The following is a 57,671-nucleotide window of genomic DNA, read 5'->3' on the forward strand; positions in this document are numbered from 1 at the left end:
TATACATAGATGCAGCCGGGTCGCAGTGTTGAAAAGCGGGTGACAGTGGAGGCGAGTCCATACATAAGAGCGGAACCATAGGCCGCCGTTACCTAAATAACGGATATACACACAAGAACAAGTAAATACCGGACCTTCTCAAAACAAAAACGGCAGTGAACAGCATTACGATCAATAAGGTGCATTTGTGGCCCGGCGACGCAGCAGCAAAGTCAGCCCCAGTCCGCTGACCGACAGCAACGCGGCACAGAAGAAGATCGACGAATAACCCAAGTTCAATGCCACCGCGCCCATCAGCGGGCCGGCAATCGCCAGCGCCAGGTCAAAGAACACCGCGTAGGCGCTCAAACCCGCACCACGGCTGGTGTTCGGCACTTGCTTGATGGCCTCCACCCCCAGCGCCGGGTACACCAACGACAGCCCGAAGCCGGCCAGCCCGGCACCGACCAGGGCGAACGGGGTGGACGGCGCCAGCCACAGCAATACCAGCCCGAGGGTTTCGATGCTCATGCAGGCAATGGCCGAGTTGAAGCCACCGAAGCGGGCGATGCTGGAAATGAACACCAATCGCGCGAGGATGAAGCAGATGCCGAAGACTGTCAGGCACCACGCCGCGCCGGTCCAGCCGCGGCTGATGTAAAACAGTGTGATGAACGTGGTGAGCGTGCCGTAGCCGATCGACGCCAGGCTCAGGCCCGCGCCGTACGGCGCAATGCGCGCAAACACCGCCCAGAAAGGCAAGCGCTCGCCGCGAATGACCGGCACCGACGGCTTGTTGCGAATCATCAACAGTGCAGCACCCGCCAGCAATGACAGGGCGATGCCCAGGCTGGCAAAACCCAATTCACTGACCATCACCACCCCCAGCGGTGCGCCAATCGCGATAGCCCCGTACGAGGCGATGCCGTTCCAGGAAATCGAGCGGGCCGTGTGCTCCACCCCCACCTGACCCATGCACCAACTGATGGTGCCCACGCCAATCAGCCCCTGGGCCACGCCGAGCAGCAGGCGGCCGGCGATCAGAATCAACAGGCTGGTTAGCGCAAAGCTTTGCAGCAAGGTCGAGACCAGCGTCAGCACCCCGCTGAGCACAATCCCCGACAACCCATAGACGATGGCGCGCTTGGTGCCGAGGCTGTCTGAGAAGCGCCCGGCCATGGGGCGGCTGAGCAGGGTCGCCAGGTACTGTGAACCGATGGTCAACCCGGCCACCACCGCGCTGAAGCCCAGCTGTTCGTGGACATACCCGGGCAACACGGCAATCGGCAGGCCGATGCAGAGAAACGCGATGAAGGTGTAGAAAACGATGGAGACGATCTGCAGGGTGATCGACAAGGAGCTGGAAGCAGAGGAGGGCGTGGGCATGGGCTCGTTCGCGGGCAGCGGTAAGAGAGCCTCATCATGGCGCGAGGTGAGGATAAAAGAAAGCAGGCTAACTAAATGTCTTGAGGAGACTGGGTGTTCAGGCTGGATTGATGCTGTGTGTGCTGACGCCATCGCGAGCAGGCTCGCTCCCACAGGATTTTGTGGCGTACACAAATGCTGCGTACACCCCAAATCCAGTGTGGGAGCGAGCTTGCTCGCGATGGCGGTGGGGCAGGCAGTACGATTGTCAGGGCCTCATCGCGAGCAAGCTCGCTCCCAGGTTTTTACCCTTGGAATACACAAAAAGCCCTGTCGCAATGGACAGGGCTTTTCACTTGCAGCGTGCAGCTAAGGGCTCTATTTAGAACACCACACCCTGGCTACGCAGGTAGTCGTCATAGGTGCCGCTGAAGTCGACCACGCCGTCGGCGCTCAGTTCGATGATGCGGGTGGCCAGGGACGATACAAACTCCCGGTCATGGCTGACGAAGATCAGCGTGCCCGGGTAGTTTTCCAGCGCCAGGTTCAGCGCTTCGATGGATTCCATGTCCAAGTGGTTGGTCGGTTCATCCATGACGAGCACGTTCGGCTTCTGCAGAATCAGCTTGCCGAACAGCATGCGACCCTGTTCACCACCGGAAATGACCTTGACCGACTTGAGGATCTCGTCGTTGGAAAACAGCATGCGGCCCAAGGTGCCACGAACCAGTTGTTCGCCGCCCTGGGTCCACTGGCCCATCCAGTCGAACAGGTTGACGTCGTCTTCGAAGTCATGGGCGTGGTCCTGGGCGTAGTAGCCCAGTTCCGCGGCGTCGGTCCATTTCACGGTGCCGGCATCCGGTTCCAGTTCGTTGACCAGGGTACGCAGCAAGGTGGTTTTGCCGATACCGTTCGGGCCAATGATCGCAACGCGCTCACCGGCTTCGACGGTGAAGCTGAAGTCCTTGAACAGCGGCTTGCCGTCAAAGCCCTTGGCCATGCGTTCGACAATGACCGCCTGGCGGTGCAGTTTCTTGGTCTGCTCGAAGCGGATGAACGGGCTGACGCGGCTCGATGGCTTGACCTCGGCCAGTTGGATCTTGTCAATCTGCTTGGCGCGGGAGGTGGCTTGCTTGGCTTTCGAGGCGTTGGCCGAGAACCGGCTGACGAACGACTGCAGTTCGGAAATCTGGGCTTTCTTCTTGGCGTTGTCCGACAGCAGTTGCTCGCGGGACTGGGTCGCCACGGTCATGTACTCGTCGTAGTTGCCCGGGAACAGGCGCAGCTCGCCGTAGTCCAGGTCCGCCATGTGGGTGCAGACACTGTTCAGGAAGTGACGGTCGTGGGAGATGATGATCATCAGGCTCGACCGCTGGGTCAGCACGTTTTCCAGCCAGCGGATGGTGTTGATATCCAGGTGGTTGGTCGGCTCGTCGAGCAGCAGCACTTCCGGGTCGGAGAAGAGCGCCTGGGCCAGCAGCACACGCAGTTTCCAGCCTGGCGACACTTCGCTCATCGGGCCGAAATGCTGTTCGATGCCAATCCCCAGGCCCAACAGCAGTTCACCGGCGCGGGATTCGGCGGTGTAGCCGTCCATCTCGGCAAATTCGGTTTCCAGCTCGGCCACGGCCATGCCGTCTTCTTCGGTCATTTCCGGCAGCGAATAGATGCGGTCGCGCTCGGCCTTGACCTTCCACAGCTCTTCGTGACCCATGATCACGGTGTCGATCACGGTGAATTCTTCGTAGGCGAACTGGTCCTGGCGAAGTTTACCCAGGCGCACGTTCGGCTCGAGCATGACCTGGCCGCCGGAGGGCTCGAGGTCGCCGCCGAGGATTTTCATGAAGGTCGACTTGCCGCAACCGTTGGCGCCGATCAGACCGTAGCGGTTACCCGCGCCGAACTTGACCGAGACGTTTTCGAACAGCGGCTTGGCGCCGAACTGCATCGTGATGTTAGCTGTAGAGATCAAAGGTTTATCCTGCGGAACATTCAGAGTAGCTAAGGGTGCGGCAGTACCTGTTCAGTACCTGTTTGCGCACGTTTCGACCGCGCAAAGGCGTAGTGGTCGCAAGCGCAAGGGTCCATCCGGCATAAGAGGACAGCAGCATACGGAGCGCCTGGCCCGGGTAGACGTGCGCCGAAACCGTGATTTGCGGTATCGGCCAAAGGGGGCGCGTGATAATTGGCGGCGATTGTACTGATCTGGCCGGATAAACGATAGGGTATTGCCCGGACAAGACAGTTTTTCACAACTTCAGGATAACTTTTGGTTACAAACTGTGGCTAAAATGCCACCTCACCCCATGCCATCTCCCTTGCCGCTTGGCTGGCCCGGAGACGCAGCCTGTTCACTCCTGCATTGTGACGGACTTTCGTGAAGCTCATCATTGTCGCGATCTACCTCCTCTCCATTGGCTACGTTCACCTGCGCGGGCGCGTGCGGCATAAGATCGGACGCCAGTTGAGCGATCATTCATCCTTTCTCGCACCGATCAATTGCCTGCTTTACCTGTGCTCGAAACTGCCCAACAGGCCCTTCCTGAGCCCGGCGCAGTTCCCCGACCTGAGTCCGTTGCAGGCCCATTGGGAAGAAATCCGGGCCGAAGGCCAGAGCCTGCTGCACGCGGGGGAGATCAAGCGTTCCAATCAGTACGACGACGTGGGCTTCAACTCGTTCTTCAAGACCGGCTGGAAGCGTTTCTACCTGAAGTGGTACGGCGACAGCCATCCGTCGGCCATGAAACTGTGCCCACGCACCACCGAACTGGTGCAGAGCATCGGGTCGATCAAGGCGGCGATGTTTGCCGAGTTACCGCCGGGCTCGAAGCTGGTCCGCCACCGTGACCCGTATGCCGGCTCCTATCGGTATCACCTGGGCCTGGAAACGCCCAATGATGCCGGCTGCTACATCAATGTCGATGGCGAGCCGTATCATTGGCGTGATGGCGAGGCGGTAATTTTCGACGAAACGTTCATCCATTACGCCGAGAACACCACCGCCCACAACCGCATCATTCTGTTCTGCGACGTGGAACGGCCGATGAAGTTTCGCTGGGCCACCGCATTCAACCGCTGGTTCAGTCGCACCGTAATGGCGGCGGCCGGTGCGCCCAACGACGCGGGCGACAAGACGGGCGGTCTGAACCGGGCCTTCTCCAAACTCTACAAGATCCGCTTGCAAGGCAAGGCCCTGAAGAAGCGCAACCGCACGCTGTATTACCTGCAGAAGTGGGCTTTTTTCGGCGGTTTGCTGGCGATCTTCGTCTGGATCTGAACACTGCACTCATCCTTGTGCCTCGGGTTTTTGCGCATCCAGTTGCTCCCACATCTTCGCCGTAATCCGCTGGCGGTGGTTGTAGCCTTCCCAAGGGTCGGCGTCCAAGCCCTTGGCCCGTTCCAGCGCGGTATAGATGTCCCATTGCTGGGCGTTGCGCAGGGTCTGCAGCTCGTCCCGGGCAATTGGCACCGAGACTGGCAGGCCTGGCCTGGCGCGTACCGAGTAGGCGGCCACCGTGCTGGCCCCGCGGGCGTTGCGCAGGTAGTCGACGAATATTTTTCCGACGCGGTTCTTCGGTCCCATGGTGGCGGTGATGCGCTCGGGCATTTGCCGGGTCAGGAACTGGGAGATGGCTTTGGCGAACGCCTTGATGGTGTCCCAACCTTCATTTCTCGCCAAGGGCACGATCACGTGCATGCCTTTGCCACCGCTGGTCTTGAGGAAGGCCTGCAAGCCCAGTTCGTCGAGCACCGCCAAAGTCATGCGGGTCGCCTCGATCATGGCGCTCCAGGGCAGCGACGGGTCCGGGTCCAAGTCCAGGACAAACAGGTCTGGTGTCTCGATCCGGTCGTGGGTCGCGGCCCAAGTGTGCAGTTCCACCGTGCCCATCTGCGCCGCGCCGACCAGCGCGTGGATATCATCGATTTCCATCAGGGCTGCATGGCCTGGGTCCAGTTGCGGATCCAGCTGCTTGATGTGGGGGATCTCCAGGCGCTCGGCGTGTTTTTGAAAGAACAGTTCTTCGCCGATACCGTCCGGTGCCCGCAGCAGTGCGACCGGGCGCAACTTGAGGTGCGGCAGGATCCAAGGGGCGATGTCCAGGTAATATTGCGCCAGCTCGGCCTTTTGCACGCCGCTGACACTGTCGATGACCCGCTCGGGGTGGGTGATCGTCACCCCGTCGACTTTGGCCGTGCCGGCTTTTTTGCGACGCTGGGGTTTTAGCGTGGTGGGCTTTATCGGCAAGGGCTGCTCGCGAACCACCTTGCTGGCGGACTTATGGGTCGGCAAGCCCAGGAAAATAGCCTGCCGCACCTGACTATCGCGGGTCCACTCGGTGAACTCGACTTCACAGGTCAGGGTCGGCTCGACCCATTGCACGCCGCGTCCCTGCGCCCCCTTGAGCGGCACAGCCAGCGGCGAGGTCTCGCGCTGCTGTGCACACAGTTGCTCATGCAGTTGTTTGATTTGTACCTGGCTGAACCCTGTGCCGACCCGGCCGGCATACACCAGCCCCTTTGGCTCGTTGACAGCCAGCAGCAGCGCGCCGAAACCGCTGCGCTTGCCTTGGGGGCGGGTGAACCCGACGATAACAAAGGCTTGGCGCAACCGGCACTTGAGCTTTACCCAATCGGCGCTTCGCTGGGACATATAAGGGCTGCCCTGGCGTTTGCCGACCACGCTGTCCAGTGACAGCGCGATGGCGCTTTCGAACATATCGTGCTGGCTGGCGGAAAACGATTCGGAAAAACGCAGGCGCTTGCTGGCGTTGTTGCTGAGGGCTTTTTTCAGCGCGGCGCGGCGTTCCTCCACCGGTGCCTGGCGCAGGTCTACGCCATTGAGAAAGGGCGCATCGAACAGGAAATACACCATGTCGACCGTGCGGCTGATTTCGAACGCCTGGCGCAGGGCCGCGAAATCGGAGTGACCGGTTTCATCGAGCAGGACCAACTCGCCGTCCAGCCAACTGTCCCCCAGACCCAATCCGGCCACGGCGTCGGCATGCAGCTTCAGTCGATCCGTCCAGTCTTGGTGGTTACGGTTGTATAACCGGACTTCGCCGTGTTCGATGCGGCTTAGCAGTCGATAACCGTGGAATTGGACTTCATAGCGCCATTCACCGGTGGGTGGCTCCTCCACGGGCGTCGCCAACTGCGGCGCCAGGCGTTCGGGCAGGCGGTCGCCAGGGGCTGCCGTTCCCCCTCGGCCAGGATTGCGGGGCGTCGTTGCGCCCGATTCGGCATTGGATAAACGAGCAGATTCACTCTCGGCGTTGGCCATGACAGATTCCCTTGTATAGCACGCGCCAGGGTTTTAGCCCTGGGAGGCCTTGGTGGCTTTTTTGGCAGGAGCGGATTTGCGGGGTTTCGCAGGTTTTGCAGGCGCCTTCCCGGCGGATTTGTCGTTGGCCTTGCCCTTGCCGCCCAGGCTGCGCTTGAGCAGCTCGGTCAGGTCGATGACATCGGCGGTCTTGCGTTGTTCTTCGCCTGGATCGGTCTCCACGGCTTCGAGGCGGCCTTCGTTGGCCTTTTTCTCCACCAGCTCCATGATCTTGTCTTCAAAACTGTCCCGGTACTCTTGCGGCTCCCAGTCGGCGCTCATGTCCTGCACCAGGCGCTTGGCCATTTCCAGCTCGCCCTTGGCCAGGGTCGGGTTCGTGACCTCGTCACCCAGTTCCAGGATATCCAGCTCGCGTACTTCCGCAGGCCAGCGCAGCATCACCAGCACCAGGGCCGATTCCAGGGGCATGAGGGCGGCCAGGTGCTGGCGGGTATGCAGCACGACGTGGGCCAGGGCTACTTTGTTGGTCTTGACCAGGGTTTCACGCAGCAAGGCGTAGACTTTGCCGCCACGCTTGTCGGGAGCGAGAAAGTAAGGCGTGTCGATGTTTTGCAGGGGGATCTTCTCGCTGTCGACAAAGGAAAAGATATCAATGGTCTGGGTGGACTTGGGGTGGGCGGAGCGGATTTCCTCTTCGCTGAGTAGCACGTACTGGCCTTTCTGGTACTGGACGCCCTTGACGATGTCTTCCTTGGTCACTTCCTTGCCCGTGACCTTGTTGACCCGCTTGTAGCCCACCGGGTCCATGCTGCGTTTGTCCAGCCAGTCAAAATCCACACCCTGGGAAGAGGTGGCCGACACCAGCGCGACAGGAATGTGGACCAGCCCGAAACTGATTGCGCCTTTCCAGATTGCCCGAGCCATGGTGGTGTTTTCCTTGCCTGTGGATGTCTCTCTGGTGACCTTCGCGCTTCGGGAAAAGTTTCCATCATTCACTGCCTGCTTCACTGTGGGAGCGAGCTTGCTCGCGATAGCGGCGGTACAGACGCTATGGGGGCAGGCTGATCCATCGCCATCGCGAGCTCGCTCCCACAATGGTTCGGAGACTCTTGGTTACATCTTCACCGGGATATTTCGCTTAACAAGGGCGAACCTGCGGCGTAGCGTGCTTTCGATATGCCTGAACCCAAGAGGTGCCCCAATGAACAGGCTGATGCTCGCCATCATGACGCTATTGCTGACTGCCGCTGCTCAGGCCGCCACGCCCAGCGCAGGCCCAATGGTTCTGGCCCAGAACCTGCCGGGCAACAACAATCCCTATAACAGCCCGACGCGCCGGGCCAATCCCAACAGCATGCAGGGCACCCGACCCAACGTGCCGACGATTCATAACAACCCGACAGTGCCGGTACCACGACCGCCGACCCTGGAAAACGGCGGCATCGGCAATGGCTATCCCCGGTCCGGCCAGCCGTCGAGTTCGCCGCGACCGACCATCGAGTCTCCCACGCCACCCAGGAACAGCCAGAATGGCAACCGCTAGGCGCTGGAGCCCGTCGTTCTCTTTCAACACCGCAGAAGGAAATGTGCATGTTGCGTAAAACACTCCTGGCCGCGTTCTGCGCCAGCGCTGTCCTGACCCTTGCCACGCCGACCATCGCCGCGCCAACTCAGTCTTTCAAAAGCGAAGAGGGCACCCTGGAAGTGACCACCGTGGTCAAGGGGCTGGAGCACCCTTGGTCCGTTGCATTCCTGCCTGGCCAACAGGGCCTGTTGGTGACGGAGCGAGGGGGCAACCTGCGCATGGTCAGCCCCGACGGCCAATTGTCCGCGCCCCTGAGCGGCGTGCCCGACGTGTGGGCCAAGGGGCAGGGCGGTCTGCTGGACGTGGTGTTGTCGCCGGACTTCAAGCAGGATCGCACCGTCTACCTGTCTTATGCCGAGGCGGGCGCAGACGGCAAGGCCGGCACCGCCGTGGGACGCGGGCAACTGTCCGAAGACCTCAAGAGCCTGAAGAATTTCGACGTGGTCTTCCGCCAGCAACCCAAGCTGTCCACGGGCAACCACTTTGGTTCGCGACTGGTCTTCGACCGCGACGGCTATTTGTTCATTACCCTGGGGGAAAACAACGACCGGCCCACCGCCCAGGACCTGGACAAGCTGCAAGGCAAGGTCGTGCGCATCTACCCCGACGGCAAGGTGCCTGACGACAACCCGTTCGTTGGTCAGAAAGATGTCCGTCCCGAGATCTGGTCCTACGGCGTGCGTAACCCCCAGGGCGCCGCCCTCAATCCTTGGAATGGCACCCTGTGGGAGAACGAGCATGGACCCCGAGGCGGCGATGAATTGAACATCATCGAGCGCGGCAAGAACTACGGCTGGCCACTGGCGACCCACGGCATCAATTATTCCGGCGCTCCGATTCCCGAAGCCCAGGGCAAAACCGTCGAAGGCGCCCTCGACCCTTACCACGTCTGGCAGGTCTCACCCGGGCTCAGCGGCATGGCGTTCTACGACCATGAGCGTTTCAAGGCCTGGCAGCACAGCGTGTTCATCGGAGCCCTGGTGTCCGGGGAACTGATTCGCCTGCAATTGCACGACGACAAGGTCGTCCATGAAGAGCGCCTGTTGGGCGAGCTCAAGGCGCGAATCCGCGATGTTCGCCAGGGCCCGGATGGGTATCTCTATGTGCTGACGGATGAAGATGACGGGGCCTTATACAAAGTTGGACTCAAGTAATTGGAGAAAAATGTGGGAGCGAGCTTGCTCGCGATTGCTATGGGTCAGCTGACATTGATGCTGACTGACACTCCGCTATCGCGAGCAAGCTCGCTCCCACAGGCCATGCTGCTCACTTAAGGTCACTGCGGCGAATATCAAATGGCACTTGATATTGCCCATTGACTTGCCGCCAACGCACCGCTAATTTCCAGGCATGAATTCAATCGTACTGCGCAGCCAGCCAAGCATTATTACCGCCATTCCTTATTTGGCGGGCTAGCTGACGGCTGCACCGAACCCGCCCTCGAGGCGGGTTTTTTCTTTCTGTCTCCTGGGCTCCGACCGAACCAGGAGATCGCCATGACCGCTGCCCACGCCGAGCAAACCCTACTTGAGCACTATGTAAAGAGAATCCTCGCCGCGCCGGTCTACGAATTGGCCGTGCGCACGCCACTGCAAGCGGCGCCCGCACTGTCCGAAGCCCTGGGCAACCGGATCCTGCTCAAGCGCGAAGACTTGCAACCGACCTTTTCCTTCAAGGTCCGCGGTGCCTACAACAAGCTCGTGCACCTGACCCCGGAGCAGCGGGCCCGTGGCGTCATCACCGCGTCAGCCGGCAATCACGCCCAGGGCGTCGCGCTGGCGGCACGGGAGCTGGGTATTTCGGCCAGCATCGTCATGCCCGTGAGCACCCCGCAACTGAAAGTGCTGGGCGTGCGCAACCGCGGCGCCGAGGCGTTGCTGCATGGGGAAAGTTTTCCGTTTGCCCTGGCCCATGCGCTGGAACTGGCGGAGCAGACCGGGCGGGAGTTCGTCTCGCCGTTCGATGACCCGGACGTGATTGCCGGCCAGGGCACCGTCGCCATGGAAATCCTGCGCCAGCATCCTGGCCGGCTGGACGCGATTTTTGTCCCGGTCGGCGGCGGTGGGTTGATCGCCGGGATCGCCGCCTACGTCAAGTACCTGCGCCCGGAGATACGCATCATCGGCGTCGAGTCACAGCACTCGGCCTGTCTCCAGGCCGCGCTGGCCGCAGGGGAGCGGGTCACCTTGCCCGAGGTGGGAACCTTCGCTGACGGCGTGGCCGTGGCGCAGATCGGTGCCCATGGCCTGGATATCTGCCGTTTCTGTGTCGACGAGGTAATGACCGTGACCAACGACCAACTGTGCGCCGCGATCAAGGACATCTATGACGACACCCGTTCCATCACCGAACCGTCAGGGGCATTGGCGGTGGCGGGCATCAAGCAATATGTGGCGCGCACGGGCGCGCGAGGCGAGACGCTGGTAGCGATCGATTCGGGTGCCAACATCAATTTCGACAGTTTGCGTCACGTGGCGGAGCGGGCGGCGGTGGGCGGTCTTTGAGCTTTTTTACGCGACGTCACACTTTTTTTGAACCAGGCGACGGATGCCCGCTTGCTCCTTCGCATTAGGGGCTACTCTAGGTTGCGAACAGGATCAAAGCGATTGCACTTTGCATGGAAAAAGCATCGTTTCCTTGCATTTTGCACGAACCCTGTGGCGCAGGACGGAGCTAAGCGCTTGATTCATATCAATCCGGAAGGTCGTCAATACAGGCATAATTTTTGCGGGATGATTCAGGAGTTCGCTTGACGAACTCGTTAACTGAAAGCGCCAAAGAAAGAACGAACGGCACGGTATTCGTAGTCCCAGTCCGCAGGGAAGAAAACGGACGAAAATACCGCCGTCGTGAACATAAATTGGCCGCCTCAACAGGAGAGAGTCGCCATGTTTCTATCTGCCCTCGAAATGCGAAACATCATTGAAAGCAGTTTGCTGCCCAAGCGCTCGCAATGCACCTTGTCACCTGAGTTGGTGATGACGATCAAGATCTTCGATGACCACAGGACCGATCATGCGGCCCTGATTAAAACCGGCATCGATGCCAGCAAGCTTACCGGTTGCCGGGCCATCAACGACCTGATCGCCGAGCTGCGTACGGAGCTTGACCATAACCCCGCCGCTGGCAATCACTTTCATCAGCAACATCATCGAATGACCGGGCGCTGATTACGGCTTTGTCCTGATTAATCCGACGCTCGGGTCCGGCGATGTCCGAACCCGGCGTCCAGTTTTTCAACTGTGGCGCGCGCTCAGGCCAGTTGCTGCCGGTAGGGCAGGTCCGGGCCGGTTTTGCCGCACGTCAGGGCCGCAGCGCGAATGGCGAATTCCAGCATGGCGCTGATCTGCTCACGGGTCAGCGTCTGCAGGCCCTCGATCGAATCCAATTGTTGTTCAGTCAGCCAGGCAATCAGCGCGGCCTGGAAGGTGTCGCCTGCCCCCACGGTGTCGGCGATCTTCACTGGGCACGCTGGCAGGGACCATGTGCCGTGCTGGCGACTGAAGACCGTGGCGCCCTGGCCGCCGCGGGTCAGGAAAACCAACTGGCAACGGTGCTTTAGCCAACCGTCGATGACCGCCTGGGGTTCGACCTGCGGGTAGAGCAGGCTCAGGTCTTCATCACTGACCTTGATCAGGTCGGCATATTGCACCAGTGTCGCGATCCGCGAGCGCCACAACTCGATATCCGGCTGCGGGTTGAGTCGTACGTTCGGGTCGAGGCTAATCAGGCGCCGGCCGCTCTCCCGTTGCACCAGGGCCAGAAGTGTGTCGGCAATGGGCTGGACCACCAGCGAGAACGAGCCGACATGCAAGCCATGCACTTCAGGACCGAGGTCCGGTAGATGGGCCAGGCTCAGTTGCCGGTCGGCACAATCTTCTCCGCGAAAGCTGTAGTGGGGTGAACCATTGGCGCCGACGGCGACCATCGCCAGGGTGGTCGGCGCGTCGAAGTCCAGCAGGTATTGGCTGCTGACACCTTCGTTGAGCAATACCTGCTGCAGGCGACGGCCCAGGTAGTCGGTGGACAGCCCGGTAAACAGCGCCGATTCAACACCCAGGCGGCGCAACCCCACCGCCACGTTGAACGGCGAGCCGCCGGCAATCGCCTTGTAGTTCACCTGCGAGGCAGGGCCATTTGCCTCGGTTTCACTGAAAAAATCAAACAGCGCTTCACCACACACCAAATACATAGTTGCCCGCTCTCAAAGGGTTGCGACGTGTTGTCGGTAACGTTCATACGCCTGCTGGGACGCCGCGACGTGTGTGGCCACTGGCCGGGTTTCGCTGGCCGGGTCGAGCTTGACGCAGCGCTCGCACAGTTCGGCCAGACTGTCTTGCGCGCCTGAATGGCACCACGCCGCCTGGATCGCCGCACCTAACGCCGCCGCTTCGCTTTGTTCGGTGCAGATGACCGTGGTGTCCATGATGTCGGCGACGATCTGCCGCCACACCGGGCTCTTCGAGCCGCCGCCGATCAGGCGAATGCTCTGGGCCTTGAGTCCGTTGGCCCGCAGCAGGTCCAAGCCATAGCGCAAACCGAAGGTCGTGCCTTCGACCACGGCGCGGCACAGATTGGCCCGGGTCAAGTTGGTGGTGGTCAGGCCCAGCAGGCTAGCGGTGGCATGGGGCAGGGCAGGCACCCGCTCGCCGTTGAGGAACGGCAGCATGCACACACCCTCGGCGCCAATCGGGGCCTGGACCACCTGGGCGTTGAAAGCGTCGATATCCAGGTCCAGCAACTCGCGAATCGCCCCGGTGGCGTTTGTCAGGTTCATGGTGCAGATCAGCGGCAGCCAGCCACCGCTGGAAGAGCAGAACGTCGCCACTGACGGTTGCGGGCTGACCGCAGGTTCGGCGGCATAGGCATAGACCGTACCGGAGGAGCCGAGGCTCATGGTGATCACGCCGGGCTGGATATTGCCGGTGCCGATGGCGCCCATCATGTTGTCGCCGCCGCCACTGGCTACCACCGCGTTGGGGTTGATGCCCAGGTGCGCGGCAATGGCCGGCAGGATGCGCCCGACCGGCTGATGCGCCTCGATCAGCTCCGGAAGCGCCATTAGCAGGCGTTCGCCGGGATCGATGTGTTGCAACAACTGCACGTCCCATTGACGGGTGCGCACGTTGAAGTAGCCGGTCCCCGAGGCGTCGCCGTATTCGCTGCAATGGCGGCCGGTGAGCCAGTAGTTGAGGAAGTCGTGGGGCAGCAGGACGCTGGCGATGCGTTCGAAAACCTGGGGATGCTGCTCCCGAGTCCAGAGCAGTTTGGAAACCGTGTAGCCCGGCGCGATCACCACGCCGAGGCGTTCGAGGCTGCCGTCTTCACCGCCCAGGTGCGCCAGGAGCCGATCGTTTTCCGGCGTCGTCTCGGTGTCGCACCACAGCTTCGCGGGGCGCAAGACCTGGCCTTGCTCGTCAAGCAACACCAAGCCGTGTTGCTGGCCGGACACGCCGATGCCGAGGATCGCCTGGCCATCGACCCCGGCGGCAGCCAAGGCCTGATGGGTCGCCTGGGTGAATGCATCGAGCCATTGCTGGGTGTCTTGCTCACGGCGACCGTTGGCCCCGCTGATCATGCTGTGGGCAGCTGCGCCCTGGCCGAGTACCTGGCCGCTGAGCGCATCCAGGATCAGCGCCTTGGTGCCTTGGGTGCCGCAGTCGATGCCCAGGAACAGTTGTTGGTTTGCCATAAAAATCCTCGGATCTAAGAACAAAACACAGGGCCTGTGGCGAGCGCCTTATCTGTGGCGAGGGGATTTATCCCCGCTGGGCTGCGAAGCAGCCCCAAATGCATCTGCTACTGCGATGTATCAGGCAGTACGTTGGGGGCCGCTTCGCGCCCCAGCGGGGATAAATCCCCTCGCCACAACAGTGGTTCGCGGTCGGGCCTTAGTTCGCCTCGGTCAGTACCCGCTCAAGTGTTCGCGTAACCCCGTGCTCGCGCAAGCTGTTGCAGCACCATTCGAAGGCTGCCACGAATTCTGGCGAACGGGGGATCGCGGTGCCAAAGATTTCTTCCACCTCCAGCAGCCGCTGGGTCACCAGCGCATCGTCAGCCACCAAGGCCTGGCAGAACGCCGCCCGTGGGTCCGGGATCGAATACGTCACGCCGTTCTCGTCCACACCCTTCAGGTACACCGCCCAGGCCGCCACGACCAGCGCCGCACGGCGGGTTTCGCCGCGGTCGGCAATCAAACGATTGATGGTCGGAACGGTGAATTTTGGAAACTTCGACGAGCCGTCCGAACAGACCCGCTCCAACTGGTCGGCAATCGCTTGGTTGGAAAAGCGTTCCACCAGGGTGTTCTTGTAGTCGGTCAGGTCGATGCCCGGCACCGGTGCCAGCTGCGGCGTCACGTCCAGGTCCATGTAGGCGCGCATGTAACGCACGAACAGCGGGTCGTTCATGGTTTCGTGGACGAAGCGATAACCTTTGAGAAAGCCCAGGTAGGTCAATGCCAGGTGACTGCCGTTGAGCAGCTTGATTTTCATCTCTTCATAAGGTGAAACGTCATCGGTGAACTGCACGCCAACCTTTTCCCAGGCCGGGCGACCGTTGACGAACTTGTCTTCCAGCACCCATTGCACGAACGGTTCGCAGACCACCGGCCAAGCGTCGTCGATGCCGTGTTCGTCATGCAATTGCAAGCGATGGGCGCTGCTGGTCATCGGGGTAATGCGATCGACCATGGCATTGGGGAAACTCACGTTTGCGTTGATCCATTGACCCAGTTCCGGGTCGCGCAGCGCGGCAAACGCCAGCAGCGCCTTGCGAGTGACTGCGCCATTGTGGGGCAGGTTATCGCAGGACATCAGCGTGAACGCCGGGGTGCCAGCCGCGCGGCGCTTGGCCAGGGCGGCACAGAGGAAGCCGAAAACCGTTTTCGGCGCCTCGGGATGGGCCAGGTCGTGCTGGATCTGCGGCAGGTGGGCCATGAACTCGCCATTGCTGTCGTCGATGCAATAGCCACCTTCGGTGATGGTCAGCGAAACGATGCGGATTTGCGGGTCGGCCAGTTTGTCGATCAGCGTCTGGGCGCCATCCTCGGCCAATAGCATGTCGGCGATGGCGCCGACGACGCGGACTTCGGTGTCGTCGGTGTCGCCCAACTCATAAAGCGTGAACAAATAATCCTGGCCGGCCAGGTCATCCCGGGCGCGACGGTCTTCGGGTCGAAGTCCTACGCCACAAATGGCCCAGTCGAGTCCTTCGCCGGTGTTCATCAACGCATCGGTGTAATACGCCTGGTGCGCACGGTGGAAACCACCCACGCCGATGTGGGCGATGCCCTGGCGACGGTCGCCCAGGTTATAAGCGGGCAGGGCGACCTCGGCGTTGAGGTTGTGCAGGTTCTGTCGGTTGAGTTTCATCACAAGTCTCTACAATCAGGCGGCAGCACGCAGCGCGCGGGAGACCGCTACGCCTTCGGCATCGAATAAATGGCAGTGTTCAGCGTCCAGGTGCAGGCTCAGTTGCTCACCGAAACGGCTCGCCAGGTCGCCGCGGACCCGCATGGTCAAGGCTTCGCCGGACGTCGTGACGACGTGACAGAAGGTGTCGCTACCCAGTCGCTCACTGACGTCGGCGGTGACTTGCAGGGTGCAATCGCCCGGTTGCGCCAGGTTCAGGTGTTCCGGACGAATCCCCAGGGTCACCGCGCCGCCGACGCTCAGGTTGGCACCGCTCAATGGCAGGCTGATACGCGTGCCGGCGTCCAGCAGGACTTCACAACCCTGGCTGTCCAAGGCGGTGACCTTGCCTTTGAGAAAGCCCATTTTCGGCGTGCCGAGGAACCCGGCGACAAACAGGTTGGCCGGCTGGTGATACAGCTCCAGCGGCGAGCCAACCTGTTCGATGCGCCCGCTATTGAGCACCACCACCTTGTCGGCCAGGGTCATGGCTTCGACCTGGTCGTGGGTCACGTAGATCATCGTCGCCTGCAGCTCCTTGTGCAGGCGTGCCAGTTCCAGGCGCATCTGCACCCGCAGGGCGGCGTCGAGGTTGGACAAGGGTTCGTCGAACAGGAAGATTTTCGGGTTGCGCACAATGGCCCGGCCGATTGCCACGCGCTGGCGCTGGCCGCCGGACAGTTGCTTGGGCTTGCGCTCGAGCATCGGCCCCAATTCGAGGATGCGCGCCGCTTCGTTGACCTTCTTCTCGACTTCAGCCTTGGGCACACCGGCCAGGTCCAGGGCGAAAGACATGTTCTTGCGCACGCTCATGTGCGGATACAAGGCATAGGTCTGGAACACCATCGCCAGGTCGCGCTTGGCCGGGCTGACTTCGGTAATGTCCCGGCCATCGAGTTCGATGGTGCCGTCGCTGACCTCTTCCAAGCCGGCGATCAGCCGCAGCAGCGTGGACTTGCCGCAGCCCGATGGGCCGACGAAGACCACGAACTCGCGGTCGTTCACCTCAAGGTCGATACCCTTGATGATGGAGAAGCCTTCGAAACCCTTTTGCAAATTCTTGATTTTCAGGTTGGCCATGATGATGGGCCTCCACTTCTGATAATGGTGTAGGGCGGGTTATTTCACCGCGCCGAAGGACAAACCGCGCACCAGCTGTTTCTGGCTGATCCAGCCAAAGATCAGGATCGGCGCGCAGGCCAGGGTCGAGACGGCCGATAATTTGGCCCAGAACAAACCCTCCGGGCTGGAGTAGGAAGCGATCAACGCCGTCAGGGGCGCGGCCTTGGAGGAGGTGAGGTTCAGCGACCAGAACGCCTCGTTCCAGCACAGGATCAGCGACAGCAGCACGGTGGACGCCAGGCCGCCCTTGGCGATGGGCAGCAGCACGCGGACCATTTCCTGCCAGAGCGTGGCGCCATCCAGGCGTGCGGCCTCGAGGATGTCGCGAGGAATGTCCTTGAAGTAGGTGTAAATCATCCAGACCACGATGGGCAGGTTGATCAGTGTGTAGATGATGATCAACGCGATACGCGTGTCCAGCAGGCCAAACTGCTTGGCCAGCAGGTAGATCGGCATCAGTACGCCCACCGGTGGCAGCATTTTGGTGGAGAGCATCCACAGCAATGTGCCTTTGGTGCGCTGGGTTTCATAGAACGCCATGGAGTAGGCCGCCGGCACCGCGATCAGCAGGCAAAGGGCGGTGGCGCTGAAGGAAATCACCACCGAGTTCCAGGCAAAGCTGAAGTAATTGCTGCGCTCGTTGATGTGCAGGTAGTTCTCCAGGGTCGGCGCGAAGATGAACTGCGGCGGTGTGGCGAACGCATCGATTTCGGTCTTGAAGCTGGTCAGCACCATCCAGAAGATCGGAAAGAAGATCAGGATCGCGATGGCCCAGGCCAGCGTGCCCAACAGCAGGCTTTGCAGGCGACGGGATTGTTGAAGAGTCATGGCGACGGCCTCATTGCTTGTCGGTGAGGTTTTTGCCGATCATCCGGACGAGGATGATGGCGGCGATGTTGGCAATGACCACGGCAATCAAGCCACCGGCCGAAGCCATGCCGACGTCGAACTGCACCAGCGCCTGGTTGTAGATCAGGTACGCGAGGTTGGTGGAGGCATAGCCGGGGCCACCGTTGGTGGTGGTGAAGATCTCGGCGAACACCGACAGCAGGAAGATGGTTTCGATCATCAGCACCACGGCAATCGGGCGGGCCAGGTGCGGTAGGGTCAGGTGCCAGAAGATCGCGATGGGGCCGGCACCGTCCAGGCGGGCGGCTTCTTTCTGTTCCTGGTCCAGCGACTGCATGGCGGTCATCAGAATCAGGATCGCGAAGGGCAGCCATTGCCAGCTCACGATGATGATGATCGACAGCAGCGGGTAATGGGCCAGCCAGTCCACCGGCTGGGCGCCGAACAGCTTCCACACCGAGGCGAGGATGCCCGAGACCGGGTGGAAGATCAGGTTTTTCCAGATCAGCGCACCGACGGTGGGCATGATGAAGAACGGTGAGATCAGCAGCACACGAACGATGCCGCGACCGAAAAACTCACTGGCCTCCAACAGCGCGCTGATCAACACCCCGAGGACGATACTGATCAGCAACACGCTGCCCACCAGCAACAGGGTATTGGTGGCGCCGGGCATGAAACCCGAGTCGGTGAGGAAATAAGTGAAATTTTCCAGTCCCACGAATTCGTTTTCGCCGGGATAGAGCAGGTTGTAGCGGATCAGCGAGAAATAGACGGTCATGCCCAGCGGCACGATCATCCACAGCAGCAATAAGGCGACCGAAGGGCTGACCAGGAACCAGCCCGGGTTGGCCAGGCGAAGCTTGCGCGCCGGTGGGGCGATCTCGATGGGTGCTTTGGCGGTTGTCGTTGAGCTATTCATGGCATTGAACCGATTTTTGCGGGCCTATGAAGATCCACTGTGGGAGCGAGCTTGCTCGCGATAGCGTCGTGTCAGTCGCCCGTGATAGTGGCTGGGAGGCCCTCATCGCGAGCAAGCTCGCTCCCACAGGAACCGGGAGCGGGCCTCAATGAGTTGACTACTTGGGATACCCAGCGCGTTTCATCTCGCGTTCGGTGGTGGACTGCGCGGCGGTCAACGCCTGGTCCACGGTCTGCTGGCCGGTCAGCGCGCCCGAAAAGAACTTGCCCACTTGGGTGCCGATGGCCTGGAATTCGGGAATGGTCACCAACTGGATGCCGATGTAGGGCACGGGCTTGAGGGTAGGGGCTTTCGGGTCGGCGACTTTCAACGATTCCAGGGTCACCTTGGCAAACGGCGCGGCCTTCATGTACTCGTCGCTGTAGGTCGAGGTGCGGGTGCCTGGTGGTACGTTGGCAATGCCGTCGGTCTTGGCGACCAATTGGTTGTATTCCTTGGACGTTGCCCAAGTGGTAAAGACCTTGGCGGCGTCCTTGGCTTTGGAACTGGCCGGGATGGCCAGGGACCAGGAGTACATCCACGAGGTGCCCTTGTCGGTTTTTTCGTGGGGAGCGAAGGTGAATCCGACGTGATCGGCCACCTTGCTCTGGGTCTTGTCGGTGACAAACGAGCCGGCGACGCTGGCATCCACCCAGATCGCGCATTTGCCGCTGTTGAACAGCGCGAGATTTTCGTTGAAACCGTTGCTGGAAGCCCCCGGCGGGCCGGATTTTTTCATGTTGTCGACGTAGAAGTTCAGTGCATCCTTCCACTCCGGGCCATTGAACTGCGGCTGCCACTTCTCATCGAACCAGCGCGCGCCAAAGCCGTTGGCCAGGGTCGTGATCAGCGCCATGTTCTCGCCCCAGCCCGCCTTGCCCCGCAGGCACAGGCCATACTGTTCCTTGGATTTATCAGTGAGCTTTTCTGCGAACTCACCAATCTGGGTCCAGGTCGGGTGTTCGGGCATGGTCAGCCCGGCGTTCTTGAACAGGTCCGTGCGGTAATAGGTGATCGAGCTTTCGGCGTAGAACGGCAGGGCGTACAGCGAGCCTTTGATCGACAAGCCATCGCGCACGGAAGGGAAGACGTCATCCAAGTCGTAGGAGGCCGGCAGGTCCTTCATCGGTTCCAGCCAGCCCTTGGCGCCCCAGAGTGCAGCTTCGTACATGCCAATGGTCAGCACGTCGAACTGTCCGCCTTGGGTGGCGATGTCGGTGGTCAAGCGTTGGCGTAGGACGTTTTCTTCGAGCACCACCCAATTCAGCTTGATGTCCGGGTGCTCGGCCTCGAAAGTTTTCGAGAGCTTTTGCATGCGGATCATGTCGCTGTTGTTGACCGTGGCAATGGTGAGGGTCTCTGCGCCGAAGCTGACGCTGCTGAGGGTCATGCAGGTGGAGACAAGCAGAGCTTTTACCGAAGGTTTCATCGCGCACTCCTTTTCCGCGCCCGAAGGCTGCAGAAGGACAGTTATTGTTTTTGTGTCTTCCGGATGAAGGGAAGAATGTGCGCTGATTACAGCCTTCAATGGGCGGCGTGACAAATCATCCGTCGCACTTGTGCTGATACTTTTTTGCACTGCATGGGGCGGCGATGGAAATTATCTGTGGGAGCAAGGCTTGCCCGCGATGAAGTTGACACGGTCTTCCGGGGAGCCGAGGCGTCTGCATCGCGGGCAAGCCTTGCTCCCACATAAATTCCGCCACAGAAATGAGCCGAGATTCAGCCCTGGTTCTGCTCGGTCAACCGCTGCACCGCCAACCGCCGGTAGTGGGAAGGCGTCATGCCCTTGAGCTGTTGGAAACGCCGGTTGAAATTGGAGATGTTGTTGAAGCCGGATTCAAAACACACATCCGTCACCGGCTTGTCGCCATCGGCCAGCAATTCGCAGGATTTGCTGATGCGCAGGCGATTGACGAATTCGATGAAGCAGCGGCCGGTGGCCTGTTTGAACACCCGACTGAAATAGGTGGGCTTCATGCCCAGGTGCTCGGCGACTTCTTCCAGGGGCAGCTCCCGGGCGTAATGGGCAAAGATGTAGTCCACCGCGCGGTTGGTGCGGTCGATGCTGTGTTCGTCCGCCGTTTGCGGGGCGGTCGCGCCGGACAGCAGTTGGTAGTCATCCGTGGCGGCCAGCAGCTCCATCAGGATGAAAAAGTGCCCCAGTCGGCTCATGCCCTGGGAGTCGGCGATGCGCTGCATCAGGGTCATGGCCTGGCGGATGGTGCGCTTGCAGCGGAACTCGATGCCGTATTGGGCGCGTTCGAGCAGCGGTGCGACCGTCTTGAGTTCAGCGAATACCTGGTGGCCGCTTTCGAACAACTCGTCGGTGAAGTTCACCAGCATGTCGCGCTTGGGCACCACTTCGTCCTCGGCCACCTGGCTGATCCAGTTGTGGGGCAGGTTGGGCCCGGTGAGAAACAGCGACTGGGGGTAGAAGTTACCGATGTAGTCGCCAATGAACACCTTGCCGGAACTGGCGACGATCAAGTGCAGCTCGTATTCCTTGTGGAAATGCCAGCGCACCAGCGGGCAGGGAAAACCATGCTGGCGGTAGATGATGGACAGCCCGTTATGGTCGTCCATCAACTCATAGGAGGGGTCGGTGACTCTGGCTGTTCGGGTCATGGGCCTGGCGCTTTTATTGTTATCGCCGTTGGATAATGCCCCCTTCGCCAGGCGGGTGCCACTCTGACGTCTAACCGTTGCGATTTTTTTCTTCGATCCACTGGGACATGTATTGGGTGCTTTTGTGCTGGTGGTGACGCAGCATGCTGCCGGTGAAATTGTCCCGGCGTCGTTGCCCCAGGTCCGCCCGGCAAGCGTTGATGCTGTCGATCAGCGCCGGCCCATGCACCTGTTGCTGGTAGCGGCTCTCCAGCAGCGCCAGGCCTGCCTCCTGGGCCTGGGTCCAACGTGCCTGGTCGCTATACAGCTGCACTGCCGCGCGGGCGATGTCTTCGGCGCTCTGGGCTATCGACCCGGGCCAGGGCATGTCGCCATGCATGGCTTCGGCCCCCACAGGCGTGGTGACATTGGGGGTGCCGCAGAGCATGGCGTCGATCAGCTTGCCCTTGATCCCGGCGCCGAAACGCAACGGCGCCAGGCAGATGCGTGCGGCCGACATGACCTGCAAGGCGTCCTCGGCCCAGTTCATGATGTGGAAGCCCTGGGCCGGGTTATGCAACGCGGCGGCCTTGGGCGGGGTGTAGGCGCCGTACAGGTGCAGTTGCGATCCGGGCAATTGCTGGCGGATCAGCGGCCAGATGGCGTTTTTCATCCAGAGCACGGCGTCCCAGTTCGGCGCATGGCGGAAGTTGCCGATGCTCAGGAAATGCGCCCGATCCGAGAATGGCACCGGAGGGCCGCTGGGCAGGTCCAGCATCAACGGGCACCAGTGCAGCAGGTTGCGGGGCAGCTTGAAGTGCTCCACCAACAGTTCGATTTCAACCTCGGACACCATGAGGTTGAGGTCGCAGCGGTACAGGGCGGCGACTTCCCGCTTGGCCAGGTCGGTGTCGGCCATCCGTTGGAACTCCTCGCCCAGGGCCGGGGCGAAGAGGTCGCTGAAGTCTTCGCTCGCCTCATCGTGCTTCAGGCGCTCCTTCAGGCGTTGATGCCGGGCGTGACGCAGGCTTTGCAGATCGGAGGTCTCCAGCACTCGCAGGGCGCCGGGGCAGTGCTTTTCGACGCGCCAGCCGAACTGTTCCTCCATCATGAACTGGTCGAACAGCACGATGTCGGGCGCAAGTGTATGGATGAACGCGTCGAAGCTGCTGTTATTGAGTTCGATGGGCACTTCGCGGATGCCCAGCGCGACCAGGTCGGCGCGCTGCTCGCCCGGGCCAGCCGGGCTGCTGAAGGTGATGTCCCAGCCTTGGCCGAGGAAGGTGTCGAGGATTTGCATGATGTGCCCACTGGCCGCCGATGAACGCGGCTCGGGCCAGACATAGCCGATAACCAGGACTTTGGTGGCGGTGGGGTGACGCATGGGCAGGGGGTTCCTTGGCGCGAATCAGGCGCCATCGGCGCGCGGGGCGCCGATAGTGACCAAGAATGCGATCCGGCTCAAGCAAGAATGCGTTTGACCTTGTCCCGCAACTGATCGATGGAGAAGGGCTTGCCGATCACCGACATGCCCTCAGGCACATCGATGCTTTCTGCGTAACCGCTGGCAAACAGCACCGGCAGTTGCGGCCGCTCGAGTCTAGCCTTCTTGGCCAGTTCCCGCCCGTCCATTATCGGCAGGCCAACGTCGGTCATCATCAGGGCGATGGGCTGATCGTGGTCGGACAAAAACTCCAGGGCCTGCTTACAACCGTCCGCCTCCAGCACCTGATATTCCAGCTCTTCCAACACGTCAACGATCAGCATCCGTACAATATCGTCGTCTTCGACTACCAGGATGGTGGGTTGGGTGGCGGCAGGGGCGGTGGACATAATAGACATTCTCGAAAGATGGGAGCGGGAAGGGCACGGAAAAAAACTGGCCTCATTCATGAGCCTCTTTTATGAGTAAGCGCCAAGGCGGCACAAGTTCCGTAGGTTGTACAAGAAAGGATCTATAGTACAAGAGCTGACAAGGATAGTCGCTTCCCTGCTACAAGACGGATCGTCGTGGGATTTGCGTCTTTGACTTGTCAGAAAATGTGGATCCAAGCGCGTTTTTTCGGGCAAACTCCACCGATTTCAACTGTCCACCAAGGCCCTTTCCATGACTCCTTCGTCTTCGGTCGACGAGCAAAGTTTTCGCAAGCTCCTGAGCCGCAACATCAGCCTGCCGCTGGGCATAGGCGCCCTCAGCGCGGTGTTTTTCATCATCCTTATCACGTATCTGCTGTCGGTGATCCAGTGGGTCGGCCATACCGACAGGGTGATCAATAACGCCAACGAAGCACTCAAGCTGAGCGTGGACCTGGAAACCGGCATGCGCGGCTACCTGTTAAGTGGGGACGAGCACTTCCTCGACCCCTACGAAGTGGCCAAGCCACGGATCGCCGTGGCGCTGGACACATTGCTGGAATTGACAGCCGATAACCCGGTCCAGACCGACCGCCTGCACAAGATTCAAGCCCTCCAGACGGAGTGGGCCAATTACGCCCAGAGCATGATCGACCTGCAACGCAGCAGCGGTGATTACCGGGGCGCGGTGAAGGCCGGACGCGGCAAGCGCCTGACCGACGAAATTCGCCAGTCCTTCGAAGAAGTCGTCGAGACCGAGCAGCAACTGCGCGCGGCGCGCAACGAGGAAGTGCGTACCACCACCGTCTGGAGCATTGCCCTTTATCTATTGTTCGTCGCCGCGGTCAGCGGGTTGCTGGCCTACGTCGGTCGCCGGGATCTGTTGAACCTGTCCGAAAGCTACAGCGCCAGCCTGAAAGTCCAGCAACGCAGCGCTTTGCACCTGGAGAAGCAGGCCTGGTTGCGTAACGGCCAGACGCTGCTGGCCGAGCAGGTCCTGGGGCAACTGTCGCTGAACCTGTTGGGTCGCAACATCCTTCAGTTCTGTGCGAAATACCTGGACGTCGCTGTCGCTGCGCTTTATGCGCGGGAAGAAAATGGTGTCCTCAAGCGCGTCGCCAGCTACGGCCTGTCCCGGGAGGATGAAGAACAACAACAGGTGATCGTCGCCGGTGAAGGCATCGCGGGTCAGGCCGTACAGCAGGGGCGGCTCATTCGTCTGGATGACGTGCCGAGCGATTACCTGAAAGTCAGCTCCGGATTGGGGCAAGGCCTGCCCAACAGCGTACTGGTGGTGCCCACCAGTGACGATGACCGGATCAACGGTGTCATCGAACTGGGTTTCCTGCGGCCATTGACCGAGCGTGACATCGAGCTGCTGGAGTTGATCGCCGGCAATATCGGCACCTCCATCGAAGCCGCCCGTTATCGCCAGCGCTTGCAGGAAGTGCTGGCCGAAACCCAACAGTTGAACGAAGAGCTGCAAGTCCAGCAGGAAGAGCTCAAGACTGCCAACGAAGAGCTGGAAGAGCAGTCGCGCATTCTCAAGGAATCCCAGGCCCACCTGGAAACCCAGCAGCAGGAGCTGGAGCAGACCAACGAACAACTGGCCGAGCAGCGCGACGCCATGGACCAGAAGAACAGCGAACTGAACCTGGCCCAGATCCAGTTGCAGGAGCGCGCCGAAGAGCTGCAGCGTTCAAGCAAGTACAAATCCGAGTTCCTGGCCAACATGTCCCACGAGCTGCGAACGCCGCTCAACAGCTCGCTGATCCTGTCCAAGCTGCTGGCGGAGAATCCGCAGCAAAACCTCAGCGAAGAGCAGGTCAAGTTTGCCGAGTCGATCTACTCCGCTGGCAACGACCTGTTGAACCTGATCAACGACATTCTCGACATTTCCAAGGTCGAGGCCGGAAAACTGGAAGTGCGTCCAGAAAACACCAGTGTGCAACGTCTGGTGGAAGGGCTGCGAGATATGTTCAAGCCGCTGGCGGCCGACAAGGGTTTGAGTTTCGAGGTCCAGGTGCTGCCCGACGCGCCGGCGGTGCTTTACACCGATCGCCAGCGCCTGGAACAGGTGATCAAGAACCTGTTGTCCAACGCCGTGAAGTTCACCGAGCGGGGCTCCGTCAGCCTGTCCGTGGCAGGCCAGCCGGGCTCGGGCATCGCGTTCATGGTGCGCGACTCCGGGATCGGCATCGCCGCCGATCAGCAACAAAGCATCTTCGAAGCGTTCCGTCAGGCCGATGGCACCACCAACCGTCGCTACGGTGGCACCGGCCTGGGATTGTCGATTTCCCGGGACCTGGCCACGTTGCTGGGCGGCTCGATCTCCGTTTCCAGCGAGCCAGGGCAGGGCAGTGTGTTTACGCTGGTATTGCCTGAGCGTTACGTCGAACCCGGGGATGCGCCGATAGAGCCGATGACGTTCACCCCGACGGCCACCGCGCCGGCTCCCGTAACCCCCAAAGCCGCGCCAGCGCCGCTGATCGCTGAGGTGGATATGCCGATTGCCCGATTCGCCGACGACCGCGACAGGGCGCCGTTCGACACCCGGTGCATCCTGGTGATCGAGGACGAGCCCAAGTTCGCCCGGATTCTGTTCGACCTGGCCCACGAGCTCGGTTACCAGTGCCTGGTGGCGCACGGTGCCGACGAAGGCTTCGACCTGGCGTTGCAACTGGCTCCCGACGCGATCCTGCTGGACATGCGCCTGCCGGACCATTCCGGGCTGACGGTGTTGCAGCGGCTCAAGGAGCAGGCCGAAACCCGGCACATTCCGGTGCACGTGATTTCCGTCGAAGACCGCGTTGAAGCCGCCATGCACATGGGCGCCGTCGGCTATGCCGTCAAGCCGACCACCCGCGAAGAACTCAAGGACGTGTTCGCCCGCCTGGAAGCCAAGCTGACCCAGAAGGTCAAGCGGGTGCTGCTGGTGGAAGATGACGACTTGCAACGTGACAGTATTACTCGCCTGATCGGCGACGATGACATCGAAATCACCGCCGTTGGCTTCGCCCAGCAAGCCCTGGACCTGCTGCGCACCAACGTCTACGACTGCATGATCATCGACCTCAAGTTGCCGGACATGCTTGGCAATGACCTGCTCAAGCGCATGTCCAGCGAAGACATCTGCTCCTTCCCGCCGGTGATCGTCTACACCGGGCGCAACCTGACACGGGACGAGGAAGCCGAGCTGCGCAAATATTCACGCTCGATCATCATCAAGGGCGCCCGTTCGCCAGAGCGCTTGCTGGACGAGGTGACACTCTTTCTGCACAAAGTCGAATCCCGGTTGTCCCATGAACGACAGCGGATGCTCAAGACCGCCCGCAGCCGCGACAAGGTGTTCGAAGGCCGCAAGGTGCTGCTGGTGGACGACGATGTGCGCAATATCTTTGCCCTGACCAGCGCCCTTGAGGCGAAGGGTGCGGTCGTTGTCATCGGCCGCAATGGCTTGGAGGCGATCGATCGCCTGAATGAATTCGACGACATCGACCTGGTGCTGATGGATGTGATGATGCCGGAAATGGACGGTTTTGAAGCCACCGCGCTGATCCGCAAGGATCCACGCTGGCGCAAGCTACCGATCATCGCCGTGACGGCCAAGGCCATGAAGGACGATCAGGAACGCTGCCTGGCGGCGGGTTCCAATGACTACCTGGCCAAGCCGATCGATCTGGATCGTCTGTTCTCGCTGATTCGCGTGTGGTTGCCGAATATGGAAAGAATTTAGTGGAACGTGACACTGACATTGAACTTCGTTTGTTGATCGAAGCGATCTACCTCAAGTACAGCTACGATTTTCGCGATTACTCCGGCGCCTCCATCAAGCGCCGGGTCCACCATGCATTGAGCCAGTTCGAGTGCAAGACCATTTCGGCCTTGCAGGAGCGCGTGCTGCATGACCCGGGTGCGTTCATGCAATTGCTGCAACTGCTGACGATCCCCGTCAGCGAGATGTTTCGCGATCCCTCGCATTTCCTGGCGATCCGCGAGGAAATCGTGCCGCTGCTCAGGACGTACCCTTCGATCAAGATCTGGATCGCCGGTTGCAGCACGGGGGAGGAGGTCTACTCCATGGCGATCCTGCTGCGCGAAGAAGGCCTGCTGGACCGCACGTTGATCTACGCCACCGATATCAACCCGCGCTCGCTGGAAAAAGCCAAGCAGGGGATTTTCTCCTTGGAAAACGTGCGCACCTATACCCAGAACTATCAGAACGCCGGAGGACGGCGCTCGTTTGCCGATTACTACACCGCCGCCTACGATTATGCGATGTTCGATAAAACCCTGTGCAAGAACGTGACCTTCGCTGATCACAGTCTGGCAACCGACAGTGTTTTTTCAGAAACTCAATTAATTTCATGTCGCAACGTATTGATATATTTCAATAAAAAACTGCAAGATCGTGCGTTTGGACTGTTCCATGAGTCCCTCTGTCACCGTGGTTTCCTGGTTTTGGGCAGTAAGGAGACACTGGATTTTTCGGCTTACGGTCATCGATTCGAGCCGTTGGTCAAACAGGAACGGATCTATCGCAAGTTATGAACCAGACGAAGGACAGATCCAACCCGCCCATCGAGGCCGTTGTCGTCGGTGCGTCGGCCGGCGGCGTCGAAGCGTTGCTCAAGGTGTTCGGACACCTGCGCAAAGGCTTTGGCCTGCCCATCCTGGTGGTATTGCATTTGCCGGATGAGCGCGACAGTCAACTGGCTCCTGTGTTCGGTCATCGTCTGGCGGTGCCGGTGGAGGAAGCTCGGGACAAGCAAGACATCGTGCCGGGCACCTTGTACGTCGCCACGCCCGGCTATCACTTGTCGGTCGAGGCTGATCGTAGCCTGTCGTTGAGTCTGGAGGAGCCAGTACACCATTCGCGGCCGTCCATCGATGTGCTGTTTGAATCGGCCGCCGATGTCTACGGCCAGAAATTGCTGGCCGTGGTGCTGACCGGTGCCAACAACGATGGCGCCCGGGGCTTGGCGAAGGTCAGTGCGCTGGGTGGGATCACCGTGGTGCAAGACCCCGCTGAAGCCCAGGTCTCGACCATGCCCGAAGCGGCGCTGGCCCTGCACGAGCCCGACCATATCCTTACTTTGCAAGGCATCGGCCAATTGCTGGCCGGGCTGGAATGAACCACATGCCAAGAGATATTCAAGCCAAACTGCTGATCGTCGACGATCTGCCTGAGAATCTGTTGGCCCTGGAAGCGTTGATCAGGGGGGACGACCGCGAGGTCTTCAAGGCCCTGTCGGCGGACGAAGCGCTATCCCTGCTGCTGCAACACGACTTTGCCTTGGCCATCATCGATGTGCAGATGCCTGAGATGAACGGTTTCGGGCTGGCCGAGCTGATGCGCGGCACGGAGAAGACCCGCAGCATCCCGATTATCTTCGTCAGCGCCGCCGGTCGTGAGCGCAACTATGCCTTCACCGGTTATGAAAACGGCGCGGTGGACTTCTTGCACAAGCCGCTGGACACCCAGGCGGTCAAGAGCAAGGTCAATGTGTTCGTCGAGTTGTATCGCCAGCGCAAGGCCATGAAGGAGCAAGTCGTGGCCCTTGAACAGAGTCGTCGCGAGCAGGAGGTCCTGTTGCAGCAACTGGAGGCCACCCGCGCCGAGCTGGAGCAGGCGGTTCGCATGCGTGACGACTTCATGTCCATCGTCGCCCATGAGGTGCGCACGCCCCTCAATGGGCTCATTCTCGAGACCCAGTTGCGCAAGATGCACCTGGCCCGGGACAACGCCGCGGCCTTCAGCCTGGACAAGGTGCGGGCGATGGTCGAACGCGACGAGCGCCAGATCAAGAGCCTGATCCGGCTGATCGAGGACATGCTGGATGTGTCGCGGATTCGTACCGGCAAGCTGTCGATCCGTCCGACCCGCTTCAACCTGACGGCATTGGTGGAAAACCTGCTGCGCAACTTCCAGCCGCAGATCGCCGTCGCCGAATGCTCGTTGACCTGCATGGCCGAGCCGGCGGTGGAGGGGCTTTGGGATGAGTTCCGTATCGAGCAGGTGGTGTCGAACCTGTTGACCAATGCGCTGCGCTACGGCGGCAAGAGCCCGATCGAAGTGCGCGTCTTCAAGACGCCCGAGCATGCCTGCATCGAGGTCCAGGACCACGGCATCGGCATCAGCGAGGAGAACCAGAAACGCATCTTCCAGCAGTTCGAGCGCGTATCGTCCAAGGCGGCTGCTTCAGGCTTGGGGTTGGGGCTGTTCATTTCCGAGCAGATTGTCTCGGCCCATGGCGGGACGATCACGGTCGACAGTCGCCTCAATGAAGGCGCGTTGTTCCGTGTTTGCCTGCCCTTGCAGAAAACTGTCTTGGACAAAACCGCCGAACAGACGCAACCTCTGAGAGACCCTAAGGTCGTATCAGCAGCTATTGATCGAACAAAGGCTTCTCATGAGTGAAGATGCGCAAGATGTTGTATTGATCGTCGAGGATGACCCGTCGATCCTGATGGTACTGTCGGCTTATCTGTCGGGCGAGGGGTACCGGGTGCTTCAGGCCGGAAACGGTGAGCAGGCGTTCGAGATCCTGGCGAGCAAGCCGCATCTGGACATGATGATTACCGACTTCCGCCTGCCGGGCGGTATCTCCGGGGTGCAGATCGCCGAGCCCGCAGTCAAGCTGCGACCCGAACTGAAGGTGATCTTCATCAGTGGCTATGCGCAGGAAGTGCGCGACACCGATAGCCCCATTACCCGCAAGGCGCCGATCCTGGATAAGCCGTTCGATCTGGATGAATTGCAGTGCATCATGCGCACAATGCTGTCCTGAATGGGTGAGGAATACTCATAAGCCCAACAGGACGCGTTGATCCTCCATAAGGTAACTGAACACCGCATCGGCGGAAGGGTTTTGTGGGAGTTCGAGCTTGATAATCGGCACGCCTCTCCCGCTTTGATTGAAATAGTCCATTTGATCCCGTTGCGCTCTGGCCAAGCCGTCGTTTGTATAGAAAAAGGCTTCGAGGGGAACAGGGGTAGGGTTGTCATGCTGGGGCCAGGTGGCGACTACTAATTCAATGTAGTCAAACGTTCCGGCAAAGAAGTTACCGAGGTTATGAGCCCGAATCGTTTCCTTAAATCCGCTAGTAGCCATTTCATTCATGTCATCGCTGACATCAAAGCCGCAGAGGTTCCAAGCATATTCCTGCCGGTTCGCTATCCATTGTTCTGCAGTTGTCACCCCAATGGTCTGGCAACGACGGCTTCGATCAAGTGCATACGGATGGGCGCCACACCCGGCCTGGTCCCTGTTATTGGTTGCACCGTCCGAAGGGTAGGCACAAAGCACTTCCACCTGAAACGTATCCGCCGGCCTGGTCAATACAGGGTAGAAAATAAATCCGCTGTTTTGCCCATAAACCAGCCCTGAGAACTTGGCGTCTTTCCTGAGGAAGGAAAACGCAACGCCGCCGCTGGTGCGTGAATAGGGGCTGGGGTTCCAGGTGAAATAGCCGTCACCGGGAATCGTCGAGCGCAACATCACACCGGTACACAGAAAACTGGGCATCGAAGGGCTGCCGCAGTCATCCCGGATATCGTTGTAGCGTTGAGTGAGTTCGGCTGCGATTTGTACACCGGAGCGCAGTCGCTCGAGGGAGAGTGCCTGCTGGCTTACGGTGGCTCCGGCCAATACAAGCATTACCCAGAGGATGAGAGTTTTCATGATGACCTCAATGCCGATTGATGCCCATGCGGTTAACACTGGACTGCGCATTGAGTTTCGGTCTGAAAAGTAGCCCTGAATAGCTGTCAAGTCTGACAGCTATTCAGGGCTATAACGGTACTTTATGCTCCGAGATTTCGTCATGCTCTTATCATCTCCCGCACCTTGGCCGTCAACAAATCAAACGTGAACGGCTTGGTGATCATCTGCATCCCCGGGTCAAGGAAACCGCCGCGTACCGCTGCATGTTCCGCATAGCCGGTAATGAACAGTACCCGCAGGTCCGGACGGATCTGCCGGCCGATTTCCGCCAGTTGCCGACCATTCATGCCGGGCAGGCCTACGTCGCTGATCAGCAGGTCGATGCGTTGGCTTGACTGGAGGATCGGTACGGCGCCATTGGCGTCGGCCGCTTCCACAAAGGCATAACCCAGTTCGCTCAACACCGCGCTCACCAGTACCCGCACCGCTGGATCGTCCTCGACGATCAGCACGGTTTCGCCGTCCTGCGCATGGGGCGCGTGCTGGGTGGTGACCTGGGGCTCGTGTATTTCTTCACCGCGAAAGCGCGGCAGGTAAAGGTTCACGGTGGTGCCCTTGTCGACTTCGCTGTCGATGGTCACATGGCCACGCGATTGCTTGCTGAAGCCATAGATCATCGACAGGCCCAGCCCGGTGCCCTGGCCGATCGGCTTTGTGGTGAAGAACGGGTCGAAAGCGCGATTGATGACCGCTTCGGGCATGCCGCAACCGCTGTCCTGCACACTCAGCACCACATAGTCGCCGGGCGCCAGGTTGGTGTAGGCATCGGTGAAGTCGGCGTCCAGGTGCCGATTGCTTGTCCGCACCACCAGGTTTCCGCCGTTGGGCATCGCATCCCGGGCGTTGAGCACCAGGTTGAGCAGGGCGCTCTCCAGTTGGTTGGGGTCGGCCTCGGCGACCCAGAGTTGTTCGTCCAGCTGCATGTCCAGGCGAATGCTCTCGTTGAGGCTGCGTTGCAGCAGCTCGCCCATGGACAGCACCAGCGTATTCATCTGGACGGCCTTGGAGTCCAGCGATTGCCGTCGGGAAAACGCCAGCAGGCGATGAGTCAGGCCGGCGGCGCGGTTGGCCGAGGTCACGCCCAGGTCGATCAGGCTGTCCAGGTCCTCGGTACGGCCCCGGGCCAGTCGACGACGCAGCAGTTCGAGGCTGCCGATGATTCCGGTGAGCATGTTGTTGAAGTCGTGGGCAATGCCGCCGGTCAACTGGCCGACCGCTTCCATTTTTTGCGACTGGCGCAGCGCTTCTTCGTTGTGGCGCAACTGGGCGGTACGCTCTTCTACCTGCTGCTCGAGGGTTTCAAGGGTCGTTTGCAGGCGCAGTTCGCTGTTGCTCAGGTCGATCAGGCGGTCGCGGGCATCGTACTGCCTTCGCCGCCCACGCAGGGCAGTGGTCACCAGGCTGATCAGGGTCACAGGGTGGAAGGGGCGTTCGAGGAAGGTGACGTTACCCAATTGCGCACCGATACGTGCCGCCGGATTCTGTTCCGGGCCGCCGTGATGGGTCAACAAGACAATGGGCAGGTCGGACCAGGCCGGCTGCTGCTCGATTTGCAGGAACAGTGTTTCCAGGTCTGGCCCCATCAACGCTTCCGAAGAGATCACCAACAGGCCCGCGCCGTCTTCCAGTTCTTGGCACAAATGGCCCAGATGACGGCAGATGAGGCCGGCAAACCCGGCTTCATTGAGGATCATCAAGGCGATCTGGCTGTCTCGTCCCAACGGCGCGAGGATCAGTGCCCGCTCCGACAGGGGCTCCGTCAACGTCACTGGAGATCATCCTTGAGCAGCGGATGGTCCGCTCCCATGTAGGTCGGTACGCCACGCAAGACACCCTGGAAGGCCTCCAGAGGTTCGCCAATGGTCATGCCCTGGCCGCCGATGCGGTATTCGCGGATGGTCGACTCGTGGCTGCCGGTGCGCTTCTTGATAATGGAAACCGCCCGGCGAACCTTGCCCAGTGCTTCGAAATAACGCAACAGAATCACCGTGTCGGCCAGGTAAGTGATGTCCACGGGCGCCTGCATGTCGCCGACCAGGCCGTGCTGGGCGACGGTCATGAAGGTCGCCGCGCCCTTGCGGTTGAGGTAGAGCAGCAATTCATGCATGTGCAGCACCAGGGCGTTCTCTTCCGGCATGGCCGCCTGATAGCCGTTGATGCTGTCGATGATCACGGTCTTGATCTCGCCCTCGTCGACACAACGGCGCACGCGGTGGGAGAACTCACCGGGGGACAACTCGGCGGCGTCCACTTGTTCGATCATCAGGTTGCCGGTTTTTTGCAGGGCATGCAGATCGATGCCGATGTTTTTCATGCGCTCGAACAACAAGCCCAGCTCTTCATCGAAGATGAACAGCGCGGCCTTCTCACCGCGATGCACGGCGGCTGCGGCAAAAATCAGTGCAATCAGTGACTTGCCGGTCCCCGCCGGGCCCAGGATCAAGGTGCTGGAGCCGGTCTCGATACCACCGCCCAGTAGCGCGTCCATCTCGCCGATGCCGCTGGAGAGTTGCTTGCGCTGGTATTGTCCGCGGTGTTCGGCGGCCACCAGGCGCGGGAAGACATGTACACCATCGCCCATGATGGTGAAGTCATGGTAACCGCCGCGGTACTTCTGCCCGCGATACTTGACCACCCGGACGCGCCGCCGCTCGGCGCCATAGTTGGGGGTCAGTTCTTCCAGGCGAATCACTCCGTGGGCGACGCTGTGTACGGTCTTGTCCAAGGATTCTGTGGTCAGGTCGTCGAGCAACAGGACCGTGGCGTCGTAGCGCACGAAGTAATGCTTGATTGCCAGGATCTGGCGACGATAGCGCAGCGAGCTTTGCGCCAGCAGGCGGATCTCCGACAGGCTGTCGAGCACGACCCGGGTCGGCTTGACCCGTTCGACCACTTCGAAAATCTGCCGCGTCGCTTCGCCCAGTTCCAGGTCCGAGGAGTACAGCAGGCTCTGCTGGTGCTCGGCATTGAGCAAGCTTTCAGGCGGGGTCAGCTCGAAAATATGAATGTTGTCGTCCAGGGTCCAGCCGTGGGAGGCGGCGCCCTGACGCAGTTCACGCTCGGTTTCCGAGAGCGTGATGTACAACGAGCGCTCGCCAGCCTTGGCGCCGGCCAACAGAAAATGCAGCGCGACCGTGGTCTTACCAGTCCCCGGTTCCCCCTCAAGCAGGAACACATGGCCGCGGGACAAACCACCGGAAAGGACATTGTCCAGTCCTTCGATACCGGTGGCAGCTTTTGCACTGATCAACCCGTTAGATGTAGACAAAAATAGCCCTCTCATGACTAGGGAAGTGGGCAGCAGGCGGGGTAACGCCTGAAATGAACTGCCTGAATACTTGACCTTTGGCGGTGATGGCGGTTCCGCTTACATCTACAAAACGCGGTGTAGTGCACAACTTTTTTAGGCACTGTCGAGCGAAGCGACGCGGCGATCTTTACCAAGCCAATTGAGTCACAAGCGAACGCTCAACCCATCAAGATCAAAAGCGGCAGCTCCTACAGACCCTGTTGCAGTGCCGGGTCATCGGGGTTCAGTTGTTCAAGTTGCGCCAACAGGATTTGAACGTTCTGCAACTGACCGGTTTCCTTCCAATAGTTGATCAGCAACACCCGGGCCTTGCGGTCGGCGGGGTAGCGCTGGACGATTTCCTGCAGCTGTTTCTGCGCGGCTTCCACTTCCTGCTCGGCATGCAGGGTAGTTGCCAGGTCATAGCGGTAATGCCGGTTCTCGGGCTCCAGTTCCACGGCTTTGGCCAGGCCGAGCACCGCATACTCGCTCTGGCCATGTTGCAGCAGCCACATGCCCAGCGCATGTTGCAGATAAGCCGAGGCTGGCTGGGTTTGCAACTGTCGGGCGAGCAATTGTCGTGCGGCTTCGCCCTGGCCTTGTTTGTCCAGCACTTCGATCTGCATGACCAACGCCGGGAGATTGTCCGGTTGCAGGCGCAAGGCCTGCTCAAGGGCCAGTTGGGCTTTCTTCAATTCGGCATTGTGCAGGTGCAGCCGGGCGAGCTGGTAGTGGGACTCCGCGGTTTTCGGACCGTCCTCGAGCACCTGCTCCCAGGTGTCGATGGCGATCTGCATCGCACCGAAATACAAGCCGAGGTCATCCGGCGACAGGCCCAGCAGCGCATTCACGGCCGCGAACCGGACGTTCGGGTCGTCATCATCCAGAAGCGGGCCGAGCAACAGGCTGCGCTGCCCCGTCGGCACCAGCCCGACCACGCTGCCGATGGCGGCCCGACGCACGTCCGGTGATTCGCTGTGCAGGTCCGCGTCCGCCAGTTTCAGGGCTTGCGGGCTGGGGTAGTTGGGCAGTTCTGCGTGCAGCCACACACGGCGCTTGGGCGAGAGGTCCGGACGCCCCAGTTGCTGGTAAAGCATCCGCGCCGCCCCCGGCTGGCCGTTGCGGGCGTTTTCCAAGGCTTCGCTGTAGCCACGCTTGATCGCTTCGGGGATTTGCGGGGTGGTGCTGCGCAGCCACACCGCGACAAGACCGATCAACAACAGTACACAGAGGCTGAGGAGCAGATAGCGGCGGCGAGGCGAGGGCATGCAGGGAATCCATTACCAGAAGCGTGAAATGTCGCAAGCTTCGGTCAGGTGGGGGCCTGAGTCAAACCTTGTGACACATCTCACGCGCCCTGGGTAAAGCTTGCCCAAGTCAATGTGGGAGCAAGGCTTGCCCGCGATGAGGGTGGCACATTTAGCATCAGCGCAACTGACCCGTCGCTATCGCGAGCAAGCTTTGCTCCCACAGGGCTCTCCCACAGGAGGAGGTGGAGGTCAGCGGCAAGCGAAAAAAAAGCCCCGCGTCCATGAGACGCGGGGCAAAAATTTGGCTGGTTGCGGCCAACCAAAGGAGCTCGGTTGAGCAGGACAGTGTCAGTTGCTGGCGACGGTTTCCGGTTTCCAGCCGCCACCCAAGGCCTTGTAGATCGCGACGATGCCGCGGTACAGGTCCACTTCGGCCTGGGCCTGGGTGTCTTCGGCGGCCAGGCGTTCACGTTGGGCGTCGAGCAGCACGAGGAAGTCCACGGTGCCTTCGCGGTAGCGAATCTCGGCCAGGTCGGCGGCGGCGCGGCTCGATTCACTTTGACGGATCAGCGAAATCAGCCGTTGCTGGCGCTTGCCGTAGTCGCTGAAGGCGTTTTCCGATTCTTCCAGGGCCAGCAGCACTTGCTGTTCGTAGGTCGCCAGGGCGCCATCGGCTTCGGCGTCGGCACCGCGCAGGCGAGCTCGCACACTGCCCAGGTCGAAAGCCGCCCAGGTAATGCTCGGGCCTAGCGCCCAGGCGTTGGCGGCCGAGGAGCCAATTTGCGAACCGCGTCCAGCCGTGAAACCGAGGAAACCGCTCAGGCTGACCCGTGGGAACAAGTCGGCCTTGGCCACGCCGATGCGCGCCGTGGCGGCGGCCAGTTGGCGTTCGGCACTGAGAATGTCCGGGCGCCGTTGCAGCAGTTCACCCGGATCGCCGATGGGCAGGGCTTTGGCGATGGCCGGCAACTGTTTCGGGCTCAGATCCACGCTGAGTTTGTCCGGGCGTTCACCCAGCAGCGTGGCGATGCGATTGCGTTGGCGCACCTGTTCGGCCTGCAGTTGCGGCACGCTGGCTTCAACCGAGGCCAGGCGCGCATCGGCACGGACCACGTCGAGCTGGTCACCGACGCCGGCATCGCGCAGGCTTTCAGTGATCTTGCGCGAATCCTGCTGGTTCTTGAGGTTCGCCAGGGCGATCTTTTCCCGCAGTTGCGCGCCGCGCAATTGACCGTAGGCGTCCACCAGTTCGGCGATCATCGTCACCTGCAACTGATAGAGGTCGGCTTCGACGGCCTGCTGATCGGCATTGGTGGCTTCCAGGTTACGCCGGATGCGTCCGAACAGATCCAGCTCCCAGGCCATGTCCAGGCCCAGGTCATAACGCTCGGTGTTGACCCGGTCGGTGGTCTGCCCTGGAATCTGGCCTTTGCCCAGGTCGCTGCTCGCACGGCTGGTGATGGTCGGCATGACGTCATTGCTGGCGTCATCGCGAATCGCCCGGGCGGCCCGCAAGCGGGCGAAGGCCACGCGCAACTCGCGGTTGCCTTCCAGGGAACGGGTCACCAACGCATTGAGGGTCGGGTCGTCGAACTGCTGCCACCAGACACCTTCGAAACGGGCGCGGTCGAAATTCTTCTGGCCGGCGGCGCCGTCGGTGGCGGTGGTGATAGTCGCCGCCTCCGTTTGTGGTGCCTTGTAGTCCGGGCCCACGGCGCAGGCACTCAGTGCCAACACCAGCAAGCTCGGCATGAACGCTTTCAAACTCATTGTTGCGCCTCCAGTTTCAAAGCCCGGGCCGCCTTGCGGGCCTCGCTGCGCTCGACGAAGTTGCGAATCAGTACATAGAACACGGGGGTGAGCAGCAGGCCGAAGAAGGTCACGCCGAGCATCCCGGAGAACACCGCCACACCCATGGCATGACGCATTTCCGCACCTGCGCCGCTGGAGAACACCAGGGGCACCACGCCCATGATGAAGGCGAAGGAGGTCATCAGGATCGGCCGCAGACGCAGGCGGCACGCTTCGAGGACCGCCGCCAGCGGGCTCATGCCTTCAAGCTGTTTATCCTTGGCGAACTCGACGATCAGAATCGCGTTCTTGCAGGCAAGCCCCACTAGTACGATCAAGCCGATCTGGGTAAAGATGTTGTTGTCGCCACCGGAGAGAATCACCCCGGTAATCGCCGACAGCAGGGTCATCGGTACGATCAGGATCACCGCCAATGGCAGGCTCCAGCTTTCGTATTGTGCCGCGAGCACCAGGAACGCCAGCAATACGCAGAGCGGGAACACGAACAGCGCGGTGTTGCCCGAGAGGATCTGCTGGTACGTCAGGTCGGTCCACTCGTACGTCATGCCGTTGGGCAGTTCGTCCTTGAGCAGTTTCTCGATGGCCTTTTCAGCCTGGCCGGAGCTGTAGCCCGGGGCGGCAGCGCCATTGATTTCAGCGGTGATGAAGCCGTTGTAGTGCATCACGCGATCGGGGCCCGAGGTGTCGCTGACCTTGATGAAGGTCGCCAGCGGGATCATCTCGCCACGGTTGTTGCGCACCTTGAGCTGGCCGATCTGGTCCGACTCGAGGCGGAACTGTTGCTCGGCCTGGACGTTGACCTGGTAGGTGCGCCCGAAGCGGTTGAAGTCGTTGGCATACAGCGAGCCCAGGTAGATCTGCAGGGTGTCGAAGATGTCGCTGACGGCCACGCCGTGGGTCTTGGCTTTTTCACGGTCGATGGCGGCATCGACCTGGGGCACGTTCACGGTGTAGCTGGTGAACAACCCGGCCAGTTCCGGCACGCTGTGGCTCTTGGTAATGATGTTCATGGTTTCTTTGTACAGCTCGTCGTAGCCCAGGTTGCCCCGGTCCTCGATTTGCAGGCGGAAACCACCGATCGTGCCCAGGCCCTGTACCGGCGGCGGCGGGAAGATCGCCATGTAGGCTTCCTGGATTTCCGAGTACTGGCCGTTCAAGGCACCGGCGATGGCGCCGGCCGACATGCTCGGATCCTTGCGCTCGTCGAAGGGCTTGAGGGTCACGAACACGATGCCGGCGTTCGGGCTGTTGGTGAAACCGTTGATGGACAGGCCCGGGAACGCCACCGCGCTTTCAACACCCGGTTGCTTGAGGGCCAGGTCGGACATGCGCTTGATCACGTCTTCGGTACGATCCAGGCTCGCGGCATCCGGCAGTTGGGCGAAAGCCACCAGGTATTGCTTGTCCTGGCCGGGAACGAAACCGGTCGGCGTGTTGGAGAAACCGAAGAAGGTCAACACCATCAAGCCTGCGTAAACAATCAGGGCAATCCCGCTGCTGCGGATCACGCGGCCCACGGTGCCCACGTAGCTGTGGCTGGCGCGGTCGAAGAAACGGTTGAACGGACGGAACAGCCAGCCACCGAAAATCTTGTCCAGGAACCGCGAGAAACGGTCCTTGGGCGCGTCATGGCTCTTGAGCAACACCGCCGCCAGGGCCGGCGACAGGGTCAGGGAGTTGAAGGCCGAGATCACCGTCGAGATGGCAATGGTCAAGGCGAACTGCTTATAGAACTGTCCGGTCAAGCCACTGATGAAGGCCGCGGGCACGAACACCGCACACAGCACCAGCGCCGTGGCGATGATCGGTCCGGTCACTTCGCCCATGGCGCGTTTGGTGGCTTCCACCGGTGTGAGTCCCAGGCCAATGTTTCGCTCGACGTTCTCCACCACCACGATGGCGTCGTCCACCACGATACCGATCGCCAGGACCAGGCCGAACAGCGACAGGGCGTTCAACGAGAAGCCGAACAGGTGCATCACCGCGAACGTACCGATCAGCGAAACCGGCACCGCCACCAACGGAATGATCGAGGCGCGCCAGGTCTGCAGGAACAGGATCACGACCAGCACCACGAGAATCAGGGCTTCGAACAGGGTGTGGACCACCGCTTCGATGGAGCCCCGGACGAAGATCGTCGGGTCATAAACGATGCTGTAGTCCATCCCGGCCGGGAAGCCTTTCTTCAGCTCGTCCATCTTCTCGCGAACGTCGTTGGAGATCTGGATGGCGTTGGAGCCTGGGCGCTGGAAGATCGGGATCGCCACCGCCGGCTGGTTGTCCAGCAGTGAGCGCAGGGCATATTGGCTGGAGCCCAACTCCACCCGGGCGATGTCTTTCAGGCGAGTGATCTCACCGTTGGCACCGGAACGGATGATGATGTTCTCGAACTCTTCCTCATTCACCAGGCGACCCTGGGTGTTGATCGAGAGCTGGAAGGCCTGGGCGTTCGGCGCCGGCGGCGCACCCAGGGCACCGGCGGCGACCTGGCGGTTCTGTTCACGGATCGCGGTGACCACGTCGGTGGCAGTCAGGTTGCGCGAAGCGGTCTTGTTCGGGTCCAGCCAGACCCGCAGGGAGTAGTCGCCCATGCCGAACAGTTGCACGTCACCCACGCCGCCCAGGCGCGCCAGCTCATCCTTGATGTTGAGCAGGGCGTAGTTGGACAGGTAGAGCATGTCGTAGCGTTTGTCCGGCGAGGTCAAGTGCACGACCATGGTCAGGTCGGGCGATGCCTTGTCCACCGTGATGCCGATCCGGGTCACTTCTTCCGGCAGCTTGGGCTCGGTCCGGGTGACGCGGTTCTGCACCTGCACCTGGGCGTTGTCCAGGTCGGTGCCCAGTGCGAAGGTGATGGTCAGGGTGATCTTGCCGTCAGCGGTGGACTGCGAGGACATGTACAGCATGTTCTCGACGCCAGTGATGGCTTGTTCCAGGGGCGCGGCCACGGTTTCGCCGATGACCTTGGGGTTGGCGCCCGGGAAGTTGGCGCGTACGACCACGGTCGGCGGCACGACTTCCGGGTATTCGCTGATCGGTAGCTGGAACAGCGAGATGGCACCGGCGATCAGGATCAGCAGCGAAAGCACCGCTGCGAAGATCGGCCGCGAAATGAAGAACTGGGAAAATTTCATCTTGGATTCAGTCCCTTAACCGCGTGGGGTCGCAGCGGCCAGTTTGCCTGCCGAGCTTGACGCAGCCTTGGATGGCGCGACTTGGGGCAGGTTGCTGGCTTCGAGCGCTTTACGTTGTTGTGCCAGGGCGGCAATGGTTTCGTCGCTGGCCATCGGCACGGTTTCAGGCGTGACCGGTGCGCCCGGACGAGCCCGTTGCAGCCCCTTGACGATGATGGTGTCGTCCTTGCTCAGGCCGCTGCGCACGATGCGCAGCCCTTCGATCTTCGGCCCAAGCTCGACGGCGCGGTAGGCCGGCTTGTTGTCGGCGTCCATCACCAGCACGAACTTCTTGCCCAGGTCGGTGCCCACGGCTTCGTCGTTGATCAGCACGGCGGCGTAGGTGCCGCTGCCCACCAGCTTCAGGCGGGCGTACAGCCCAGGGGTGTAGGCGCCATCCTTGTTGTCGAACACGGCGCGACCACGGATGGTGCCGGTTTGCGGGTTGACCTGGTTGTCGACGAAGTTCATCTGGCCCAGGTGCGGATTGCCGTCCTCGTTGGACAGGCCCATGTAGACCGGCGTGGCCTGGCCGCGCTGGCCCTGGCGGGCGAGTTGGGTGTACTTGAGGAAGACACGCTCGTCGGCGTCGAAGTAGGCGTAGACCTTGTCGGTGGACACGACGCTGGTCAGCGGCGTGACATCGGCGGTCACCAGGTTGCCGGCGGTGATGGCCGCCCGGCTGACGCGACCACTGATGGGCGAGGTGACACGGGTGAAGCTCAGGTTCAGCTTGGCCAGATCCAACTGCGCCTGGATGGCCGCGGCGGCGGCACGGGCCTCCTGGGCGGCGCTGGTGCGCGAATCCGCCAGCTCGGCGGAAATGGCGTTGCTCAAGCGCAGGCGTTCACCACGCTGGGCTTCGTTCTCGCTGCGGGTGGCGGTGGCGCGGGCTTGGGCCAGTTGGGCTTCGAGACGACGGACTTCAGCCTGGAAGGGGCGTGGGTCGATCTGGAACAACAGGTCGCCTTTCTTGACCAGCGCGCCTTCGGTGAAGGCCACTTCGTCGATCTGCCCGGAAACCCGCGGGCGGATCTCGACGGTTTCTGGCGCCTCGAGGCGGCCGGTGAACTCATCCCATTCGTTGACAGGCTGCTCCAACACCTTGGCCACACTGACTTTGGCCGGCGGCATGGACGCTGCCGTGTCAGGAGTCTTGCCGCAGGCGCTCATCACCAGCACCGCCAGCAGCGCGAGGGGAAAACGCAGTTTTGAAAGTGAATGTTCCATGGATAGCATCCGCCAATGTATTGAGAATGGGCGGATGATGCGTGGCGCAAGAGACAGGAACGAATCGAATGAAGCAAAGGTAACTATCATTCAGAATGATATAAGCGATCGATGAGGGCTCTAGTCCGGGCAATAATGCTCACTTTGGAGCATCGATGACCCTGTGGCGAGGGAGCTTGAGCGCAAAGCGCTCACAAAGAAGGACTGCTACGCAGCCCAGCGGGAGCAAGCTTGCTCGCCACAATGACCCCGCCAGTCTTGGGTGAGTGCTTGGATTGAGTGAGGGTCTTGATTCTTTTCCATCAAATGTATTGATGGTTGCGTTCTATTGCGGCAAATAAAGGTCATGGACCCGCTTGACGGTCCCATCCGCCCGAAGCGCTTCAACCGCTTCGCGCAAATGCTCGACCATTTTTGGCGAGCATTGCTTTGAACAGGCCAGGTAAAGGTCGGCGCTGCTGCCAACCGTGCTCATGAGCAGCTTGCGCTTGGACACCTTGGGCCAGATGTATCGACTTTCCGGCACGCCGTTGAACCAGGCATCGATACGCCCCATCAACAGCATCTGGGCGGGGTTGTCACCGATGGCCAGTGGATAGATCTGCTCATCGCTGAACCCTTCGCTGCGCAGGATATCTTCCTGTGCACTGCCCAGGCCGACACCGATCTTGCGGTAGGTTTCTTTCGCTTGGGTAAAGCTGCTCACCCGCCGTTCGAGGCTGAAAAAGGCTCGCTCCATGGGCATGATCGAGGCGATCCAGGTGAAGCGATCCTCACGAGAGGGGATGCGCGAGAGGGGGGTGATCAAGTGGTCATGTTCTTCACTGACGTGTTTCTGTGCCCGGGCCCAGGGAAGCACATGGATTTTTACGGTGTATCCGGCCTTGGTCATGGCCGCCACGGCGACATCGCCCACGATTCCGTGGCCCCTGGGGTCGTTGACGAATGTCAGCGGCGGTGCGTCGAGAATGTGCAGTTCAATTTCCAAGGGTTCAGCGCCCGTGTTGTGCACAACGAGCAGCGGTATCAATAGACAAAGCCTGGATAGCGCCTTAGTGGGAACATTCAACACGCGTTTGCTCGGGCTCATGATCGATACTTCAGGCATTGGGACAGTGGGGCGCATTCTACGGGGCGGCGCCGGGAACAGCGTGCTGCAGGCCGATTTTATGTGATGCAGCGCACCTAAAGCGGGGGCGCCACAGTCGTTTTATCTGGACACGCCAACCTGTTGCCTTGGCCTGACTGCGTGTACCTGAAGGTATAGATCATCCCACCGACAAAAGCCTTGAGTCTTGCAAGTTGATGCTGGATTACGGCGGTCAATTTCAACGATGGTCAACGCTTGGTTGTGGTAAAGAAGGCAGGGGCCAACGCTGCGAACTATGGGGTTGGCCCACCGTTGACCCGAGCGTGCTCCGCAATCAACTGCACCAGGATCCCCGCCGGTTCGGCAACGCTCTGTCGAGTCCGATGGACGAGGCCGACCTCACGGTGGAAGGTATGCTCCGCGAGGTCGAGCGCGCGAACCCCCGTCGGCCATTGGTGATGGGTTGCGGTTTGCGGCACCAGGGCCACACCCACGCCGTTTTCAACCAGCTTGATGATGGCCTCCAATTCATCCAGCTCGCTGACTTCATGCAAGGCAAAGTGCATCTTGCGCAGGAAGCGATCCACCTGCCGACCACCGAACGAGGCGCGGTCATAACGAATGAAGGGTTGGCTACCAAGCAGTTTGGCCCAGTCTTCGCCCGGTAGCGCGCTCGGCACGATCAGTCGATACGGCTCGAGTGCCAGGGTCATCCAGCACAAATCGTTTTGCAGCGAGAAAGGCGGGCGGATGATGGCGGCCATGTCGATTTCACCGGCATCCACCAGGTTGATCAACTCCATCGACACGCCAGGCAGCACCCGCGTGCGGCACTGCGGACACTGTTGGTGAAACCGGGCGAGGGCGTCAGGCAGGTAAGAGCGTTGCACCGAAGCGATGGCGCCAATGTTCACCAGAACGTTGGGGGCAAGTCCGGCTGGGCTTGCGCCAAGATTGTCGTAGAGGCGTAGCAACTCTTGCGCCTGCAAGAGTATTTGGTGACCCATTCGGTTGAGGTGGGCCGAGCGTCCTTTGCGGTCGAAGATCTCGAAGCCAAGTTCGGCCTCCAGGCGCTGGATCTGCGCGCTGACAGCTGCCTGGGTGAGGCCGATTTTATGCCCGGCGGCAGCGAAAGTACCTTCCCGGGCCACGACGATAAGGGTCTTGAGTTCTTTGATCATTCACAAATATTAATTGTGCTCATGAGAAATATATATTGATTTTATTGCTGCGAGCCCGGCCTTACGATGACCCGGTCCTTACAAAAGCAACAGGAGCCGTGATGAGCCTTTCTCCCTTCCACCTTGCAATCCCTGTTTACGACCTTCCAGGCGCCCGGGCCTTTTACGGCGAAGTCTTTGGATTGCAGGAGGGCCGCTCCAGTGCCCAGTGGGTCGACTTCAACTTCTATGGTCATCAGTTGGTCATCCATGAACAGCCAAAGACCGCTGCCCAAGAGAGCGTGCACAGCAACCCGGTAGATGGGCACGACGTGCCTGTTCCTCACTTCGGCATCATTTTGGGCTGGCAGGAATGGGAGGCGCTGGCCGAACGGCTGAAATCCTTTGGTACCGAGTTCGTCATCGAGCCGTACATACGTTTCAAAGGGCAGGTGGGGGAGCAGGCCACGATGTTTCTGTTCGATCCCTGCGGTAATGCCCTCGAATTCAAGGCGTTCAAGGATATGAGCCAGCTCTTCGCTAAATAAAAGGAAGGGTATACCGGTGGCTTGGTAGCGCTCAGGTTGTGACGCTATCACAGAGCGGTCACAAGTTGTCAACTATCCTCAGGATGCGTAAGCTGCCTCCATGAACCAGCCATCCTTACCTTCGCCCAGTACCCGCGGCCCAGCCGATCATGACATTCGCAACCAGATTGTCGCGGCGGCCAACGAGCATTTCAGTCAATACGGTTATGGCAAGACCACGGTCTCCGACCTGGCCAAGGCCATCGGGTTTTCCAAGGCCTACATCTACAAGTTCTTCGACTCCAAGCAGGCGATCGGCGAGGCCATCTGCAGTCAGTGCCTGGCCGAAATCGTCGCGGCGGTGGAACAGGCCATCAGCGAAGACGGCCTTTCAGCGACGGAGCGCTTTCGCCGCCTGGTCAAGGCCCTGATCACCACGGGCGTGAACCTGTTTTTCAATGACCGCAAGCTCTATGACATTGCGGCATTTTCCGCGTCGGAGCGTTGGCCCAGTTCGCAGGTCTATAACGAGCGGATCAAGAGCTTCGTACTGCAGATCGTGCGTGAAGGGCGGGAACTTGGGGAGTTCGAACGCAAGACACCATTGGACGAAACCGTCGACGCGATCCATCTGGCGCTGCGGCCGTTCGTCAATCCCCTGTTGTTGCAGTACAACCTCGATTACGTCGAGGAGGCTCCCACGCTCACCTGCAATCTCATCTTGCGTAGCCTCATGCCTTAAGCTTGCTCACCGACTCACATTTCTATTCTTGCGGCCTGATGGCCGCTTTTATTTATCTGGATTGTGACTGTTGACATAAATGGTCACATGAATAAGCATGGCGCATCTGCTCTTAGCCTGGGGCGTCGGTATGACGAGCTTTGCCAAATTGCTGCAGCAATTCGATCCGGACGCAGCCTTTGTGGCTCCGCCCAACTGGCTGCAGGGTCGTACCATGTTTGGTGGCTTGTCAGCGGCTCTGTCGCTGCAGGCGGTCTTGCGGGAACGTCCGGCGGATTTCCCTCCGTTCAAGTCCGCGCAGGTGTCGTTCATCGCGCCGGTGACGCAGGCCCAGACTTTCGCAGTAAGCGTGTTGCGCCAAGGACGCTCAGTCACTTCGGTATCCGTCGACTGCCTGTCAGGCGATGATCTTGCCTTGCGCTCGGTTCTGCTGTTCGCCCAGCCACGGGCGAGCAGGATTACTCATGACGCCTGGGGCCGGCCGTTTGTGGAGGGACCGTCCCGCTACGCCACCCTGGCGCTGGACAGCAAGATTGCTCCGGCTTGCGCCTATAACTTCGAGATGCGTCCTGCAGGCGGTTCGCTGCCGGTGTCCGGTGCTGACAGTCCTGAACTATTGATGTGGGTACGTCATCTGGATGCCCAGGGCGTAGACCCGGCAGTTGCCTTGATCGCGCTGGCTGACAGTTTGCCGCCGGCCGCGATGACCTGCTTTACCGAACCCGCTGCCATCAGCTCCGCGTCCTGGATGATTGACCTGCCGCAGCCAGCCGTTGCCGGTGAATGGTTTCTTGTCAGCTCTTTCAGTCAGCAGGCGCTGGAAGGGTACTCGCTACAGGACATGGAAATATGGGACGAAAGCGGCCGCCGCGTGCTTTGGGCGCGTCAGACGGTGGCCATTTTTACCTAGCACAAACAAGCCTTATCCAGACAGCCGTTCCCAGAGTCCCAATAATGAAAAAAATAATGCTAAAGGCCCCCGTGGGGCTCGCCGTTGCGTTCGCCACTTCTCATGTGTTCGCGAGCGGTTTTGCCCTCAATGAACAGAGCGTCAGCGGGATGGGGTCCGGGTTTGCCGGTCGCTCATCGTCGGCCGAGGACGCAAGTACCGTCTTCGGTAACCCCGCGGGTATGTCTCGCCTGAAATCAGAACAGGTCAGCCTGGGGGCAGCGACGCTTTTCGCGAAGAATGACATCAGCCAGACCCGCAGTACCTTTGGCGGCCAGGAAGACGGCGACGTCGTGCCCACGACTACGGTGCCCATGGGTTACTACGTCAAGCCCATCGATGAACATTGGGCGTTCGGCGTGGGTTTCTATGTGCCGTTCGGTCTGATTACCGATTACGGCAGCGACTTTGCCGGGCGCTACTACGGCAACAAAAGCGAGGTCACGACACTCACGTTCCAGCCCACTATCAGTTACGCCTTCAATGACCGGATTTCGATCGGGTTCGGCCCGACGATCAACCGTATCAGTGGCGAGATAACAGGCACCGTGCCCAACCCACTGAGCCCGGGCCGCAATGACGGAAAACTCAAAAGCAACGGCGACGACACCGCGCTCGGTTTCAATGCCGGTGTCCTGGTGCAGGCGACGGATCGAACCCGTGTGGGATTGACCTACCATTCCAAGGTCAGTTACCACTTGGATGCCAAGACCAAGGTCAGCAATGGCATCTTCAGCGTGATAGGGCTCAGCGGTCGTAGCTATGACGCTTCGCTGGATGTGGACACCCCGGAGTCCGTGGACCTCTCGGTCACTCACCAGCTTGACGATGATTGGACCTTGTATGCGGGCAGTACCTGGACACGCTGGAGTCGCTTCAAGGAGTTGACCATCGAGAACAGCGGCTTGCCGCCTTTATTGAGCGGCTCGCTGGGCACCATTACCGAAGAGCAGAACTGGCACGATACGTGGGCTCACGCGATTGGTACGTCGTATCAGTTGAATAATCAGTGGGTGCTGCGCGCAGGCTTCTCGGTCGACCAGTCGCCCGCCAACAACAGCAACCGTGGGCCACGTATTCCTACCGGCGACCGAAAAATTGTCAGCTTCGGTGCCGGCTGGACGCCAATGGACGATGTCACGATCGATGTTGCTTATTCTTATCTGTGGGAAGAGAGCGTACGGGTCAACGAAACCTCGCCGGCCAGAGGTGCCTACAGCGCTAAGTACAAGAACAGCGCGAGCGGTTTTGGTACTTCAGTCAGTTATCGCTTCTGATCGATTGTCGCTCTAAAGGTCGGGAGAAGGGTAATGCTGTCACTTAAGGATGTGGAACGTTAGTTTCGACCAATTGGATTGGGTACATATCCGTTACCGCAGCAACGGATATGTACCCAATCCAACCCCAAAAAAAGCAGCGCCCCCCTCGGAAATGCGGCCCTGACGTTTCCAGGGTAAAGTAGTTTCTCCGCCCGCTCAGACACCCATGATGCGTGCCATCAGGCCCTGGTGAAACCAGCGCGGCGTGGCCCAGGTCAAGACGGTGATTGCCTTGTTGCCAAGCCCCGGAACGACGCTTATGCGTCCGGCTTGCAGCGCGCGGATGCCTGCGCGCACAACAGGCTGGGGGTGCATCATCACCCTTTTCAAAACCGGTGTGATTTTTTGTCTGGCGCTTTCTGCAAATCCGGTGTCCGACATGCCCGGGCAAAGGGCTGTCACGGCGATGCCATCGCTTTTGAGTTCGCGATGAAGCGCTTCAGAGAAGCGCAGCACGTAGGCTTTTGCGGCAGAGTAAACGGCGAAGTTCTTTACGCCCTGAAAGGACAACAGGCTCGCGACCATAAGGATGTGTCCACGTTGCCGGATTCGCATGTCAGCTGCGAAGAGGTGGGTCAGGGCTGTCACGCTGGCAATGTCCACGGCGATCATCGCCAGCGAGTGGTCCAGGGACTGAGCCAGGAAAGGCCCCTGTAAGCCATGGCCTGCATTGTTGATGAGCACATCGATCACGATATTGCGCTCTTTCAGTCGCGCATGCAGTTCGATGATCGCGGGGATCGAGGACAGGTCTACTTGTTCGACGAGCACATCAACGTGGAAACGTTCGCGCAACTGCGCTGACAATGCTTCGAGCCTATCCAATCGGCGCGCCACCAGGACGAGTGATTTTCCCTGTGCTGCGTATTGCCGCGCAAACTCTTCGCCAAATCCGCTTGAGGCGCCGGTGATGAGCACCCAAGAGCGTTCGTTAGGTTTCATATCGTTGGTCTCGGGTTAGTCAACCTGAAAGAGAGGGGAGCAACGTTGCGTTTGGTCTAGTCAGCGAGTCGCCACCGACTGGGGCTCGGAAGGTTGCCAGCCACCGCCCAGCGCCCTGAATGCCGCCACTGCCGCCCGTGCCGATTCCGTGCGTGCTTGCGCCCGGGCATCGGAGACTTGCAACAGGGTCGCGTCGGCATTCAAAACATCGATCAGGCTGGCTGCGCCTTTCTGATAGCCAATGAATGACGATTGGCGAGCTTGGGCCAACGACGTTTCGCCCTGGGTGAGGGTGCTCGCCTGGGATTCTCGATTCACCAGCGCGGAAAACGCGTTCTCGACGTCCTCGGTGGCGCGCAGCACGGACTGGCGGTAAGCCGCCAGCGCTTCGGCTTCCTTGCCCTTGGCCTGGTCGATTTGCGCGTTGATGCGGCCAAAGTCGAAGAGTCTCCAACGCAAGCCCAGCGCGCCCGCTGCCTGGCTGGCATCACCGGTGAAAAGGTTGCCGGCGGAAACCGCCGTGGCACTGCCCAGCAACGCGCTGAGGGAAAATTTCGGGTAGTACTCGGCGACGGCCTCGCCGATACGCGCATTGGAGGCAACGAGACGGCGCTCGGCGACGATCAGGTCTGGTCGGCGGCGCAGCAGATCGGCGGGGGTTCCCATGGCGGTTATCTGGGGCGCCAGAGGAACGCCGTGTCCATTTTTCAGTTGACTGCGATGAGTGCCGGGCGCCGTGCCAAGCATGACATCCAGGGCATTCATGGCCGCATCCAGGCCGGTCTGCAGCACGGGCACCGTCGCCTGGACCTGCGAGAGGGTGCCCTCGACCTGATGAACCTGATAGTTGGCGGCGAGGCCCTTGCTGTAGAGCAACTGGACTTTTTCCAACAGATCCTGCTGTGTCCTGACTTGTCGGTTGGCAATGTCCAACCGCGCCTGCAATCCACGGGCAGTGATGTAGAGGTCGGCGGTCTGCGCAGCGACGGCCAGGCGTGTGGCCGCGACACCGGCCTCGCTGGCCTGGTACTCAGCCAATGCCGCTTCGCGTCCGCGGCGCATGCCGCCAAAGAGGTCCAGCTCCCAACTGGCGCCCAGGTTGAGTTCGTAGGCGCTACCGTAGCGGTCGTACCCAGGCGTCGAGTCCAGCACCTGGCCAAGGGGCGTTTCCACGGATTGGTAGGCACGCGCAGCCTGGCCGTTGATGTTTGCGGAAGGCAACAACGCGGCACTGGCGGCACCCAGGCCAGCCCGTGCCTGGGTGACGCGAGCCGATGCCTGCGCCAAGTCCAGATTTTGCTCAAGTGCCTTGGCAATCAGCTCGCTGAGCACTGGATCGGCAAACCCTTCCCACCACATGGCGAGGTTGGCTGATGTCGCGACGGACCTCTGTTCGACAGACGTCTGGCCCAGGTAACGATGGGTGAGCGCGATGTCCGGACGATGGTAATCCGGACCGACCGTACAGCCTGCCATCAAGCTGAGGCTCACCAACCAGATAGCGGGGCGTAGGGGCGACATTGGGACTCCTGGAGTCATGTTGGGGTTGTGACCATATTATATTGTAGTCACTATCTGTCAATGGTCGTTCACCAGGTGAAGCTGTAGGCGAGGTTAAGAGATAGGGGCAGATGGTCTTGATGTAAGGCATGAGTTGTTTTGTGACCATTGACAGTAATGGTCACGAGACTGAAAATGCGGCTTCTGTCCTCATCTGCCCAAAAAGGGAACCTATGCGCCGGCTCCGACCTGTCACCTTTGCCGCTTGCTTGTTGCCGCTCGTCCTGACGGCGTGTGGTGATTCTTCCACCGCTAAAGATCCGCGCACGCTTGCCCCCTTGGTGCGGGTCGCTGAAGTCCAGGGTTCGTCCGACGCCTCGCGCTCTTTTACCGGCGTCGTGGCGGCGCGTGTCCAGAGTGACCTGGGCTTTCGGGTGTCGGGCAAGGTGCTCGAGCGTCTGGTCGATACTGGGCAGGCCGTTAAGCGTGGTCAGCCGCTCATGCGTCTCGACCCCATCGATTTAGGGTTGCAAGCACGAGCGCAGCAAGAAGCTGTCGCTGCCGCCAAAGCTCGAGCCAAACAGACCGCCGATGACGAGGCGCGTTATCGCGACCTGGTTGCTGCCGGTGCCATTTCCGCCTCGGGCTACGACCAGATCAAAGCCGCCGCCGATACCGCCAAGGCGCAACTCAGCGCCGCGCAGGCGCAGGCTGACGTGGCCCGCAACGCGTCCGGCTATGCCGTGCTGCTCGCCGATGCCGACGGTGTAGTGATGGACACGCTGGCCGAGCCCGGGCAAGTCGTCAGTCCCGGGCAAACCGTGGTTCGACTGGCGCGGGCGGGGCAGCGCGAAGCCATTGTGCAATTGCCCGAAACCCTTCGGCCCGGCGCAGGCTCCACCGCCCAGGCGACGCTTTATGGCGCCACCGGGGGGGCTGTGACCGCGAAACTGAGGTTGCTGTCGGATTCGGCCGACCGCGTGACGCGCACCTTCGAGGCGCGCTATGTGCTTGAGGGCGCGTTGGCCAATGCACCGTTGGGAGCGACCGTCACGTTGCGTATCGCCGAAGGCACCGCGCAGCGGCAGACGCTGCAAGTGCCGATCGCCGCCATTTATGACGCGGGCAATGGTACGGGTGTATGGGGCATTGACGGCGAGCCGGCGAAAGTCACCTGGCGCCCTGTGCAAGTTCTGGGGCTGAGCGACGACGCCGCGCGAGTCACCGGCCCTCTCAATGTTGGCGAGCGTATTGTCGGGCTCGGCGCCCATCTGTTGCGTGAAGGTGAGGAAGTGCGGCTGGCGCAACCGGGTGATGTGAAGGTTGCCGGGGGCCGTCCATGAGCCTCAACCTGTCGGCACTCGCCGTGCGCGAGCGCTCCATTACCGTGTTTCTGATTTTCCTGATTGCCGTCGCGGGGACCTTGGCGTTCTTCCAGTTGGGGCGTGCCGAGGACCCGCCGTTCACGGTCAAGCAGTTGACCGTCATCACCGCATGGCCGGGCGCGACTGCTCAGGAGATGCAGGATCAGGTCGCCGAGCCTCTTGAAAAACGCTTGCAGGAACTGAAGTGGTACGACCGCACGGAAACCTACACCCGTCCCGGTCTGGCCTTCACCATGGTGTCGCTGGTCGATCGCACGCCACCTTCGCAGGTGCAGGAGGAGTTCTATCAGGCGCGCAAAAAACTCCAGGACGAGGCGCTCAAGTTGCCGGCGGGCGTCATTGGGCCGATGGTCAATGACGAGTTTTCCGATGTGACGTTCGCGCTGTTCGCCCTGAAAGCCAAGGGTGAGCCGCAGCGGCTACTGGTGCGTGATGCCGAAGCGTTGCGCCAGCGCCTGTTGCACGTGGCAGGGGTGAAAAAAGTCAACATCATCGGCGAGCGGGCCGAACGCATCTTTATTTCCTTCTCCCATGATCGGCTGGCCACCTTGGGCGTTTCTCCCCAGGACATCTTCGCGGCGTTGAATAGCCAGAACGCGCTCACGCCCGCCGGATCGATCGAAACCAACGGACCGCAGGTCTTCCTCCGGGTCGATGGCGCCTTCGATAAATTGGCGAAAATTCGTGACACGCCCCTGGCGATTCAGGGCCGCACCCTCAAGCTCTCGGATGTGGCGACCGTCGAGCGCGGTTATGAAGATCCGGCCACGTTCCTGGTGCGCAATAACGGCGAAGAAGCGCTGTTGCTGGGTGTCGTGATGCGTGAAGGCTGGAACGGCCTGGACCTGGGCAAGGCCCTGGATGCGGAGACGACCAAGATAAATGAAGGCATGCCACTGGGCATGACGTTGACCAAGGTCACCGATCAAGCCGTGAACATCGACTCGGCTGTCGGTGAGTTCATGGTCAAGTTTTTTGTCGCGCTGCTGGTTGTAATGCTCGTTTGCTTTCTCAGCATGGGCTGGCGTGTAGGTGTTGTGGTCGCAGCCGCCGTGCCGTTGACACTGGCGATAGTGTTTGTGGTGATGGCGGCCACCGGAAAGAACTTTGACCGCATCACCCTTGGGTCGCTGATCCTGGCGCTCGGGTTGTTGGTGGACGACGCCATCATCGCCATCGAAATGATGGTGGTGAAGATGGAGGAGGGCTACGACCGGATCAAGGCTTCCGCTTATGCCTGGAGCCACACGGCCGCACCGATGCTGTCCGGTACGCTGGTGACGGCGATCGGATTCATGCCCAACGGCTTCGCGCAATCGACCGCCGGTGAGTACACCAGCAACATGTTCTGGATCGTCGGCATTGCGCTGATCGCTTCCTGGGTGGTGGCGGTGGCGTTTACCCCTTACCTGGGGGTGAAGCTGTTGCCGGATATCAAGCAGGTCGAGGGCGGCCACGCCGCCATCTACAACACTCGCCATTACAATCGTTTTCGCCAGGTCCTGACCCGCGTCATCGCCCGCAAATGGTGGGTAGCCGGCACGGTGGTGGTGACATTTGTCGTGGCGATTCTGGGCATGGGCCTGGTCAAGAAACAGTTCTTCCCGACCTCCGACCGCCCGGAGGTGCTGATCGAAGTGCAAATGCCCTATGGAACCTCCATCGAGCAGACCAGCGCCGCCACCGCCAAGGTCGAGGCCTGGTTGCAGAAACAGGACGAGGCGAAAATCGTCACGGCCTACATCGGCCAGGGCGCGCCTCGCTTCTACCTGGCGATGGCGCCGGAACTGCCCGATCCATCGTTCGCCAAGATCGTGGTGTTGACCGACAGCCAGGAAGCACGCGAGACCCTCAAGTTCCGTCTCCGCGAGGCGGCGGCCGAGGGGCTTGCCCCGGAAGCGCGGATCCGGGTGACGCAACTGGTGTTCGGTCCGTATTCGCCGTTTCCGGTTGCTTACCGAGTGATGGGGCCGGATCCGTCGAAACTGCGCGAGATCGCGGAGCAGGTCCAAGGCATCATGCAAGCGAGCCCGCTGATGCGAACCGTCAATACCGACTGGGGACCACTGACGCCGACATTGCATTTCACCCTGGACCAGGATCGGTTGCAGGCGGTAGGCCTGACCTCAAATGCCGTTGCGCAGCAATTGCAGTTCCTGCTGGCGGGGGTGCCGATCACGGCGGTTCGCGAAGACATCCGTTCGGTGCAGGTGGTTGGTCGTGCGGCCGGTGACATTCGTCTCGATCCGGCCAGGATCGAGGGCTTTACCTTGGTGGGTGCGGCGGGCCAGCGCATTCCTCTGTCCCAGGTGGGTGAGGTCGATGTGCGCATGGAGGATCCGATTCTTCGTCGGCGTGACCGCACCCCGACCATGACCGTACGCGGCGACATTGCCGAAGGCTTGCAGCCTCCGGACGTCTCGGGCGCAATCATCAAATCCCTGCAACCGGTCATCGACACCCTGCCGAGCGGCTACCGGATCGAGCAGGCGGGCGCCATCGAGGAGTCGGGCAAGGCCGGCAAGGCGATCGTGCCGCTGGTGCCGATCATGGTGGCCCTGACCCTGCTGATCATCATCGTGCAGGTGCGTTCGATCTCGGCGATGATCATGGTGTTCCTCACCGCGCCCCTGGGCCTGATTGGCGTGGTGCCGACACTGCTGATCTTCCAGCAGCCGTTCGGGATCAACGCCCTGGTCGGTCTGATTGCACTCTCGGGCATCCTGATGCGTAACACGCTGATCCTGATCGGGCAGATCCATCACAACAAGCAAGAGGGGCTGGAGCCCTTCCACGCAGTCATCGAAGCCACGGTGCAACGGGCTCGTCCGGTGCTGCTGACGGCGCTGGCGGCCATCCTGGCCTTTATTCCGCTGACGCACTCGGTGTTCTGGGGCACGCTGGCCTACACACTGATCGGCGGCACGTTCGTCGGCACCATCATGACGCTGGTGTTCCTACCGGCGATGTATGCCATCTGGTTCAAGATCCGTCCCGACCGTCCAACGCACATCCCGGCAGCACCGTTGGCGTAAGCCAGCACTTTAATGAACGTCGATTGAGCAACGAAGAGGTTTGAAATGATGACTTCCCAAGGTCAAAAACGCATCGTCGTCACCGGCGTTGGCATTGTCGGTCCGCTGGGCTGTGGCGTGGAAGAGGTCTGGCAGCGGTTGTTGGCCGGGCGCTCGGGCATTCGTCTGCTGTCCGGTGATATCACCGAGGGGACGGGTGTAGCCGTGGGCGGTCAGGTGCCGTCGCTGGAGGAGGACGCCACCGCCGGTTATGACCCGGAGCGCACCATCCCGGCCAAGGATCGCAAGAAGATGGACCGCTTCATCGAGTTCGCGCTGGTGGCGGCTGAAGAGGCGTTGCAACAGGCCGGCTGGCAACCGACCGATGCCCAAGACCAGGAGCGGACGGCGACCATTATTTCCTCGGGCGTGGGTGGCTTTGGCACGATTGCCGATGCCGTGCGCACCACCGATGCCCGTGGTCCGCGCCGATTGTCACCGTTCACGGCACCGGCCTTCCTGGCGAACATGGCAGCCGGGCAGGTGTCCATTCGGCACGGTTTCAAAGGCCCGCTCGGTGCGCCGGTCACCGCCTGTGCGGCTGGGGTGCAGGCCATTGGCGATGCGGCCAGGCTCATCAGGAGCGGCGAGGCCGACATCGCCGTATGCGGAGGGACGGAAGCGGCGATAGACCGTGTGACCCTGGGCTGTTTTGCCGCCGCTCGGGCCTTGTCCACTGGGTTTGCCGAGCGCCCGCAAGAGGCCTCGCGTCCGTTCGATCGTGATCGCGATGGCTTTGTCATGGCCGAGGGGGCGGGGTTGCTGGTCATCGAGTCCTTGGAGCACGCCCTCGCACGTGGCGCCAAGCCCCTGGCGGAGCTGGTGGGTTATGGCACCAGCGCCGATGCTTACCACCTGACGGCAGGCCCGGAAGACGGCAACGGCGCCCGGCGCGCGATGGAGCAGGCGCTGCGCCAGGCCGCGGTCAGCCCTGCCGATGTGCAGCATATCAATGCCCATGCGACGTCGACTCAAGTTGGCGATAACGGTGAGCTGGCGGCGATTCGCTCGGTGTTCGGGCGCGATTCCGATGTGGCGATCACCTCCACCAAGTCCGCCACCGGGCATCTGTTGGGGGCGGCTGGTGGTATCGAGGCTATTTTTACGGTGTTGGCGCTTCGGGACCAGATCGTTCCGCCTACCCTGAATCTGGTTCATCCTGATGAAGCGGCTGCGGGGCTTGATCTGGTTGGCCTGGAGGCGAGGAAGATGCCGATGACCCATGCGCTTTCCAATGGGTTCGGGTTTGGTGGGGTTAATGCCAGTGTGCTGTTTCGACGTTGGGAGCCTGTGGTTTGAGTGGGGGCTTGGGAGCGGTGTGTATATCCGTTTTTTGCGTAACGGCTGCTTATGGTTCCGCTCTAACAGCGGGTCACTTTCGAAAAGCGCGAAAGTAACCAAAGCGCTTTTGCCCCACCACTCGGTGCCTCGCTAGGGCTCGGCATGCCTGAACGAAGGCATTGCTCCGTGGGCCCGCCGCGAAGGGCCATCCATGGCCCAGCGCGGCTAACCCGGCATTCATGCCGGGTTGCCCACTGCGCAATACCTTCGTTCAGCCATCGTGGTTAACGGGGCGCCCGAGATCAACGTCCTCCACGAGGCGGCCTGATAGCCGACCTGGTTCTGGGTGACCGCGCTCCTCCTGTGGGAGCGAGCCTGCTCGCGATGAGGCCTGCAAGCCCAGCATCCCTGTGACTGAACCACCGCCATCGCGAGCAAGCTCGCTCCCACACTGGATTTTCAGCAGACACAAAGTTTCATGTACGCCTGGCTTTCCTGTGGGAGCGGGCTTGCCCGCGAAGAGGCCGGCACATCCAACATCTTCATTGACTGAACCACCGCTATCGCGAGCAAGCTCGCTCCCACGCTGGATTTTCAGTAGACACAAAGTTTCATGTACGCCTGGCTTTCCTGTGGGAGCGGGCTTGCCCGCGATGAGGCCGATAGGCCCAATACCCATGTGACTAAACCACCGCCATCGCGAACATGAGCTTTGGGGGGGCGCTGCATCGGGTCACTTCATGTCCCTGACCTGCACCCACAGCACCGCGTCTTGCGACAGAGGTTTGCCCTTGTGGGTTTTCGTTGCGCCGATGTCGAGCGCCGCAATGCCCCACCAGCCGGCCCGGGGCAGGCCGATGGTCACGATGCCTTGGGCGTCCGAGTAGGTACTCTGGGCTTTGAATGAAGCTTGGGGGGCCGTGACGTAATCTTGTCCGCCGAAGGCGTTTTTCTCGAGATCAACGGAATGGTTGACGTATTCGATTTCGATTTCGGCGAACGGCACAGGTTTTCCGCCGGCCAGTACCACGGCGCGGAACACACCGCCCGTCCAGTTGGCATAAGGCTTGTTCAATGGCTGGATCTCAACCGGCAACCCTTGTGGTTCTGCCCAGTTGCTGGGGACTCCGCCCACGTTCACGATCAGCTTGGTGAACTGCTGGATGTAGATGTCTTCCTCGGTTTCCAGGTAGGGCTCGGGTTCGAGTACGAAGATATGGTCACCCAATGTACGCACCAACTCCTTTGGAATCGAGGCACGATAGGCCCTCGTTCGGTTGTCGCGACTCTGCCATTCGACGGGGCGCAAGTATTTGCGCAGATCGATTTTTTCCTCGCCGTGGGCGCTGGTGTGGCTGAAGGCGCGAGGTTCATCCATGGTCATGGTGGGGCCGCCGGAGAAGGGGTGGGTGAACACCAGCGCGAACTCGAGTTTTTCCGCGCGCTGCAGCGCCGTTTCCTCAAGGTAGAGCATCTGGAAATGGGCCTGTGCAGCGCCGGTCAAACCAGTGAATGTGGTCGCGGCCAGGGCCTGGAGCAGTTTGCGTTTGAACGTCATGGTCGTTTTCACCTTGAAATGTCGGAAGACTGAATCGTGATCTCATGGCCGGCTCCGCCGAAGAACACCACGGAGTAGCTCCCGGCGGGAGGCTGGAATGTGTAGGTGTTGTCCTTGTCGACCTCGCCTTGGAGCAATACCTTGTTGCTCGGGTCCTGGACATGGATTTGCCTGCCGGCGGCCGAGCTGCCGTCGGTGAAGCCCGCCTCGCACGTCACCCGGTTATCGCCCTCGATGTAGCAATCGAAAACGGGGCCGTGGGCGAAGGCTGCCTGGCTGAACATCAAGGCGCCTGCCATCGGTATTCGCAGTATTGAACCTATGGGTTTCATAACGTCTCGCCGTCAAAATCGATCATTGGGGAAGGGGCTGACCATCGCCCCTCGTACTGTCATTGCCAGTCGTGGTGAAGGCCGCCAGCAAGGCCTCCAGGTTCGAACCCATGAGTGTTTCGTATCCGTTGGCCGTGTCGGCGAGCATTCCCGGGTTGCCCGTATCGAGGATCAGCAGCCGTGCGCCCCCGTCCTCGATGGCCTTGGCAATCCGGGCGTCCGGTGCCCACTTGTGGACCACCACGCGGATGTCACGCTCGCGCAGGTAGCGGGTCAGCGCGGAGCGATCGGCGTCGCTCCAGTCGAGGTCCTGGCG

The 57,671-nt window shown here is 60.7% G+C and carries 44 protein-coding genes and 1 pseudogene (1 of these 45 running past the window's edge); 17 read left to right on the forward strand and 28 right to left on the reverse strand.

Translation table 11 applies throughout. From position 1 onward, the window contains the following. Nucleotides 1–171: 171 nt before the first annotated feature. Together AC3A5O_RS00005 and AC3A5O_RS00010 are read right to left on the reverse strand one after the other, a co-directional pair. Nucleotides 172–1,365, reverse strand: coding sequence for an MFS transporter (locus AC3A5O_RS00005; RefSeq protein WP_487752694.1), 1,194 nt, complete (start codon nucleotides 1,363–1,365; stop codon nucleotides 172–174). Between the two features lie 361 nt (nucleotides 1,366–1,726). Further along, nucleotides 1,727–3,316 carry an ABC-F family ATPase gene (locus AC3A5O_RS00010; protein WP_003181279.1) on the reverse strand — a complete coding sequence of 530 codons (1,590 nt, stop codon included), beginning with the start codon at nucleotides 3,314–3,316 and terminating at the stop codon, nucleotides 1,727–1,729. A gap of 405 nt (nucleotides 3,317–3,721) precedes the next feature. On the opposite strand from AC3A5O_RS00010, the gene lpxO reads away from it, so the two are divergent. Further along, nucleotides 3,722–4,621 carry a lipid A hydroxylase LpxO gene (gene lpxO / locus AC3A5O_RS00015; RefSeq protein WP_122567335.1) on the forward strand — a complete coding sequence of 300 codons (900 nt, stop codon included), beginning with the start codon at nucleotides 3,722–3,724 and terminating at the stop codon, nucleotides 4,619–4,621. 9 nt (nucleotides 4,622–4,630) lie between these two features. Here lpxO and ligD read toward each other — a convergent pair whose 3' ends face one another. Together ligD and ku are read right to left on the reverse strand one after the other, a co-directional pair. After that, nucleotides 4,631–6,625, reverse strand: a complete 1,995-nt coding sequence (gene ligD, locus AC3A5O_RS00020) for a DNA ligase D (protein WP_487752695.1) — start codon at nucleotides 6,623–6,625, stop codon at nucleotides 4,631–4,633. 33 nt (nucleotides 6,626–6,658) lie between these two features. Then, nucleotides 6,659–7,549, reverse strand: a complete 891-nt coding sequence (gene ku / locus AC3A5O_RS00025) for a non-homologous end joining protein Ku (RefSeq protein WP_305467143.1) — start codon at nucleotides 7,547–7,549, stop codon at nucleotides 6,659–6,661. Nucleotides 7,550–7,826: 277 nt separating this feature from the next. On the opposite strand from ku, the gene AC3A5O_RS00030 reads away from it, so the two are divergent. The 4 genes and pseudogenes from AC3A5O_RS00030 to AC3A5O_RS00045 all read left to right on the forward strand — a co-directional run bounded on the left by AC3A5O_RS00030 (nucleotide 7,827) and on the right by AC3A5O_RS00045 (nucleotide 11,380). Then, entirely contained in the window at nucleotides 7,827–8,168 is a 342-nt protein-coding gene (locus AC3A5O_RS00030) for a hypothetical protein (protein ID WP_122567338.1), read from the forward strand. A 47-nt stretch (nucleotides 8,169–8,215) separates the two neighbouring features. After that, nucleotides 8,216–9,364 carry a PQQ-dependent sugar dehydrogenase gene (locus AC3A5O_RS00035; protein ID WP_487752696.1) on the forward strand — a complete coding sequence of 383 codons (1,149 nt, stop codon included), beginning with the start codon at nucleotides 8,216–8,218 and terminating at the stop codon, nucleotides 9,362–9,364. 342 nt (nucleotides 9,365–9,706) lie between these two features. Next, a pseudogene (gene ilvA / locus AC3A5O_RS00040) lies at nucleotides 9,707–10,705 on the forward strand (threonine ammonia-lyase, biosynthetic); the annotation flags it as partial. Between the two features lie 393 nt (nucleotides 10,706–11,098). Continuing rightward, the gene (locus AC3A5O_RS00045) at nucleotides 11,099–11,380 is read left to right on the forward strand and encodes a DUF1652 domain-containing protein (RefSeq protein WP_122567341.1); all 282 of its coding nucleotides are present in this window, start codon (nucleotides 11,099–11,101) and stop codon (nucleotides 11,378–11,380) included. A gap of 83 nt (nucleotides 11,381–11,463) precedes the next feature. Here AC3A5O_RS00045 and AC3A5O_RS00050 read toward each other — a convergent pair whose 3' ends face one another. From AC3A5O_RS00050 to AC3A5O_RS00095, 10 genes are all read right to left on the reverse strand, one after another. After that, a complete protein-coding gene (locus tag AC3A5O_RS00050; protein ID WP_487752697.1) occupies nucleotides 11,464–12,402 on the reverse strand; it encodes a carbohydrate kinase family protein in 939 nt (312 codons plus the stop codon). A gap of 12 nt (nucleotides 12,403–12,414) precedes the next feature. After that, nucleotides 12,415–13,902, reverse strand: a complete 1,488-nt coding sequence (xylB, locus tag AC3A5O_RS00055; protein WP_487752698.1) for a xylulokinase — start codon at nucleotides 13,900–13,902, stop codon at nucleotides 12,415–12,417. Between the two features lie 199 nt (nucleotides 13,903–14,101). Next, the gene (locus tag AC3A5O_RS00060) at nucleotides 14,102–15,583 is read right to left on the reverse strand and encodes a mannitol dehydrogenase family protein (RefSeq protein WP_487752699.1); all 1,482 of its coding nucleotides are present in this window, start codon (nucleotides 15,581–15,583) and stop codon (nucleotides 14,102–14,104) included. Nucleotides 15,584–15,598: 15 nt separating this feature from the next. Further along, entirely contained in the window at nucleotides 15,599–16,702 is a 1,104-nt protein-coding gene (locus tag AC3A5O_RS00065) for an ABC transporter ATP-binding protein (protein ID WP_122567345.1), read from the reverse strand. A 39-nt stretch (nucleotides 16,703–16,741) separates the two neighbouring features. Continuing rightward, entirely contained in the window at nucleotides 16,742–17,572 is an 831-nt protein-coding gene (locus AC3A5O_RS00070) for a carbohydrate ABC transporter permease (protein WP_039590930.1), read from the reverse strand. Between the two features lie 10 nt (nucleotides 17,573–17,582). Continuing rightward, nucleotides 17,583–18,515, reverse strand: a complete 933-nt coding sequence (locus tag AC3A5O_RS00075; protein ID WP_305467134.1) for a carbohydrate ABC transporter permease — start codon at nucleotides 18,513–18,515, stop codon at nucleotides 17,583–17,585. Between the two features lie 157 nt (nucleotides 18,516–18,672). Next, the gene (locus tag AC3A5O_RS00080) at nucleotides 18,673–19,983 is read right to left on the reverse strand and encodes an ABC transporter substrate-binding protein (RefSeq protein WP_487752700.1); all 1,311 of its coding nucleotides are present in this window, start codon (nucleotides 19,981–19,983) and stop codon (nucleotides 18,673–18,675) included. Nucleotides 19,984–20,276: 293 nt separating this feature from the next. Next, nucleotides 20,277–21,182, reverse strand: coding sequence for an AraC family transcriptional regulator (locus AC3A5O_RS00085; protein ID WP_053119509.1), 906 nt, complete (start codon nucleotides 21,180–21,182; stop codon nucleotides 20,277–20,279). Nucleotides 21,183–21,252: 70 nt separating this feature from the next. Continuing rightward, complete coding sequence (locus AC3A5O_RS00090; RefSeq protein ID WP_487752701.1) at nucleotides 21,253–22,545, reverse strand: glycosyltransferase; 1,293 nt, start codon at nucleotides 22,543–22,545, stop codon at nucleotides 21,253–21,255. 77 nt (nucleotides 22,546–22,622) lie between these two features. Further along, nucleotides 22,623–22,994 (reverse strand): response regulator, encoded by a 372-nt coding sequence (locus AC3A5O_RS00095; protein WP_122567349.1) that lies wholly within the window; start codon nucleotides 22,992–22,994, stop codon nucleotides 22,623–22,625. Nucleotides 22,995–23,268: 274 nt separating this feature from the next. Between AC3A5O_RS00095 and AC3A5O_RS00100 the strand changes: the two genes are divergently transcribed. From AC3A5O_RS00100 to AC3A5O_RS00120, 5 genes are read left to right on the forward strand one after another with little or no spacing between them, the layout of a single operon-like run. Further along, nucleotides 23,269–26,751 carry a response regulator gene (locus AC3A5O_RS00100; RefSeq protein WP_305467127.1) on the forward strand — a complete coding sequence of 1,161 codons (3,483 nt, stop codon included), beginning with the start codon at nucleotides 23,269–23,271 and terminating at the stop codon, nucleotides 26,749–26,751. Next, on the forward strand, nucleotides 26,751–27,566 hold the full coding sequence (locus AC3A5O_RS00105; RefSeq protein ID WP_305467126.1) for a CheR family methyltransferase: 816 nt from the start codon (nucleotides 26,751–26,753) through the stop codon (nucleotides 27,564–27,566). The genes AC3A5O_RS00100 and AC3A5O_RS00105 overlap by 1 nt, the downstream gene beginning before the upstream one ends. Continuing rightward, on the forward strand, nucleotides 27,563–28,150 hold the full coding sequence (locus AC3A5O_RS00110) for a chemotaxis protein CheB (protein ID WP_354336952.1): 588 nt from the start codon (nucleotides 27,563–27,565) through the stop codon (nucleotides 28,148–28,150). The genes AC3A5O_RS00105 and AC3A5O_RS00110 overlap by 4 nt, the downstream gene beginning before the upstream one ends. 5 nt (nucleotides 28,151–28,155) lie before the next feature. Continuing rightward, complete coding sequence (locus AC3A5O_RS00115) at nucleotides 28,156–29,436, forward strand: hybrid sensor histidine kinase/response regulator (protein ID WP_354336950.1); 1,281 nt, start codon at nucleotides 28,156–28,158, stop codon at nucleotides 29,434–29,436. Beyond that, the gene (locus AC3A5O_RS00120) at nucleotides 29,429–29,806 is read left to right on the forward strand and encodes a response regulator (protein ID WP_305467122.1); all 378 of its coding nucleotides are present in this window, start codon (nucleotides 29,429–29,431) and stop codon (nucleotides 29,804–29,806) included. The genes AC3A5O_RS00115 and AC3A5O_RS00120 overlap by 8 nt, the downstream gene beginning before the upstream one ends. Nucleotides 29,807–29,821: 15 nt before the next feature. Here AC3A5O_RS00120 and AC3A5O_RS00125 read toward each other — a convergent pair whose 3' ends face one another. The 9 genes from AC3A5O_RS00125 to AC3A5O_RS00165 all read right to left on the reverse strand — a co-directional run bounded on the left by AC3A5O_RS00125 (nucleotide 29,822) and on the right by AC3A5O_RS00165 (nucleotide 43,767). Next, a complete protein-coding gene (locus AC3A5O_RS00125; protein ID WP_305467121.1) occupies nucleotides 29,822–30,700 on the reverse strand; it encodes a halovibrin HvnA in 879 nt (292 codons plus the stop codon). A gap of 140 nt (nucleotides 30,701–30,840) precedes the next feature. Continuing rightward, nucleotides 30,841–32,511 (reverse strand): ATP-binding protein, encoded by a 1,671-nt coding sequence (locus AC3A5O_RS00130; RefSeq protein WP_305467120.1) that lies wholly within the window; start codon nucleotides 32,509–32,511, stop codon nucleotides 30,841–30,843. Further along, nucleotides 32,508–34,010 carry an ATPase domain-containing protein gene (locus AC3A5O_RS00135; protein WP_305467119.1) on the reverse strand — a complete coding sequence of 501 codons (1,503 nt, stop codon included), beginning with the start codon at nucleotides 34,008–34,010 and terminating at the stop codon, nucleotides 32,508–32,510. Before AC3A5O_RS00135 ends, AC3A5O_RS00130 begins: the two co-directional genes overlap by 4 nt. Before the next feature lie 230 nt (nucleotides 34,011–34,240). Then, nucleotides 34,241–35,299 (reverse strand): tetratricopeptide repeat protein, encoded by a 1,059-nt coding sequence (locus tag AC3A5O_RS00140; RefSeq protein ID WP_122567357.1) that lies wholly within the window; start codon nucleotides 35,297–35,299, stop codon nucleotides 34,241–34,243. Between the two features lie 330 nt (nucleotides 35,300–35,629). Next, entirely contained in the window at nucleotides 35,630–37,051 is a 1,422-nt protein-coding gene (locus AC3A5O_RS00145; protein ID WP_305467118.1) for an efflux transporter outer membrane subunit, read from the reverse strand. Beyond that, nucleotides 37,048–40,227: an efflux RND transporter permease subunit gene (locus tag AC3A5O_RS00150; RefSeq protein ID WP_122567359.1), complete on the reverse strand. Its 3,180-nt coding sequence runs from the start codon at nucleotides 40,225–40,227 to the stop codon at nucleotides 37,048–37,050. The genes AC3A5O_RS00145 and AC3A5O_RS00150 overlap by 4 nt, the downstream gene beginning before the upstream one ends. 15 nt (nucleotides 40,228–40,242) lie before the next feature. Further along, nucleotides 40,243–41,496: a multidrug efflux RND transporter periplasmic adaptor subunit MexE gene (mexE, locus tag AC3A5O_RS00155; RefSeq protein ID WP_122567360.1), complete on the reverse strand. Its 1,254-nt coding sequence runs from the start codon at nucleotides 41,494–41,496 to the stop codon at nucleotides 40,243–40,245. A gap of 325 nt (nucleotides 41,497–41,821) precedes the next feature. After that, nucleotides 41,822–42,586 carry a substrate-binding periplasmic protein gene (locus AC3A5O_RS00160; RefSeq protein WP_122567361.1) on the reverse strand — a complete coding sequence of 255 codons (765 nt, stop codon included), beginning with the start codon at nucleotides 42,584–42,586 and terminating at the stop codon, nucleotides 41,822–41,824. Nucleotides 42,587–42,879: 293 nt separating this feature from the next. Further along, complete coding sequence (locus AC3A5O_RS00165) at nucleotides 42,880–43,767, reverse strand: LysR family transcriptional regulator (RefSeq protein ID WP_487752702.1); 888 nt, start codon at nucleotides 43,765–43,767, stop codon at nucleotides 42,880–42,882. Between the two features lie 101 nt (nucleotides 43,768–43,868). Here AC3A5O_RS00165 and AC3A5O_RS00170 point away from each other — a divergent pair, with 101 nt between their 5' ends. The 4 genes from AC3A5O_RS00170 (at nucleotide 43,869) to AC3A5O_RS00185 (ending at nucleotide 47,241) form a co-directional block, all read left to right on the forward strand. After that, nucleotides 43,869–44,294, forward strand: coding sequence for a VOC family protein (locus tag AC3A5O_RS00170; protein WP_305467113.1), 426 nt, complete (start codon nucleotides 43,869–43,871; stop codon nucleotides 44,292–44,294). 100 nt (nucleotides 44,295–44,394) lie between these two features. After that, complete coding sequence (locus AC3A5O_RS00175) at nucleotides 44,395–45,015, forward strand: TetR/AcrR family transcriptional regulator (RefSeq protein WP_122567364.1); 621 nt, start codon at nucleotides 44,395–44,397, stop codon at nucleotides 45,013–45,015. A gap of 97 nt (nucleotides 45,016–45,112) precedes the next feature. Next, the gene (locus tag AC3A5O_RS00180; protein WP_487752703.1) at nucleotides 45,113–45,925 is read left to right on the forward strand and encodes a thioesterase family protein; all 813 of its coding nucleotides are present in this window, start codon (nucleotides 45,113–45,115) and stop codon (nucleotides 45,923–45,925) included. Between the two features lie 44 nt (nucleotides 45,926–45,969). Then, entirely contained in the window at nucleotides 45,970–47,241 is a 1,272-nt protein-coding gene (locus AC3A5O_RS00185) for an OmpP1/FadL family transporter (RefSeq protein WP_305481637.1), read from the forward strand. Nucleotides 47,242–47,439: 198 nt separating this feature from the next. On the opposite strand, the gene AC3A5O_RS00190 is transcribed toward AC3A5O_RS00185, so the two are convergent. Together AC3A5O_RS00190 and AC3A5O_RS00195 are read right to left on the reverse strand one after the other, a co-directional pair. Continuing rightward, nucleotides 47,440–48,225: an SDR family NAD(P)-dependent oxidoreductase gene (locus tag AC3A5O_RS00190; RefSeq protein WP_487752704.1), complete on the reverse strand. Its 786-nt coding sequence runs from the start codon at nucleotides 48,223–48,225 to the stop codon at nucleotides 47,440–47,442. Nucleotides 48,226–48,285: 60 nt separating this feature from the next. After that, complete coding sequence (locus AC3A5O_RS00195) at nucleotides 48,286–49,746, reverse strand: efflux transporter outer membrane subunit (RefSeq protein ID WP_487752705.1); 1,461 nt, start codon at nucleotides 49,744–49,746, stop codon at nucleotides 48,286–48,288. A gap of 212 nt (nucleotides 49,747–49,958) precedes the next feature. Between AC3A5O_RS00195 and AC3A5O_RS00200 the strand changes: the two genes are divergently transcribed. The 3 genes from AC3A5O_RS00200 to fabF are packed head-to-tail and all read left to right on the forward strand — an operon-like array spanning nucleotide 49,959 to nucleotide 55,483. Then, complete coding sequence (locus AC3A5O_RS00200; RefSeq protein WP_122567368.1) at nucleotides 49,959–51,068, forward strand: efflux RND transporter periplasmic adaptor subunit; 1,110 nt, start codon at nucleotides 49,959–49,961, stop codon at nucleotides 51,066–51,068. Beyond that, nucleotides 51,065–54,145, forward strand: a complete 3,081-nt coding sequence (locus tag AC3A5O_RS00205) for an efflux RND transporter permease subunit (RefSeq protein ID WP_487752706.1) — start codon at nucleotides 51,065–51,067, stop codon at nucleotides 54,143–54,145. The genes AC3A5O_RS00200 and AC3A5O_RS00205 overlap by 4 nt, the downstream gene beginning before the upstream one ends. 45 nt (nucleotides 54,146–54,190) lie before the next feature. Continuing rightward, nucleotides 54,191–55,483, forward strand: coding sequence for a beta-ketoacyl-ACP synthase II (gene fabF / locus AC3A5O_RS00210; RefSeq protein ID WP_305467107.1), 1,293 nt, complete (start codon nucleotides 54,191–54,193; stop codon nucleotides 55,481–55,483). A 715-nt stretch (nucleotides 55,484–56,198) separates the two neighbouring features. Here the strand turns inward: fabF and AC3A5O_RS00215 are convergent. The 3 genes from AC3A5O_RS00215 to AC3A5O_RS00225 all read right to left on the reverse strand — a co-directional run. After that, nucleotides 56,199–57,023 carry a DUF4198 domain-containing protein gene (locus AC3A5O_RS00215; protein ID WP_305481632.1) on the reverse strand — a complete coding sequence of 275 codons (825 nt, stop codon included), beginning with the start codon at nucleotides 57,021–57,023 and terminating at the stop codon, nucleotides 56,199–56,201. Between the two features lie 8 nt (nucleotides 57,024–57,031). Further along, a complete protein-coding gene (locus AC3A5O_RS00220; RefSeq protein ID WP_240998474.1) occupies nucleotides 57,032–57,307 on the reverse strand; it encodes a hypothetical protein in 276 nt (91 codons plus the stop codon). A 70-nt stretch (nucleotides 57,308–57,377) separates the two neighbouring features. Continuing rightward, on the reverse strand, nucleotides 57,378–57,671 hold the end of the coding sequence (locus AC3A5O_RS00225; protein ID WP_487752707.1) for a metal ABC transporter solute-binding protein, Zn/Mn family. Its footprint extends 702 nt past the window's final position; 294 of the gene's 996 nt are visible here — the last part of the coding sequence; its start codon lies off the right edge, out of view; the stop codon is at nucleotides 57,378–57,380.

The sequence above is a fragment of the Pseudomonas sp. Soil_N_39 genome, assembly GCF_057655955.1.

What these genes read in the sequence shown, in the direction of transcription:
- AC3A5O_RS00205 (WP_487752706.1), top strand. Translation starts at nt 51,065, where the DNA reads ATGAGCCTCAACCTGTCGGCACTCGCCGTGCGCGAGCGCTCCATTACC.
- AC3A5O_RS00090 (WP_487752701.1), bottom strand. Translation starts at nt 22,545, where the DNA reads ATGCGTCACCCCACCGCCACCAAAGTCCTGGTTATCGGCTATGTCTGG.
- AC3A5O_RS00150 (WP_122567359.1), bottom strand. Translation starts at nt 40,227, where the DNA reads ATGAAATTTTCCCAGTTCTTCATTTCGCGGCCGATCTTCGCAGCGGTG.
- AC3A5O_RS00215 (WP_305481632.1), bottom strand. Translation starts at nt 57,023, where the DNA reads ATGACGTTCAAACGCAAACTGCTCCAGGCCCTGGCCGCGACCACATTC.
- AC3A5O_RS00195 (WP_487752705.1), bottom strand. Translation starts at nt 49,746, where the DNA reads ATGTCGCCCCTACGCCCCGCTATCTGGTTGGTGAGCCTCAGCTTGATG.
- fabF (WP_305467107.1), top strand. Translation starts at nt 54,191, where the DNA reads ATGATGACTTCCCAAGGTCAAAAACGCATCGTCGTCACCGGCGTTGGC.
- ligD (WP_487752695.1), bottom strand. Translation starts at nt 6,625, where the DNA reads ATGGCCAACGCCGAGAGTGAATCTGCTCGTTTATCCAATGCCGAATCG.
- AC3A5O_RS00120 (WP_305467122.1), top strand. Translation starts at nt 29,429, where the DNA reads ATGAGTGAAGATGCGCAAGATGTTGTATTGATCGTCGAGGATGACCCG.
- AC3A5O_RS00085 (WP_053119509.1), bottom strand. Translation starts at nt 21,182, where the DNA reads ATGACCCGAACAGCCAGAGTCACCGACCCCTCCTATGAGTTGATGGAC.
- AC3A5O_RS00005 (WP_487752694.1), bottom strand. Translation starts at nt 1,365, where the DNA reads ATGCCCACGCCCTCCTCTGCTTCCAGCTCCTTGTCGATCACCCTGCAG.
- AC3A5O_RS00165 (WP_487752702.1), bottom strand. Translation starts at nt 43,767, where the DNA reads ATGATCAAAGAACTCAAGACCCTTATCGTCGTGGCCCGGGAAGGTACT.
- AC3A5O_RS00065 (WP_122567345.1), bottom strand. Translation starts at nt 16,702, where the DNA reads ATGGCCAACCTGAAAATCAAGAATTTGCAAAAGGGTTTCGAAGGCTTC.
- AC3A5O_RS00070 (WP_039590930.1), bottom strand. Translation starts at nt 17,572, where the DNA reads ATGACTCTTCAACAATCCCGTCGCCTGCAAAGCCTGCTGTTGGGCACG.
- AC3A5O_RS00095 (WP_122567349.1), bottom strand. Translation starts at nt 22,994, where the DNA reads ATGTCCACCGCCCCTGCCGCCACCCAACCCACCATCCTGGTAGTCGAA.
- AC3A5O_RS00030 (WP_122567338.1), top strand. Translation starts at nt 7,827, where the DNA reads ATGAACAGGCTGATGCTCGCCATCATGACGCTATTGCTGACTGCCGCT.
- AC3A5O_RS00190 (WP_487752704.1), bottom strand. Translation starts at nt 48,225, where the DNA reads ATGAAACCTAACGAACGCTCTTGGGTGCTCATCACCGGCGCCTCAAGC.
- AC3A5O_RS00035 (WP_487752696.1), top strand. Translation starts at nt 8,216, where the DNA reads ATGTTGCGTAAAACACTCCTGGCCGCGTTCTGCGCCAGCGCTGTCCTG.
- AC3A5O_RS00045 (WP_122567341.1), top strand. Translation starts at nt 11,099, where the DNA reads ATGTTTCTATCTGCCCTCGAAATGCGAAACATCATTGAAAGCAGTTTG.
- mexE (WP_122567360.1), bottom strand. Translation starts at nt 41,496, where the DNA reads ATGGAACATTCACTTTCAAAACTGCGTTTTCCCCTCGCGCTGCTGGCG.
- AC3A5O_RS00100 (WP_305467127.1), top strand. Translation starts at nt 23,269, where the DNA reads ATGACTCCTTCGTCTTCGGTCGACGAGCAAAGTTTTCGCAAGCTCCTG.
- AC3A5O_RS00160 (WP_122567361.1), bottom strand. Translation starts at nt 42,586, where the DNA reads ATGAGCCCGAGCAAACGCGTGTTGAATGTTCCCACTAAGGCGCTATCC.
- AC3A5O_RS00170 (WP_305467113.1), top strand. Translation starts at nt 43,869, where the DNA reads ATGAGCCTTTCTCCCTTCCACCTTGCAATCCCTGTTTACGACCTTCCA.
- AC3A5O_RS00145 (WP_305467118.1), bottom strand. Translation starts at nt 37,051, where the DNA reads ATGAGTTTGAAAGCGTTCATGCCGAGCTTGCTGGTGTTGGCACTGAGT.
- AC3A5O_RS00125 (WP_305467121.1), bottom strand. Translation starts at nt 30,700, where the DNA reads ATGAAAACTCTCATCCTCTGGGTAATGCTTGTATTGGCCGGAGCCACC.
- AC3A5O_RS00115 (WP_354336950.1), top strand. Translation starts at nt 28,156, where the DNA reads ATGCCAAGAGATATTCAAGCCAAACTGCTGATCGTCGACGATCTGCCT.
- AC3A5O_RS00060 (WP_487752699.1), bottom strand. Translation starts at nt 15,583, where the DNA reads ATGAAACTCAACCGACAGAACCTGCACAACCTCAACGCCGAGGTCGCC.
- xylB (WP_487752698.1), bottom strand. Translation starts at nt 13,902, where the DNA reads ATGGCAAACCAACAACTGTTCCTGGGCATCGACTGCGGCACCCAAGGC.
- AC3A5O_RS00080 (WP_487752700.1), bottom strand. Translation starts at nt 19,983, where the DNA reads ATGAAACCTTCGGTAAAAGCTCTGCTTGTCTCCACCTGCATGACCCTC.
- AC3A5O_RS00140 (WP_122567357.1), bottom strand. Translation starts at nt 35,299, where the DNA reads ATGCCCTCGCCTCGCCGCCGCTATCTGCTCCTCAGCCTCTGTGTACTG.
- AC3A5O_RS00185 (WP_305481637.1), top strand. Translation starts at nt 45,970, where the DNA reads ATGAAAAAAATAATGCTAAAGGCCCCCGTGGGGCTCGCCGTTGCGTTC.
- AC3A5O_RS00200 (WP_122567368.1), top strand. Translation starts at nt 49,959, where the DNA reads ATGCGCCGGCTCCGACCTGTCACCTTTGCCGCTTGCTTGTTGCCGCTC.
- AC3A5O_RS00075 (WP_305467134.1), bottom strand. Translation starts at nt 18,515, where the DNA reads ATGAATAGCTCAACGACAACCGCCAAAGCACCCATCGAGATCGCCCCA.
- AC3A5O_RS00110 (WP_354336952.1), top strand. Translation starts at nt 27,563, where the DNA reads ATGAACCAGACGAAGGACAGATCCAACCCGCCCATCGAGGCCGTTGTC.
- AC3A5O_RS00175 (WP_122567364.1), top strand. Translation starts at nt 44,395, where the DNA reads ATGAACCAGCCATCCTTACCTTCGCCCAGTACCCGCGGCCCAGCCGAT.
- AC3A5O_RS00050 (WP_487752697.1), bottom strand. Translation starts at nt 12,402, where the DNA reads ATGTATTTGGTGTGTGGTGAAGCGCTGTTTGATTTTTTCAGTGAAACC.
- ku (WP_305467143.1), bottom strand. Translation starts at nt 7,549, where the DNA reads ATGGCTCGGGCAATCTGGAAAGGCGCAATCAGTTTCGGGCTGGTCCAC.
- AC3A5O_RS00180 (WP_487752703.1), top strand. Translation starts at nt 45,113, where the DNA reads ATGGCGCATCTGCTCTTAGCCTGGGGCGTCGGTATGACGAGCTTTGCC.
- AC3A5O_RS00220 (WP_240998474.1), bottom strand. Translation starts at nt 57,307, where the DNA reads ATGTTCAGCCAGGCAGCCTTCGCCCACGGCCCCGTTTTCGATTGCTAC.